Genomic DNA, 56687 nt, shown 5'->3' with positions numbered 1-56687 from the left:
GGTGTCGGGGTAGAGCGCCGCCTTGTAATGGTCGTACATCATCGGCGTGCCCACGGAGACACCCGGGTTGACGCGTCCGCCGGACATGACGTCGACGGTGGCCAGATCCTCGGCCAGGCGGAAGGGGTTCTCCAAGCCCAGGGGGATGACGGCGGTGCCGAGCTCGATGCGCGACGTGCGCTGACTGGCGGCGGCCATGATCGCCACCGGGCTCGAGATGCCGGGTTGGAGGTGGCGGTCACGCAGCCAGACGCTGTCGAAGCCCAGGGCCTCGGCGCGTTCGATGACCTGGAGAGTCTCTTCGATTCCCGGGCCGGGGTTTGCGTCGTCGAATCGACCGATGGTCAGGAACCCGAGCTTGCGCAACGGTTCTCCGCGTCTGGGCATGGTGCTCCTTTACGTCGAATTCTGCACCAGGGCTGCGAATCGTGAGTGATCGCAGCCCTGGCGCAGATCTCGCGGGACTTAGGCGGCCTGGGTAGCCGCCGCCGTCACCGGTTCCAACGCCTGCGCGACGATGTCGGCGACGTCGGTCATCGGCCTGACGTCCAGCGCCGCAAGCACTTCGGCTGGGACGTCGTCCAGATCTGGCTCGTTGCGAGCCGGGATGAACACCGTCTTCAGGCCGTTGCGCTGCGCGGCGAGCAACTTCTGCTTCACCCCGCCGATCGGGAGCACCCGACCGTTCAGCGTGACCTCACCCGTCATGCCGACGTCACCGCGAACCTTGCGGCCGGTGGCCATCGACACCAGCGCCGTGACCATCGTGACGCCCGCCGACGGACCGTCCTTCGGCACCGCGCCCGCCGGGAAGTGGACGTGGATCTGGCGATCCAGCTCCGCCCGGTCGACGCCCAACTGCTCGGCATGCGCCTTGACGTAGGACAGCGCGATCTGCGCCGATTCCTTCATCACGTCACCCAGCTGACCGGTCAACTGCAGACCGGCGTCGCCGGAGTTCGAGTTCGCCTCGATGAACAGCACGTCGCCACCGAGACCGGTGACGGCCAGGCCGGTCGCCACGCCGGGCACCGCGGTGCGCTCCTCGGATTCCGGGGTGAAGCGCGGACGGCCAAGGTAGCCAACCAGATCCGGCTCGTCGATCACTAGCGACTCGACATCGCCGGCCAGCTTGGTGGTGGCCTTGCGCAGCGCCTTGGCGAGCAGCCGCTCGAACTGACGCATCCCGGGTTCGCGGGTGTAGTCCGCGGCGATCTTGCGCAGCGCCTCGTCGGTCACCGACACCTCCTCGGACGTCAGCGCCGCACGGTCCCGCTGCCGTGGCAGCAGGAAGTCGCGGGCAATGGCGACCTTGTCGTCCTCGGTGTAGCCGTCGATCTGCACCAGCTCCATCCGGTCCAACAGGGCCGACGGGATGTTCTCGATCACGTTGGCCGTCGCCAGGAACACGACGTCGGACAGGTCCAGGTCGAGATCCAGGTAGTGGTCGCGGAACGTGTGGTTCTGCGCTGGATCCAAGACCTCCAGCAGGGCGGCCGAGGGATCGCCTCGGTAGTCCGAACCCACCTTGTCGATCTCGTCGAGCAGCACGACGGGGTTCATCGAACCCGCCTCGCCGATGGCCCGGACCAGCCGGCCCGGCAGCGCGCCGACGTAGGTACGCCGGTGGCCACGGATCTCGGCCTCGTCGCGCACGCCACCAAGGGCGACGCGAACGAACTTGCGGCCCAACGCCCGTGCCACCGATTCACCCAGTGACGTCTTGCCGACACCGGGAGGACCCGCCAGCACCATCACGGCACCGGAGCCACGGCCCCCGACGACCTGCAGCCCACGCTGCGTCCGACGGGCTCGCACGGCCAGGTACTCGACGATGCGGTCCTTGACGTCGTCCAGCCCGTGGTGGTCGGCGTCCAAGATCTCCCGCGCCGACTTCAAGTCGGTCGAGTCCTCGGTCGTCACGTTCCACGGCAGGTCGAGCACGGTGTCCAACCAGGTCCGGATCCAGCCGCCCTCGGGGCTCTGCTCACTGGAGCGTTCCAGCTTGCCGACCTCGCGCAGCGCCGCCTCGCGCACCTTCTCGGGCAGATCGGCGGCCTCGACCTTGGCCCGATAGTCATCGGACCCCTCCGGCTCGCCTTCGCCGAGCTCCTTGCGGATCGCCGCCAGCTGCTGACGCAGCAGGAACTCCTTCTGCGTCTTCTCCATGCCGCTGCGGACGTCGTCGGCGATCTTGTCGTTGACCTCGACTTCGGCGAGGTGTTCGCCGGTCCAGTCAATGAGGCTGCGAAGCCGCTCGGCCACGTCCTCGGTCTCCAACAGCTGCCGCTTCTGCACGTCGGTCAGGTACGACGCGTAGCCGGCGGTGTCCGCCAACGCCGACGGGTCGCTGATCTTGTTGACCACGTCGACGATCTGCCACGCCTCGCGGCGCTGCAACATGGCCAGCAGCAGCTTCTTGTACTCGGCGCCAAGCGCCTTGGTGTCGTCGCTCGGTTCGGCGTCGGCGGCCTCGGTGACCTCGACCCACAGCGCCGCGCCGGGTCCGGTGGTGCCGGAGCCGATGTGGGCGCGCTTTTCACCGCGGACGACGGCGGCGGCACCGCCACCGGGCACGCGACCCACCTGCACGATCGAGGCGATCACGCCGTAGGTGGGGTAGCGGTCCTCGAGCCGGGGTGCGATCAGCAGCTTGCCGCTTTCGCTCGCCTGTGCGGCGTCGACCGCGGCACGTGCCGCGTCATCCAGTTCGATGGGGACGACCATTCCTGGCAGCACGATCGGCTCGCTGACGAAGAGCACGGGCACTGCGATGTTTTCAGACATCAGACTCCTTCAAAGTTCAGCCTGATGCGCTCAACCTTGGGTGGGGTCGGTTTGTTCCCTTGGGCTAGGCGGGTGCCTCGGCGGCGGCGGCCGCCCGGCGGCTGACCACGACCGTCGCCAACACGAGCACACCGATGACCGGCAGCGTGACCGCCGAGTTCACGCCGTTGGCGGCGTCGACCGACAGGTGGGCTATGACCACGAGGCGAATCGCCACCTCGACCAGCAGGCCGACGCCCCACATCGCCGAGAGCCGAACGTGAATGCGACGGATCCGCCGGGCCTCGTCCGGGGTCGGGTCGGCCTCGCCGGCGGGCCGGAACCGTTCACCGACCACCTGGGTCAGTGGGGTGCCGACGACGCAGCTGCCGAGGAAGAGCAGGCCGCCGATGCCGTTGACGAGCGTGTTGCCGATCAGGATCAGCTTGGGATCGGTGGTGGCCAGGCCGACGGCCAGACTGAGCCCGAACGTCAGCAGGAGGTAGACGGCGAAGGGGTCGAGTCGTCGACTCTTCACCACGCCGTAGACGACCCGCACCCCCGACAGCACGGTGGCCGACAGCAAGGCGACGTACTCGGAGACGCCCACCGCCCGCAGCCCGTAGTAGGCAACCAGGGGAGGTGCCACGTCGAGCAGGATCGTCTGGAACAGCGGACGCATCGAACGGCGCTGGGCGGAAGCCGGCTCTGTCACCACGGTCACTCTAGCCAGGGCGCCTGACCATCCGTTGTGAGGAACGGTCAGCTGGTCGACGGCGCTGCGGCCCGCGCAATGTCGCGGACCGGCGGTCCGTCGAGCGCGCTGTCCATCTCGACCGAACCCAGCTCGCGGATCTCCACCGTGCCGCCTGCGGCGCAGTGCTGACGGCGCCAGTCGCCGATCGCCTCGTGTGCCGCATGGTCGATGAAGTCCACCGACAGGTCGAGGGTGGCCTTGGTTCCCGGCGGCACCGACGCCAGCACACCGGTCAGCTGCGGTAGCGACAGGAAGCTGCAGGAACCCTCGATGACGATGCGCCAGGTGCCGTCGCCGTCGACGGACTCCGCGACGATCCTGGTGCGCACCACCCGCCACACCGTCAGGGCGATCGACAGGGCGAGGCCGATCAGGACGCCCTCGAGAAGGTTCAGGAACACCACGCCGACGATCGTGACGGCGTACACCGCGATATCCCCTGTGCGGCGGGCAGTTTCGATGTGGACGCGCTTGACCAATTGAATGCCGATCACGATCAACAGTCCAGCGAGCGCCGCCATGGGGATCTGTTCGGCGAACCCGGCGAACGGAAGGGCGAACACCAGGACCCAGACGCCGTGCATCATGGCCGAGGCGCGAGTGCGCGCACCGGCCTGCACGTTCGTCGAACTCCGCACGATGACGCCCGTGACGGGAAGGCCGCCAAGGGTTCCCGACGCGATGTTGGCCGTGCCCTGACCGATGAGCTCGCGGTCGAAGTTGGTGCGCGGACCGTTCTGCATCCGGTCGACCGACACCGCGGACAGCAAGCTCTCCACGCTCGCGATCAGGGCGACGGTGAGGACACCGGTGGCGAAGGCGCCCCAGTTTCCCTCGGGAAGACTCGGCAGCGCGATCGCGTCCAGCAGTGAACCGTTCAATTCGACGCGGTCCACGTCGACGCCGAACACCATCGCCGCCGCCGTCGCCGTCACGATGGCGACCAGCGGGCCCGGCACCTTGCCGAGCCGTCCCGGCACCCATCGCCACCCGACCAGAATGGCGATGACGAGCACACCGAGGACGACCCCCGGGCCGTGTGCGCCGAGCACCTGTTCTGGCAGTTCCGTTACGTTGCGCCAAGCAGAACTCTGCGATTCGCCGCCCAGCAATACGTGGACTTGTTGCAATGCGATCGTGAGTCCGATGCCTGCGAGCATCGCGTGAACCACTACCGGTGAAATCGCCAGCGCCGCCCTGGCCACCTTGCTCAATCCGAAGAGCACCTGCAGGACGCCGGCGGCGACCGTGATCGCGCAGGTGACCTTCCAGCCGAACTGCCCGATCAGGCCGGCGACCACGACGGTGAGACCCGCCGCCGGTCCGCTGACCTGCAACGGCGATCCGCCGACGGCACCCGCGACGACGCCACCCACCACCGCGGCGATGAGGCCGGCCAGTGCGGGTGCGCCCGAGGCGATGGCGATTCCCAGGGACAGCGGAAGGGCTACCAGGAAGACCACGAGTGAGGCGGGCAGGTCGTAACGGAGAATGGGTGCGATTCGTTGGGAGACCGAACTCCCCGAGCTCTTGAGAATGACCTGCTCCTGACGGTGAAGAGAATGAAAACGATTCTCTGACAATGAATTAGGTGAACCGCTACTCAATTCACAAGTGCCAGAGTATTTATCGATCGACGACACGGTCAAGCACGCCGGGGCGACACATAGAAGATGCAAATCTTGACGCCAGCAGTTGTTGGCACCGTCACACCGCTCCGCGAGAACTTCTCTGATTCGCGGCCGCGACGGTTGGGAAAAGACAAGTCATGACAACGCCTTTCGGTGACCACGTGGACGACACCCGACGGTTCGGCCGCGTCGGGCAACATGAGAAAAGCCTGTGAGTACAGTGACAGTTCGCCACCTGCCGGTAACACTCGAAGGCATGACGACGACGTCGGTTCACCCCGCACCTGCACAACCCCGGACGGCGATTCTCGGCCAGCTTCCACCGATCCGGCGGCCGGATGGGTCACCGATCCAGGTGCTGTTGATCGACGACGAGCGGGCACTGACGAACCTCGTCACGATGGCGTTGAAGTACGAGGGATGGAACGTCGACGTGGCCCACGACGGACGCGAAGCGCTCACCAAGTTCGCCTCCACCGACCCCGACATCCTGGTGCTGGACATCATGCTTCCCGACGTCGACGGGCTGCGGATCCTGCAGCGAATCCGTGCTGCCGGGACGTACACGCCGGTGCTGTTCCTGACGGCGCGGGACTCGGTCACCGACCGCGTCACGGGTCTCACCGCTGGTGCCGACGACTACTTGACGAAGCCATTCGACCTGCAGGAACTGGTGCTGCGGTTGCGTGGCCTGCTCAAACGTGGCGCAGACGCCACACCGCCTGCCGACGATCAACCCGCCGAGGAGACGTTGCGCGTCGCCGACCTCACCCTCGACGTGGCGAGCCGCGAGGTGACGCGTGGCGGTGAGCGCATCGAGTTGACGACGACGGAGTTCGACTTGCTGCGATACCTGATGCGCAACCCACGGCGCGCGCTGACCAGGGAGCAGATTCTCGAGCACGTGTGGAACTACTCGTTCGGTGGCCGCACCAGCATCGTCGACCTCTACGTCTCCTACTTGAGGAAGAAGCTCGACCCGGGGCGCGAACCCCTGATTCACACGATTCGTGGTGTGGGATACCAACTTCGGCCGCCGCAGTGAGGCGGGCGTCCCGGTCGCCGTGGTGGCGGCCCCGGACCTTGAGCAAACAGCTCGTGTACGGGGTCGCCGCCCTGGTGACCGTGGTGACCCTCGGCGGTGGCGCGCTGTCGGTCTACAGCCTTCACACCTACGTGACGACCATGAGCGACGCCGAGGTGACGCACTCGTTGGCCGCCTTCGAGCATTCCTTCGAGAAGTATCGGGCCCTCCCCTCGACCGACGACGACGATCCGTTGACCGACTTCACCGGACAGGCGCCGGGCACGCTCATCGCAGTGCTGCAAGGGAATTCGGTGGTCAACTCGGCGGTCTTCTCCGACGAGGACACCGAGCCCGCCCCCGCGGCGGCGCTCGGACCGATCGAAGCGGCGAGCTGGCGCGAGGACGAACCGCAGACGATCAAGCTCGACGGACTCGGCAGCTACCGCATGATCAGCAGCGAACTCGACTCCGGGCAACGGCTCGTCTCGGCCGTCTCGATGGAGGCCGCCAACCGGGTGGTGGCCGCCAGGACCGTCACCGTGGTGGCATCCACCATTGCGGCCGCCCTGCTGGCGGGACTCGGAACCGTCCTCGTGGTGCGGTGGGCCCTGCGCCCGCTACGCCGGGTGGCGGCCACCGCGGCGCGGGCTGCCAAGATGCCGCTTGCCGACGACGATCACCGCATCACCGCACGGGTACGCCAGGCCGACAGTGACCCCGACAACGAGGTGGGCATCGTGGGGGAGACGCTGAATCGCTTGTTGGCCAACGTCGATTCGGCGTTTGCCGCCAGGGCGACCTCGGATCGGAGGATGCGCCGGTTCCTTACCGACGCCAGTCACGAGCTGCGCACGCCGCTCGCGGCGATCCAGGGATACGCCCAGCTGACCCGGCAGGAGAGCGCAGCCCTGCCACCGACGACCGAATACGCGCTGGCGCGCATCGAGTCGGAGTCGCGGCGCATGACCGCACTCGTCGGCGACATGCTCTTGCTGTCGCGACTCGACGAGCGCCAGGGGCTCGAGATCCGGCGGATGGATCTGACAAGCCTGGTGGTCGACGCCGTCAACGACGCCGCGGTGTCCTCACCCGACCACCGCTGGCTGGCCGACTTGCCCGACGAACCCATCTGGGTGATGGGCGACCGCGCCCGGTTGCATCAGGTGCTCAGCAATCTGCTGGCCAATGCGCGCCACCACAATCCGCCGGGAATCACCGTGACGACGGCTTTGCGAATGATCACCGACGACTCCGGTCCGAAGGTGGAGTTGACGGTCACCGACGACGGGCCGGGAATCGACCCCAAGCTGGTGCCCGAGTTGTTCGGCCGGTTCGTCCGGGGCAGCAAGGCCCGTGCGGACCAGCCCGAGTCCACCGGTCTTGGGCTGTCGATCGTCGCATCCATCACCGAGGCTCACGGCGGGACCGTGTCGGCCCGCTCCGGCGACGGCAGCACGGAGTTTCGCGTCCTGCTGCCGCCCGCCGAGGGGTAGGGCGCCGTCAGACGTCGTTGCAGACGACGTCGACGTACACCGTGGTGTACAGGTCGGAGTCGATCCGGTTGCCCGAGGTGTCGAGATTCGAGTCGTTCAGGCCGTGCACGCCGGTGAGCTTGCACTGCGACAGCGGAACATTCGACGATCCGTTGAGTTGAACGTGGTGGCCCTGGTCTTCCAGCTGAGCGATCACGTCGGCGGGTGAGCGGGTCTTGGTGTCCGCGGCCGATGCCGGTGCGGCGAGGCCGAGTCCGACGATCGTCATCAGGCTGATGGTGGCGGCGGTGGTTCCTACGGTCGTCATTGAACTCCCTTGTCCAGGTGTCGTATTCACAAATACTCGGAACCCAGCGTACGGCGGCCGGTCGGGCGGGCGGTGCGTGGCGCCAGTCGTTCGGGTAGCTGAAAAATGTTGTACTACAACGGATTAACGCAGCCAACTGACGATCGATGCCGGTGATAGTTCCGTGAATCACATATCTGACGCATATGTTTGCGTTTGGCATGAAGCCGGTCCGGGACGATGAAACCCGCTCTTGCGTAGGTAGATTGGTACTTGTAAGACGAAATCGCTTCACGAAGCGACACATTGAGAATGGAGTACAAGATGAAGTTACGTTACTTGGCAACGGGTGTCATGACCGGACTCGCCGCCGCGGCCTTCGCCATGGCCCCGATCGCCGGCGCCTCGAATCCCAGCACCACCGTCGACAACGGTCGGACCACGATGACGGACAAGCAGGGGCACAACGCAATCGTGGTGCACCCGCCGACGGTCTCCTCACCGAATTCCTACGGCAACTTCTCGTCGCCGCGGGCCTTCATGTTCTTCGATTGAGATACCCGGCGACCAGCCGCAAGAGTCGCTGAAAGCCCGTCGAGGAGCGACTCTTGCGGCTGCGGGCGGGATGGTGGCGGTGTTCGTTGGTAGGCGTCGTCGCGAGGCGTCTACCCGACCCAACCCCCCAAATGGGTGATGGCGTCGACGAGTCGTACCGCTACGAATGACCGATGAACCCCTGGCGGCTGCGTGACTTCCACGACGACGACCTCGACGAGCTCATCTCGATCTGGGAGCAGAACCGGCTCCCCGGTGAACCGTTGCCCGCGTACGGCGTATCCGAAGTGGTAACCAATGCGCGAGGCGGCCAACCGTGCGTCGTCGCCGTCGTTGGTGACCAACCGGTCGGCATCGCCGGAGGACTGGTCCACGGCGATCGGGCCTGGATCACGATGGTGGCGTTGGCCAGTCGGTGGCGAGACCGGGGGCTCGGGAGTGCCCTGCTGAACGAACTGGAGCAGCGCCTGCGAGTCGCGGGTGCACGGCGCATCACGGCAATGTTGCCGCCGAAGGCGGCAGGAACGAAGGCGCTGCTGAGTGCGGGCTACGAGGAACGCACCGGGCTGAGCTACTTCGAGAAGATCGACCATCCCGGTTCCTCGGATGCGGGTCTGCTGTCCGCGGTGGGAGCCCAGGTCATCCCACGCGGCCATTGGCACGCCATGGCCGGGATGGAAGCCGAGAAGCTCGTCATCGAGCGACGCATCGTGCTGCCGCTCGTCGAACCAAGTGCGGCAGCGGAATACGCGGTGACTCCACCCAAGGCTGTGATCCTCTTCGGGCCGCCCGGCACGGGCAAGACCACCTTTGCCAAGGCCGTCGCCGGCCGACTCGGCTGGCCGTTCGTCGAACTCTTCCCGTCGCGGCTCGCCACGCCGGGCGTCGCGATGGCAGGGGCGCTACGCGACGCCTTCGCCACACTTGCGGATCTCGACTCGGTGTTGGTGTTCATCGACGAGGTGGAGGAGATCGCCGGATCACGATCGGGCGTCCCCACCGACCCGGCCCACGGGGTCACCAACGAGCTCCTCAAGCTGATTCCGGCCTTCCGGCAGCACGGCGACCGATTGCTGGTCTGCGCCACGAACTCGGTGCGCTCGCTCGACTCGGCGATTCTGCGGCCCGGGCGGTTCGATTACGTCATCCCCATTGGCCCGCCCGACGCGACGGCCCGGGCCGCGATCTGGGCTCGATACCTGGCGCCGTCGGATTCTGTCGACGTCGCCCACTTGGCCTCCGCGAGCGCGATGTTCACGCCTGCGGACATCGAATTTGCCGCCCGTAAGGGCTCGCAGTCGGCGTTCGAGCGCGAGATCGAGTTCCGCCGCGGCGAGCCGGCCCACACCGAGGACTACTTGGCCGCGATCGCCGACACCAGACCGACGTTGACCGATGCGATGCTCGCCGAGTTCGAGGCGGACATCGGACAGTGCACCCGATTGTGAACGAAGAAGGGAACCTGCCGTCCGGGGGTGACGGCAGGTTCCCTTGGTTCTTCTGTGCGACAGGCTCCGTTACGCGGTGGCCTGAGCTCCCAGCGTCCGCTGGACGTCGGGGATCATCTGCTGCAGCTGCTGACCCCAGTAGCCCCAGCTGTGGGTACCGGTGGCCGGGAAGTTGAACACACCGTTGGTGCCACCCGCGGCGATGTAGTTGTCGCGGAAGGCCTGGTTGGTGCGCAGCGTGAAGCCCTCGAGGAACTGAGCCGACATCAGGTTGCCACCATCGGTGCCCGAATCCAGATCCGACGGCGTACCGGTGCCGCAGTAGATCCAGATCCTGGTGTTGTTGGCGACGAGCTGGTTGATGTTGACCATCGGATCGTTGCGCTTCCAGGCCGGGTCACTCGACGGGCCCCACATGCTCTCGGCGTTGTAGCCGCCCGCGTCGTTCATCGCGAGCCCGATCAGCATCGGCCACCAGCCCTCGGAGGGGTTGAGGAAGCCCGACAGCGACGAGGCGTAGATCCAGTTCTGCGGGTGGTAGATGGCGTAGGTCAGTGCGCTGCCACCGGCCATCGACAGGCCGACGACCGCGTTACCGGTCTGCGACACACCGTAATTGGCTTCCAGGTAGGCGGGCAGTTCCTGGTTGAGGAACGTCTCCCACTTGTAGGTGTAGTCCTGCCCGTTGCCCTGCGACGGCTGGTACCAGTCGGTGTAGAAGCTCGACTGACCGCCCACGGGCATGACCGTCGACAGGCCGGAACCGTACGTCCACTCGAACGCGGGCGTGTTGATGTCCCACCCGCTGAAGTCGTCCTGCGCACGCAGACCGTCGAGCAGATAGATCGCGTGCGGCCCACCGCCCTGGAACTGAACCTTGATGTCCCGGTTCATCGCCGCCGAGTGCACCATCAGGTATTCGACCGGCAGGCCCGGCCGAGAGAACGCGCCAGCCGTCGCCGAATTACCGACGAAGCCGATCAGCCCGGGCAAGGTCACCGCTGCCATCAGTCCAACGGCCAACCGGCGTAACCACGTACCACGAATCATTCTGTCGAACTTCATAACGGCAACAGACCGCCTCTCTCTTTGCATCCCATGTCTTCGAGCAATCGCCGTTGCTCTTCGAGCGTTAGTGAATCACGCGGTTGTGGTTCGATCCGGCTCTCGACACCGACAACGCACGTCGCGGTTGGCTAACGATTCCGACTCGACGAAGAGACCTTCGCCGGACGCGCGTCGTCATTCCAGCATGTGACCTGTGTGAATGGAGTGATCAATGTGGTCAGCGGTGATGCCGCGGTGCGACGCGGTGGGCACGGCGCCAGTGCGACATCCGGACCCTGAACTGCACGAACGAAGCGGTGCAGTCCCGCACGGCGCGAGGGCGAGCAGAAACCGCCGACAGGCTGGTGGGGTGCCACCCGCGGGTGGTCAACCAGCCAACGGCACTACGCCGTCGCCTGTCAGCAAACTCTGCGACCGGTGCAGGAACCGGTCAGCTCAGGGTGGCCGCCGCGAGCGCTCGCCGCACGTCTGCGTTGCGTTCCTCGATGGTGCGGCCGATCTCCTGCAGCAGCAACGGCTTTCGCGCCACCAGTTCTTCGACGTCGGCGCGCTCGATCTGCAGCACGGTGACCTCTCCGAGGGCATACGCGCCGCCGGTGACGGGCTCCCTGGTCAACGTGCTGGAACCGAGGAAGTCGCCTTCCTCCAGGGTCCGGACGGGGACCAGCACGCCGTCCTCGCCGCGGGCGATCAGACGCACCCGGCCACTCACGATGAAGGTCATCCGCTTCGGTACCAAACCTGGGGTTTGGATGGCCTCGTCTGCGCCATACCTGGTGAGCCGAAGGCTCGGAATCAACGCCTGCTTGTCGGAGTCGTTGAGGCGCAACGTCGGCGCCACGATCCGCATGGAGCTCTCCATGCGATCCTCGCTCGCGAAGTCGTCATCGACGTCGTCGAGGCGCAAACCCGCCCGCCGGGAGGCGTACCAAACCCACCGCAAGAACGTTGCCCGAGTGGCGGAGTCGTCGGCGGGGGATCGCAACGGGATCGCCGTCGTGTATTCACCCGACCCGCTGGTGACGGTCGTCGGCACGGCCTCGCCACGAAGATGCGGCAGCCCGCTGGCGACGCGGGTCAGCATCGCGCACACGTCGTCGGGCGGATCGTTGGGGGAGAACGTCGTCGTCACCGAAATGGAGTGGTCGCCGGGCGGTCGGCTCAGGTTGGCGAAGGAGGCCGCGGCCAGCACGGAGTTCGGGATGATGTGCAGACCGCTGCCGGTGTCGATGTGCGTTGCGCGCCAGTTGACTTCGACGACACGGCCCCTGGCCGAGGTGACGTCGACCCAGTCACCAAGCCGGAAGGGCTGCTCGAAGAGCAGCAGCAGACCAGAGATGATCTGACCGACCGAGTTCTGCAGCGTCAGGCCAAGCACGATCGACGTGATGCCGAGCGCGGTGAAGAGGCCGCCGACGTTTGCGCCCCAGATGTAGGAGAAGATCACCGCGAGTCCGACGGCGATCACCACGAAGCGGGCCACGTCCAGGAAGATCGACGGGATTCGCTTGCGCCACGACCCTTCCGGCGCACCCTGGAACAGCGTGGCGTTCAAGCCCGACAACATCAGAATCAGCAGGACGAAGCCAAGCACGGTGGAGATGATGCGCACCGGCGTCGCCTCTGCGGGCACTTCGGTGGCCTTGACCAACAGCAGGAGCAGCGCGGCCAGCGGCAGGATGTAGTTGCGCACCAACCCGACGGGGCGGGCGAGCCCGCTGTTGCGGCGGGTCAGCGCGACCCGAAGCTCGGTGAGCGCCACCAATCCGATCGGCAGCCCGATCGCGACGCCGACCGCCCAGTAGAACCAGGACGAGTCGACGATCCGTGTCATGACTGACGCTCCCCGAGTCGCCAAATGGGTTGTGTCACGTTGCCTACCGTGACCTCACCCGCGGGGGTGAACTGGCGGGTGTCGCGCATCGCGTCGTACACGTCCGCCGTCACGTAGACGCCGGGCTGGGGTGAGCCGCTCTGCACCTGATAGGCCAGGTCGACCGCCGAGCCCCACATGTCGTAGGCGAGGCTGGACCGGCCAACCAACCCGCTGCTCACCTTGCCGGTGTCGATGCCGGCCCGCAGCTTCAGGGTGTGGTGGCCCTCGGTGTTGAACCGGTCGACGATGCGGTTCATCTCGACGGCGAAGTCCACCGTGCGCCGGACGTTGTCGATGCGCGGCACGTTGAGCCCGCAGCTCGCCAGGTATCCGTTGCGCAGCGAGCGAACCCGTTCGATGCCGAGGCCGTCGGCCGCGGCGTCGAACTGGCGCACCAGTTTGTTGACGATGGCCAGCGACTCCTCGGAGGTCAGGCCGGCCGACAGTTCGTCGAGACCGACGATGTCGGCGAAGATCACCGTGACGTCCTGGTGGTCCTGGGAGATGGTCTCCTCGCCGTCGCGGTAACGGGCCGCCACCTGTTCGGGCATCAGGGACAGCAGCAGGCGGTCGTTCTCCCGCCGCTGCTCGTTGAGCAGATCTTCCTTGATGGCCAAGTTTCGGCTCATGTCGTTGAAAGCGACTGTCAGGTCGCCGAATTCGTCGCGCGACACCACGGGGATCGTGGTCCCGTAGTCGCCGGAACTGATTTGTTGCGCGCCGCTCTCCAGTCGGCGGATGGGCCGCACGAACAGCCGGGCCAGCAGCATTGCGGCGATGCAGACCACGAAGATGATGGCCACCGTGGACAGCACCAGCTTCCTGGTGAACGCCGACACCGGCGCGAACGCCTCCGCGGTGTCGATCTTTGCGACGACCGCCCACCGCAGCCCGGGAATGTCGGCGGGCGCGTAGGCCTGCAGCGTCTCGTGGCCGAGGTAGTCGGGGGCTATCAGCGTGCCGCGTTGACCCTGTTGGGCCAGTTTGGTCGCCTCCGTGGCGACGGGCTGCACCAGCGTGGTGCCGTGTTGCCGGATCGAATCCTGCGCCACGTCGGGCGGTGTGCCCGCCTCGACGACGTCACGCTCGTAGGTCTTGGGATCCTCGATGAACATTCGGGAGTTTGAGCGCATGAGATCGTCGGGGCCGACGATGAAGGTCTCGCCGGTGGCGCCCATCCCGGATCGTTGCCACTGCCCGTCGAAGGTCATCAGCTGGTTGATCTTCGAGATGGGGAACTGCAGCGCCAGGACCCCGTCCACCCGTCCCTGCGGTCCGACCGGTGACACGAACCAGGCCGTGGGCTCGGTGGCGGGCTGGTAGTCGCCGAAGTCGGTGATTCCCACGTAGTCCACGGCGTTGGAGTCGAGCGCCCCCTGGTAGGCGTCGCCGAGCTTGCTGCCCTTGTACGGCCCGGTGAGGATGTTGGTGCCGAGGTCGACGCCCTTGTAGGCGCTGTAGACGACGTTGCCGCGGGTGTCGATCAGCAGCGCGTCCTCGAATTGGAACCGGGTCACGATCTCGCGGAAGAAGTCGTTGTACCGGGCGTTGGCGGCCGACCATGCACTGCCGTCGCGAGCGTCGTCACTGCGGATCGCGGCGTCCCAGTCCGCGGTGGGTTTGCCATAGGCGCCAAACGGGACGGTGTAGAGCGACTGAAGATAGGCGGGGGCACCGGACGTCGGCAGCAGCGCCTGCACGTCGATCTCCGCACCGGTCTGGGCGTACTCGTCCTTGGCGAAGCGCTTCGTGTAGTAGTCGTCGAGGGACTGTTCCTCTGCCGGGGTGACGACGGCGGTGGCGAGTTGGTCGAACCCCGCGGTGAAGTCACCGATCGCCTGGGTCGCCGTCGACCCCCGCGAGTACACGACCAAGGAGTTCTTGAGATCCTCGATCCCGTTCTGCAGGCTGCGGCTCTGGGACTGCCGGATCTCGGTAAGCCGGTCGAAGACCGACGCACGCAACGAGCTGCGCCCGGACTGATAGCCGATGGCACCCACGACCGCCGCTGACAGGATGCTCGTCAGGAGCAGCATCACCAGCAGCTTCGACTGGATGCTCACCCGCGACATCACCCTGCGTCGGCTCCGCGTGGCGGATTCGGTCGAGTCGGCTGCCCTGACCTGGGTGTCGTCCTGCTGCGGCGTCGTCATCGGTTGGTCAGACTAGCTGGCAAAAGCGGCTGGTCGCGGTCACTCGAGAAATGTTCGACGCGTGCCGCACTTTCGGGCACGGTGGAGGGATGGACGATCCTCATCACCTGGAGCGCTTCGTCGAGGCGCAGGCGCCCGTCTTCGACACCGTGCTGGACGAACTGCGCAGCGGCCGCAAGCGGTCCCACTGGATGTGGTTCGTCTTCCCGCAACTGCGCGGGCTGGGCCGGACGTCGACTGCCGAGTACTACGGGATTGCCTCCCGCGACGAGGCTTCCGCATACCTCGTCCACGACGTTCTCGGTCCCCGCCTGCGGCAGTGCGCGCAGTTGGTGTCGCAGTCCGGCGCCGTCAGCGCCGAAGCGCTGATGGGCCAGGTTGACGCGCTCAAGCTGTGGTCGTCGACGACGCTGTTCGCCGAGGTGGCCGACGACGACCGGGACTTCGTGGCCGTGCTCGAGAAGTTCTACGGCGGCGAGCGAGACGCGAAGACCCAGGCAATGCTGGCCGGCCGCTAGACGGTGAGGACGGCCCAGCCGTGTGGCTCGACGTCGAGATGGTCCACGACGTCCTCCGGCGGCACGCCCGAACCGGCGACCACCCGGCCACTGCCGAACCCCAACTTCGCCAACGGCATTCGCAACGGCTCGTCGTCTACGTTGAGTGCCACGACGAGGGACCCCTCGTCCGCGGACGTGCGATAGACGTACTGGCCGTTGGTCAGGTGCAGGGCCGTCGTGCGGGCGTGGTGCAGCCACGGATGGCGGCGACGAAGGCCGATCAGGTGCTGGTGCAAACGGAAGGTGTCGTGCCCGAGATGATCGGATTCGCTTGGGTGCGCCGGGAATTCCGGACGGACGGCGTCGTCGCCGCCGAATCGCTCCTCCTTGACGCCGCGGTAGGCCCATTCGTCGCCGGCGTACACGCTCGGCGTGCCGCCGATGGTCAGCATCACCGCGAGCGCGTGGCCGACGTGTCGCTGGTCGGACAGCTGGCTGGCGATGCGGGTGACGTCGTGGTTGCCGACGAACGTCAGGGGAACGAAGGTCTCGAGGAACTGGTCATGCCGGGTCAACGCGTGGTCGAGTTCGTGGAAGTTGACGTCGTTGAGGCTGCTCCACATCGCCTTCCACAGTTCGTACTGCGTGACGGAGTCGAAGGTCGACGCCGACACGATGCCCGCGTAGTCACCGTGGATCACCTCGCCGACGAACCATGCGTCGGGAAACTCGCTGCGGACCCGCGGCAGCACCTTGGCCCAGAAGTCGGGAGGCACCGCGTAGGCGGCGTCGAGCCGCCAACCGTCGGCGCCGCGCCGCAACCAGTGCAACATGACGTCGACGACGTAGTCGACGACCTCGGGGTTGCGATGGTTGAGCGTGATCAGCCCGCCGTGTCCCTCGAAGGTGGCCAAACCGTTGCGGCCCTTGCGGAACCACGAGTCGTCGCCTCCGGCGACGGCCTCGCGGTGACGACCGAACTCGGAGCCGACGTGGTTGAAGACGCCGTCGAGCAGGATTCGAAGTCCGCGGCTCTTGGCCTCGGTGACGAGGTGGTCGAAGTCGGAGTCGTCGCCGAGGCGCGGGTCGACTGCGTAGTGGTCCGTCGTGTCGTAGCCGTGGGTCTGGGAGGCGAATACGGGGCCCAGCGCAACGCCCGACGCGCCAAGTTCGAGTGCGTGGTCGAACCACTCCGCGACCCGGCGTAGGCGGTGCTCGTCGGCGGTCGGTGGAGGGTCGGCGGGGAAGGCCCCCACGAATCCGAGTGGGTAGATCTGCCACCAGATTGCGTGCTCGACCCAGGCCGGATCGCTCATGCTCGGAACGTCGTTTCGTACATCGCCTTCATCTCCTCGGCGAATTCGGGTGCAGGACCGTCGATCTGAACGTTGGGGGCAATGGTCGAGATCGGTAGCGGCGCCACCGGTGATGCGGGCACCCCCCACATCTGCAGCCATCCGACCAGCTGGGCGGAGGACGTCGCGTACACGATCCGACCCAGGCCTACCCACGCGTGGGCGGCGGCACACATCGGGCAGTGCTCGCCAGAGGTGTACACGGTGGCGCCCGCGCGTTCGTCGGGCGTCAGGTGCGACGTGGACCAGCGGGCGATCTCGAACTCGGGGTGACGGGTCGCGTCCCCGCCCTTGATGCGGTTGCGGTCTTCGAAGCGGACCACGCCGTCGGCGTCGACCAACACGGAGCCGAAGGGCTGATCGCCGGCTTCCAGGGCCTCCCTGGCCAACTCCACGCAACGGCGAAGGTGCCCACGGTCGTCGTCGCTGATCCCCACAGCCGGAGTGTACGCAGCCGCGACGGTCCGCCGCCGACGCGTCAGCGGGTAGCAGGCCACGCCGATGAGCAGTGCACAGAGATGCCCAAGGGAGGTGAAGTTGGTCTGGTACAGCAGCCCCCCGGCGACGAGTGCGAACGTCGCGGCGAGATATCCCCAGCGCCATCGGCGGGGCACCCGGTAGAACAGCACCCCGACGATCCCGACGACGAAGTAACTGACCCCGACGTCGCGGGCGTCGATCAGGCGCGACGAGGCCGCGTTCTCGTGAATGGTCCAGTAGAGATAGCCCTCGCTGAGGTAGGTCGCCCCCACGTGGCACAGCAGGCCGACGACCGTCCATCGGAGGTGCCCCAGCCAGCGCTCGGCAGGTGCGAGGAACACGGTGAAGATCAACAGGTAGGGCCACCAGTACCGGCCGTCGATCCACAGCAGGCTTTGGAACAGCACTCGCAGCGGATCAGATGCCAGGTGATGGATGTTGGTCGACGTCGACTGCAGCAGGTGCCGCAGGGTCCGCGGGGCCAGTTGGTGTTGCACGAGCGTCGTCGCCCCCAGCGCGGCCAACCAGGCGTAGGTCAGGGGAGCGCTGCGGACGTAGTCCCGCACTCGGTCCCACACGTCGTTCACGTTCGCCGACGATAGAGGGCGTTGCTGGCAACCCGGGTCACTGCCCGGAGCCGCAGCACCCGTCGGTTGTCGTCGTCCGGCACGCGCACGACGCCACGATCGGGACGTCTGCCCGGGCGGTGGCCCGCGCCAACTGCTCGTCGAGGGCAGCCGCCTCCTCGTCGCGCCCGAGCCGGGACAGGCATTCGTGGTACCCGTGCAGGCTCCAGACGTTGTTCGGGTGCTGGCAGCAGCGGCTCAGCGTGTCGTCGAGCCCGAGGTCGGCGGCGTACACCGCAGCCGCCTCCTCGACGCGGCCCTGTTCGAGCAGCAACGCGCCGTAGGGGTGCCGGGTCGGCTGCATCCAGCCCCACGGCTCGTCGTACGGCAGGGCGTCGTCGAGTTCGATTGCCCGTCTGAGGTATTCGAAGGCATCGTCGAAACATCCTTCACGGTAGGCGATTTCACCGTCCAGCATCGCGACGCCGACAGCCAGGATGTCGCGGCTGGTGTTGTTGAACAGGTATCGACTCTGCGGGATCCCTGCGTACACGCGATGCATGGCGTCCCGTTCGGCGCGGGCCGCCGCGACCCGTCCCGTTGCGGCGTAGGCGATGCCGCGCCCGTAGTGGACGGTCGCCGCCGTGGTGCAGTACAGCTCGGGGTCCTCGGGTAGGGGATGGTTGATCAGCTCCTCCCAACGGCCGAAGCGGATCAGCACGTGCACCCGAAGCGGCACGAACGCCTCCAGCCAGTCGGCCATGGGCGGCGACTCGATCGACAGCAGGTCGGGAGTCAGCTGGGCGGCGAGTTCGTCGGCCGCCTGGATCGCCGTGTGATATCGGCCCTCGAACATCGCCGAGTACACGATGAAGTGCAAGTCGTGCGCCCGGTACAGCGAGTAGAAGTTGAGCGGCCCCTCGCGCTCGACGAACCGCCGGTCCGCTTGCACTGCAGCGGTATTGGACTCGACGGAACTGCGATAGTCACCGCAGAGCACGTCGACGTGGCTCGGCATGTGTTGGAGATGGCCGGCGTCGGGCACCAAGCCCCGCAGCAGGTTCGCCGCGGGCAGGGCCAACTCCGGGTGCGCCGACATCTCCATGGCATGGATGTAGAGGTGCAGAACGCCGGGGTGTCGCCGACCCGCGTCGGTGGCGAGGGCGTCGTCGAGGATCCGCGTGGCCTGCACCACGCGCGAGCCCGGCGCCGGTTCGCCGGTCCTGGTGTCCCACAACGCCCATGCCGAGACGTTCATGGCGGCGTCGGCTGCCAGGGCCTGCACGTCCACGTCGTCCGGGTACTTCCCGGCGAGCGCGACCATCGCGTCGGCGTAACGGGCGTGCCCGGCGTCCAGGTCGTCGGTGGGGAAGCGGGTCGCGAGTGCGTCGACCAAGTCCCGCTCGACGTCGGTAGCGCGGCCGCGAGCTGCCAGCTCGAGCTCGCGACGCGCCCTGGTCAGCGACGCGGCCAAGTCTTGCGGGTCGAACGCGTCCCACGCCTTGTTGTAGTTCGGGCCGATCGCGTATGCGATACCCCACCGAGCGACGGCGAGATCGGGGTCGAGGGCGAGGGCCCGTTCGAAGCAGTGGATCGACTCTTCGTGGTTGAACGCGTACGCCCAGACCAAGCCGCGGTCGAACCACAGCTGGGCCTGGGCGGACGGGGTGTCAGTCGACCGATGAAAGGACCCGAGGTCGAAATACGGTTCCTCCGGAGCGGACACGGTAGCGGTCATGACTGGCACGATAAGTCGTCCATGCCTTGGGGGCGAGTACCGCGATCACCGCGAGCGCGAGTCCGGCGGCACCCCAGGTGGCCAGGGTGAGGATGGGTGTCCAGACGCCGTTGCCGCCGAAGTAGGTGATGCTGCGCAGGAGCGCAACGCCCGAGCCCTGCGGGACGATCGCGTTGAACGTGCGGTAGAAGCCCGTGAGCAGCGGCAGCCCGACCGGCCCGGCGGCCGCCGCGTTGCCGACGATGATCAGGAACAGCGTCACCACCGCCGAGGCGACGGTGCCGAAGGCCGCCGCGACGCCGGTCACGGCACCCGCGACACCGAAGGCGTAGAGCCACAGCGCGCCGAACACCTGCCAGGTGTGGGTGGTCAGGGCGCCGAGGACGCCGTCGACGTAGACCGTCACCGCACCCGCCAGCAGCGCGGAATACGCTGCGAGGCTGACGGTGCGCAGCGCCAACGTCGAGAGCCTGCGGACGCTGCCCATCATCAAGCCGAAGGCGGCGGCTCCCATGGTCGCGCCGATCGACAGGAAGATGACGGCGTAGAACTCGACGGTGCCCTGGGGGTCGGCGGACGACGTCGGCGCGACGTCCTCGACGCTCGGGGTCAGCCCGGCCTTGGCGGCGACGGCGCGCCCCACGGCCTCCGAGGCGTTGGCGACGCTGCGGCCGCCGCCGCCGGCGACGTAGATGGTCAAGTCGCCGGTCGGGCCGACGGCGAAGGCGGCGTCGGTCTTGCGCTCGTAGACCTGGGCGCGTGCGGCGGCGGCGTCGGCGACGGGCGTCACCTCCAGGTTGTCCTGGGTCCGCATCCCGTCCACCAACTGTGGTGGCCCGGCGACGGCGACGTCGAGATGGTGCAGCGTGGGCTTGGCGAACGCGCCGGAGTAGCTCGCGATCATGGCGACGACGAAGACGGTCAGTGCCGCCATGGCCAGCGCCATCTTGCGGACGTCGGCGGGCGAAACGTGCCGGTTGGCCAGCGGGAGATTCGGAACGTGGTGTTCGTGTGGGGCTGCGTGCTTACCCATGATGGGTGCCTTTCTCAGGTGTGGGGTCGGTGGGCGAGGGGAGACGCAGCAGTGCGTCCACGGTGTCGAGTGCGGCGCTGACGCGGGCGCGGAGGTCGGAGGCGGGATCCTCGGGTGAGGGGTCTTCCATCCACGACCGGAGCACCTCCTGGAAACCGCCGACCAGGAAACGGCTGACGGCGTCGGGGGCAACGTCGGCAATGGGGCCGACGACGCGCATGCCCTGGGCGGCGATCTCCTCGCAGGCGGGCAGCAGTTCGTCGCGGAACGCCATGACCACGCGTTGGGTGACGGCGCTGGGGACGACGTTGCGGTACATCGCGCGGTGTTCGGCGGCGAAGTCGAACAGGCTGGTGACCCGCGCCCGTGCGTCGCCGTGAATGTCGGCGACGGCGGCGGCGAAGGCCACGGTGACGGCGGTCGCCACCGCGTCGTCGCGATCGGTGAAGTGACGGTAGAAGACCTGCCTGCTGACCCCGGCGCGGGCGACCAGATCGCCGACGGTGATCTCGTCGACCGGTCGCTCGTGCGCGAGGTCGAACGCGGCGGTGCGCAACAGGGTGCGGACGCGTTCGGCCCGCGGGTCGGCGCTGAGGGTGCGGCTGGGCATGTGCCTAGCGTAGGCCACTTCGTGGACACGTGACCACGAAATCTGGAGTTAGCTCGGACACCCCCGACCGGTGCTGTGACCGGTGCGACTTGGCGCGGGACTAGTGTTCCGCCCCGCGCGCAGCCCGTGCCGCGAGCAGACGCAAAGTGCCCTGAATTGCCGCGATTGAGGGCCTTTCACGTCTGCTCGCGGGCGGGGGCTACGACGCAGAGGTCGCCCGCGAGCACCTGGCGGAAGAGGTCGCCTCGATTGAACGGATCGCATAGCGGTCTTCCCAGTCGGATCAGTGACCCGCGACGACGTCCGCCTCGTCGACGACGACCGGATCCTTGGCCCCCGGCAGGAACGAATACAGCACGCACACCACGCCGAAGAACAGATAGCCAAGGGCGACGGACGGATTGGCCGCCCAGGCGACCTGCGGGGCGTGAATCAGCCCGACGAAGGACAGCACCGCGCCGACCGCCGACGCGATCGCGGCGTACAGGAACTTCTTCTCGAGGATGAAGGTGACCATGGTGCCGAGTACCAATCCGACCAGCACCGCGCCCTCGCCGAGTGTCTGCAGGCCCTCATAGACCACGCCCGCGCCGTTGAGCTTCTCCATGCCGACCCCGCTCGCCGATGTCCCCGCGGCGTTCAACGCGTTGTCGATCAGACCGCTGGCCCACTGCGCGAGGTTCGGCAGAATGGCCGCCACCACGGCGATGGCGTGCAACCTCGGCACCGCCTGGAACGCCTGGGCGCCGATGAGCAGCCCGATGTACAGCAGGATCGGCACGATCGCGGGCACGGGCAGTAGCGCGTCCAGCACGCCGAACAGGCCGAGGAAGCACAGGATTCCGATGACGACACCGCTGGCCAACGAGTAGCCGGCGCGACCCCCGGCGTCCTTCCAACCGGGATGGCCGATGTACACGGCGGGCGGGAACGGCGATCCGAACGCCGATCCGATGCACGCCCCGGCGCCGTCGGCCAGCAGCACGCTGCGCAGGTTGTAGTCGTCACCGGCCGCCGCGGCGCTCTCCACGTTGCTCATCGCCTCGGTGAAGTTGTAGACGCCCAACGGTATTGCGGTGCCCAGCAGTGGCGCCAGGTTCGCCAATCCGGAGACGAGCATGTCCACCCGAAGGTCCGGCACGCCGATCGCGATGTCGGAGACCGCCTGGCTGACGTCGGGTGCGGACATGTAGCCGCCGATCCAACCGATCGCGGTGCCGACGAGCAGCGCCGCCAGTCCGACGGGGATCCCGAACGGCAGGCGCACGTCGGTGAAGAACCCGATGAGGATGATCGCCATGACGGGAAGACCGATCCACGCCGCCTCCCACATCTGCGCCGCGGGCCGCATGGAGATGAACGTGATCGAGATGCCGGCCAGCGTGCCGAGCATCGCGGCCCGTGGCGTCAGCTTGCGGATGTGGGGCCCGACGAATGCGCCGATCATGACGATGACGCCGATCATGAACGCCCACGCGAGGCCGGCCTGCCAGGCTTGCATCGCGTCCTTGGTGTTGAGATACACCGGCAGCATCACCACGAACACGACGATGAACATGTGCGGCACGCTGGGGCCGTACGGCAAAGCGGTGACGTCCGTGCGATTTTCGCGCTTCGCCAGGCGCCTGGCGAGGAACGTGTAGTACAGGTTGCCCAGGATCAGCGCGACGCCGAGCGCCGGGAGGACGGTGCCGAGCACGTCGCCGGCGGGCACGTTGACCACGCCGATCATCAGGCCGGTCAAGGTGAGGACGTTGACCAGGATGTTGAACCCGAGCCCGAAGAAGGCGTTGGTGTCACCCCTCGTCCACCACGGAATGGACACTGCCGTGCTGGATTCCGGTGTCTGCGACGGCGGATCGGACGGGGTTTCGGTGACGTCGGTCGACATGGTCGGTCCTCTCAGGGCTGCGAAGGCGTTGCGGTGGAAAGGGATTGGATGGCGGGTATGACGGCGGAGGTGTCGGCGACCCAACCGAAGATGCCGCCCTGGGCCTTGATCATCTCGAGGCCGACGCGTTGAAACTCGGGGAAATACGAACCGACGCAATCGGATACGACCAGGCACTCGTACCCGCGGTCATTGGCCTCCCTGGTGGTGGTGTGTACGCACACCTCGGTCGTCACCCCGGTGATCAGCAGCTGGGTGATGCCCGCGTCGGTGAGGATCGACGAGAGTTCGGTGGCGTAGAACGCGCCCTTGCCCGGCTTGTCGATCACCACTTCACCGTCGACCGGGGCGAGTTCGTCGAGGATGTCGTGGCCGTACTCGCCGCGGATCAGGATGCGGCCGTACTTGCCGGGGTCTCCGATGCGCTTGCTCGGTGCCCCGCGGTTGAGCTTGGCGGGCGGGCAATCCGACAGATCCGGCACGTGTCCCTCGCGGGTGTGGATCACCATGATGCCTGCCTCGCGCGCGGCCGCGATGAGGGCGGCCAGCGGGGGCACGACCTTGAGCAGCTGGTCGACGTCGTTGCCGAGGCTCTCGCCGAATCCGCCGGGCAGGATGAAGTCGCGTTGCATGTCGATGACGATCAGCGCGGTCTTCCCCGCGACGAGGGGAAATGCGAACGGCTCGGCGGGTACTTCGGTGGATGCCGTCATGCCTGGTGCTCCTTCGACGATGTTGGGGTAAGCGTCTCGATGCCGACCGTGCCCTGGTTGCGGGGTTCGTCCAGCACCCGGGCCGCCAGGTGCAGGACCGTGTCGTCGCTCAGGGCAGCACCGAGAAGCATTGCGCTGCAGGGTCGCCCGTCGGCGGTGGTGCCCACCGGTACGGCGACGCCGAGTAAGTCCAGAAGGTTGCCGAAGTGCGTGTAGTGGCCAAGCACGGTGTTGCACTCGATGGGCCTCTCCAGCACGTCGGCCACCGTGAAGGTGGTCCCGATCGTGGGGACGACGAGCACGTCGACCCCGGCCCACAGTCGCCCGACTTCGGCCTTGAGCTCCTGCAGCCGCTGCAGCGCCGCGAACGCGTCCACGGCGGTGTACTTCTCGCCGCTGCGCAGGATGTCGCGCACCACCGGGTGGATCGACTCCGGGTTCGCGGCGAGGAAGTCGCCGAACTCGACGAGGCGCTCGGCCACCCACGGCCCCTGATAGAGCAGCGTGCCCGCGGCCAGGAACGGCTCCAACGAAATCTCGACGATCGTGGCATGGCGGGCGAGTTGGTCGCGGAACCCGAGGTGCGCCGTGCGCATCGCGTCGTCGCCGAAGAACTCGAGCTCCTCGACCGGCGGCAGCCCGACGCGGACGTCGTCACCGGAGAAGCGCGGCCCACGGTCGCGCGACCACGCGTCGGCGTCGTCTCGGCCGGTGATCACGTCCATCACCCGGTCGACGTCGTCGACCGACCCCGCCATGAGGCTGATGCAGTCCAGCGACTTGCAGGCCGGCACCAGCCCGACCGTGCTGATCAGTCCTCGCGACGGCTTGTAGCCGACGACTCCGTTGAGCGCTGCTGGCACACGACCGGACCCCGCGGTGTCGGTGGCCACCGCGAACGGCACCTGGCCCAATGCGACCGCCAGGGCCGAGCCCGAACTCGAGCCGCCCGAGATCACATCGCCGCCGAACACGCTGCGCGGCACGGTGTACGGCGTCCTAGTGCCGTTCAGCCCGGTGGCGAACTGGTCCAGGTTGGTCTTGCCGACGTAGAGCGCACCGGCGTCGAGCAAGCGCTGAACGGCGGGTGCGGTCGCCGTCGCCACGTAGGCATAGTCAGGACACGACAGAGTGGTCGGCACGCCCGCGACGTCGATGCTGTCCTTGACTCCGAACGGCACGCCGTAGAGCGGGAGCGTCCTTGCTCCTGGTCGATTTTCGATGTCGGCCGCCGCGGCCAGGAGTTCGTCGCGCGGCACCGTCGAGAGCCAGGTGCCGTCGTCTCCGCGGGCCGCGATGGCGTCGGCCACCCTGGTCGCCGTCTTGGTGGGTGATCCCGTGCCGCCGGCGTGGGAGGCGAGGATTTCGGCCACCGAGGGGCCGGTCTGCGGTCCGTGTGAGTCTTGAGCCATAACTGTCGATTGTCGACAGAATCATTCCGGTCCTGGTACGGCTGTGTGTCGATCGTGTTAGCGATGTGCCCCGAGGCCGAGATAGTCCAGGTGGCCGTGACCTTCGAGGGCGGCCAGCACCGTGGTCGCGTCGTTGGTCTCCAATGCGGTGAGAATCTCGCGATGGCGAGCGACACCGTCCTCGGCACGGTGGTGACGGGCCTCGGCCCGCAGGTTGATCGCCATGGGCAGCTGCAGCTTCAGCAGGATCGGTTCGAGCGTGATGTCCAGCTGACGGTTGTCGGCGAGCTGGACGACGGCGGCGTGGAACACGCGGTGCGCGTCGTCGCGGGCCAAGTCGTCGGTCGCCTCGTGCATGCCGGCCAACGCGTCGCGGACCGGCTGAAGGCCGGTGACTGGGTCGGCGAGCGGCAGGGCGGCCTCGACGGCATGGCGCTCCAAGACGTGGCGGAGCGCGAACAGTTGCAGGATGTCGGTCGGCGACCACTCCGTCACGCGGGAGCCTCGGCGCGGCAGGTGCTCGACGAGACCTTGCTGCGCAAGCAGTCTCAACGCCTCCCGCAGCGGCGCCCTGCTGATCCCGAAGTCGGCACACAGCTGCTCTTCGACGATCTTCTCGCCGGGCTCGAGCGCACCACGCAGGATCGCGTCACGGATCCGTTGGGTGGCCAATTCGACCAGGGTGGCTGGCAGCCCCGACCCGTCCGACCCCAGCGATCCCACTGCCTCACCACCTCCCGCCGTCGTCGTCACGTCGACGCTCCGTTTGCTGACGATCCTAGGGGAGTCGGGTGCTTCACACGGGCCAGCGAATCCGGGACGCCGGCCCACTTCGCACTCGCGAGCAGACGTAAGAGGCCCTGAATCGCCGCGATCGAGGGCCTTTTACGTCTGCTCGCGGGCGGGGGTGAGCAGCCAGCGCCGCAACCACGACGACAGTCGAGCCGCGTCACCGGCCCGACCGGCCGCGGCCAAGTATCCGTCGGGCCGCACCAGCAGCCAGCCCTCCCCGTCGACCACCTCGGAGGGCAGGTCGACCTGCCGCACGACGACGGCGTCGGCCCAGGGGCGGGCCGCATCAGCGACGCCGGTCCCGGCGCGCGACACCACCAAGGTCAGAACCGACGTGTCCACCACGTCGTAGAGCCTGCTCTCGGCCAGTTCGACGTCGGGCACCCGGTCGCCAGCCCGCAACCCGCCAATTCGTCCACCGCCCTTGGTGATTGGCGCGCCGTGATACGAGCCGGCGATCTGACCGAGTCGAGCCACCGCCTTGTCCTGCACCGCGTCGCGGGACAGCAGCAGCGGCGCTAGCGTGGTCAGCGCCGCATGGGCGAGGGGAGTGGTGGAGTTGAACACCGTCGTCGCGCGTTCGGTCATCCCGACCAATTGACGGATCACCGGAAGGCGGTCGGACTCGTAGGTGTCGAGGAGTTCGGGACGTGCGACGCCGCGCAGGACCATTGCCAGCTTCCACGACAGGTTGACCATGTCCTGGATCCCGGCGTTCATCCCTTGGCCGCCGGCTGGGCTGTGGACGTGCGCGGCGTCGCCGCCGAAGAACACCCGGCTCGTGCGCAACGTGTCCATGTGACGGCTGTTGATGCGGAACCGGGAGCTCCAATTCATCCCGCAGAGCTGGGCCGGGATGCCGACGGTGCGGTCGTAGAGTGTCTGGACGTCGGCCAATGACGGCTCGTCGACGTCGCCGGTGACGCCGTCCGGATCGGTGGCCATGAATCTGAACCGTCCGTCACCCATGGGGAAGATTGCCAGAAACCCGTTGCGCGCCAAGTAGATCGACAGTTGATCTTCGGCGATGTCGCCGGTCAGGTGCACGTCACCCAGCACGTAGTTCTGCGGGAGGGCGCGGCCGGTGAAGGGCAGGCCCAGGCTCTTGCGCACCGGGCTGTGCGATCCGTCGGCGGCGATCAGGTAGGACGCCCGCACCGTCTCGGCGGTGCCGTCCGGGGAAGCTAGCGTCACGTCCACGGACTCGGCGCGTTCGACGAGGGCGGTGAAGTCAAGGCCGCGTTCGACCTTGACGCCCTGAGCCCCGAGGCGTTCGGTCAGCAGGCGCTCGGTCTCGGACTGCGCGAGCATCAGGATGAAGTCGAATTGGCTTGACATGCGGCCGAATTCGACGGCGGCGATCCGGCGGCCGTCAGTGTGCAACGCCGTTCGGCTGGCTCGATTGCCGAGTCGCAGCATCTCGTCGGCGACGCCCCGCGGCCGAAGCAACTCGAGGGTGCGGGCTTGGATGCCGAGCGCGCGGGACGTCGTAGAGGGCTCCAGTGCCCGGTCGACGATCCGGACGGGGATGCCCAGTCGCGACAGTTCCAGCGCGGCCGTCAGCCCCGTCGGGCCTGCGCCGACGACGAGAACGGGCAGTTGGCCCCTGTCGAAGTTCATGGAGGACTCCCGTCGAATCGATAAGTCAACACTTGGTGACTTGTACCGTAGGCGCGCCCGCGGCCTCTGTCAACGGTCGATGACATACTCTCGGGGGATGGTTTCGACTCGAGCTCGCAACGCCCAGGAGACGCGCGCCGACATCCTTGCTGCGGCGCGCACGCGGTTCGGCGCGGAGGGCTACGAGCGCACCACCCTGCGGGCCATTGCCGGCGACGTTGGCGTCGACCCGGCGTTGGTCATCCGATACTTCGGCAGCAAGCAGGACCTCTTCGCCGCCGCCGTCGAGTTCACCCTCGACCTGCCCGACCTCACCGGCGTCGACCCCGACCGGGTGGCAGAGGTGCTGCTGCCCAAGTTCTTCGCCGTCTGGGAGGACGACACCACGTTCGTCGCGCTGCTGCGGGCCGCGATGACGAGCGCCACCGCGGCCGACACCATGCGGAAGGTCTTCGCCACCCAGGTGGCGCCGGTCCTGTTCGCCGTCACCCCCGACAACCCGGGCCAACGCGCCGGCTTGATGGGCTCGTTCATCATCGGCCTGGCCACCACGCGCTACGTGTTGACCAACCCCTTCGTGGCCAACCTGAGCCACGACGAGCTGATCCGCTGGGCAGCTCCAGTGGTGCGCCAACTGCTGGTCGGCCCCGCCCCGGCGGAGTAGCCGCGCTCGACACCGACGCTAGAACGTGTTCTAGTTCAGCAATGCTTGACTTCCCGGTGGAGAACCTCAGCGCCAAGGACGTCGAACGGCTTCGCCGCATCTACGAACCGTTGACGAACTCCGTTCGCGACCTGATCGACGCCACCATTCGTACCGAGGTGGACGGCGACGCCGTGGCGGCGGCGAAGGCCGAAATCGACTCTGCCACCGCACGACTCCGGAGCAGGCAACTCGAGGGCTCCTTCGGTGTGCGTTTCGGCGCCGACGGTGACCAGATGCCGTGGGGCAACGTCGTGATCGGCATGCGCAATCCGGTGGCTCCGCCACTGGTCTTCGCGCCGACGGCCGACGGCGGGGTGCGCGCCGACTTCCACCTCGGCGCGGCCTACGAAGGGCCACCCGGTCACGTCCACGGCGGGATCGCCGCGCTCATCCTCGACCACGCCCTCGGTGGGGCGGCCAGCGCACCCGACAAGCCGCGGCTGACCGGCACCATCACCATGCGCTACCGCAGGATGACGGCGCTGGGCGCCCTGCACGTCGAGGCGGCCGTCGTCCGCACCGAGGGGGTCAAGACCTTCGCCGAGGGTCGCCTCTGCGACGCCGACGGAGTCACCGTCGAAGCGGAGGGCGTGTTCATCCGACCGCGGTGGGCCCGCGACTGATCCCGGCCCCGCATTCAGTCGGTGATGCCGACCAAACTGCGGGTGATGTCGCCGATCTCGGCCACCAGGACCCGACTCGACGTGTCGTCGGGCCCCAGCCTCCTGCCTGCCTCGCGAATGCGCTGCTCGGCGGCGGCCAGTCGGTCGCCGTCGATCCGCCACGGGGCGCCAGGCGCCGTCGGCGCTCCCGACAACGCCTCGGCGTACTCGTCGACGGCCACCACGAAGTCGGTGTGCAGCGTGGCGGGCGGTTGCGCGGGCAGACTCGACTCGAGCGTGGCGCACGACGTCGTGATGGCGTTCAGGGCGGTGCGATAGGACTTCAGCCACCGCCGTAGATCACCAGAGTCCGACGTGGTCGCACCCGCCGCCGCCTCGAACGCCGCACGGGCCCGGAAGGCGTGCTCCCAGGCGGCGGCCAGCGCTTCGGCGGGATGGTCGAGACCGTGTACGAAGGCCTTGATCACGGTTGCGGCGTAATCGATCTCGGTCTTCAGCAGCTCACCCGCACGCTGCCGGAGCCGAACCAGGGAATCGTCGGGCAGCAAGACGTGAACGAGCACCGCGAGCGCACCGCCGATCAGCGTTGCGATCAACCGGTCGGCCATCGTGCCTGCGTCGGCGGCGTTGCTCACGTCGATCACGAACACGACGACGGCGGCGAGGGCGGCACTCGTCGCGACGTACCCGAACCCCGAAACCGCATAGGCGATTCCGAGGGCGATCACCGCCAGCACGGCGGCCGCGAGCCCGGTGGGATGCCAGATGATGGTGACCACCGACGCCGCCACGATGCCTCCGGCGTTACCCGCGACCCGGCCGACGCACCTGGTATAGGTGTGGGCGGTCTCGGGGCGCAGCACCATCAGCACGGTCAGCGGAATCCAGTACCCGTACGGAACGTCGGCGAAGCGTGCCACCGCCACCCCGGCGCCGACGCCCGCAGAGAGCCGGAACGCGTGCCGCAAAATGGGGGACCCCCACGCGAGGTGCGCTCTGATTGCGGCCGCGGCGATCGGCATCGCGGACAACCCGCCGCGGCGGCCGAGTCGCGTGACGTGGTCGACGTCCGGGGTCAGCTCGCCAAAGCGCAGCGCAACGGCCTCGCGGAGTTGGTGGGAAAGGCGGTGCGCCAGCGCCACGTTCGCCACCGCGACCCTGTCGGTTGCCGCCTCCACCTGCATGACTCCGAGGGTGGCGTCCCGCTTGGCAGTGCGACTGCGACTCGCGACGACGTCCAGCACCGCCGCGGCAGCGCGCAGGACGTCCGCCACCGCCGGGTCGTCCGACGACCTGCCCGCCAGGGCCGTCAGCGTCACCGATATTCGTTGCGGCAGGCCGTACCAGGCGCGGTAGGCGAGTGGTCGACGCTTGGCCTGGCTGTCGCTGATCGTGAAGGTATCGCGCAGCCAGAGCAACGGCGCCGGGTCCAGGCCCACGGTCGGATCCGACGCGAGGCGCCTGGCGTCGACCCCGAGCGCGCGGTACGCCCTCGTCAAGGCGTCGCGCTGAAGCCTCCATCGACGCCGGGGCCACAGCCCGATCAGCACTGCCTGCACCAGGCCGCCGCCGAGGGCGAGCAGGGCCGCCATGCCCACCGACGAGAGGGTCGGCGTGACGGGCGGTGCGGTGACCAGCAAGGCACCCGACGACGCGGCGATCAACCCCGCGTTGGTGCTCACCGCCCACTGCATACCGGCGATGAAGGACCACACCGTCGCCGCCAGCACGAAGAGCACACCGTAGGACGAGGTCGACGTGCCGATCAGCACCGCGGCGGCCATCTGAACCGAGATGGCGCCAACCAGGACCAACGGGCCGCGTGGACTGTCTTGCAGCGCAGTGGCTCCCGCGATCGCCGCCGCACCGGCGGCCGCCGTCGCCGCACCGGCCGAGCCCCACTGCAGGCCTGCCACCGCGGCGAGCATGACGCCGACGAGGCTGCGGCCCACCGCGCCGAGATCGGGCGTGGTGAGTCGCTTCGCCAGTCCGTTCATCGCCTGCCCGTCACAACGCCTCAAAACTACCGGGCCGATCCGCCATTGTGGGTCAGGGCGGCGGCCGTGGCGGTACGTTCGTCCGGTGGAGAAGGTGATCATCACGCTCAGGGCGGCTGCGGGCGACGACGCGTGGTGCACCCGGCTGCGCACCGAGGTCGCCGACGACCTGCTCGCGCTGGGAGCGCCGGGGCTCGCGGTCAACGTCCGAGACGCCGTCGTCGGCGACTCGCTGATGACGCTGACGACGTTGGATCCACCCGTCGTCGGCTTCGTGAGCGTCTGGACCCAGCAGTCCTATGGCCCGCACGTGCGTGGCGCGCTGGACCGGCTGACCGGTGAATGCGAACGGGTCGACGCCTATCTCGTCACCGAATCGGTGCCGCTACCCCCGCCTCCGTCGGCCGCGGGAGCGCGCACACCGGGCTTCGCCAACGTCGCGCTGCTGCGGCGGCCGGCCGATCTGGAAGAGGAAACCTGGCGTGCGCGTTGGCATGTCGACCACACCCCGGTGGCGATCGCGACGCAGTCGACGTTTGGCTACACCCAGAATGCGGTCGTGCGAGCGTTGACCTCCGGGGCGCCGGTGATCGACGCGATCGTCGAGGAGCTGTTCCCCTTGGAGGCGACCAAGGATCTGCACGCCTTCTTCGGCGCCGCCGACGACGCCGACCTCGAGGATCGGATGAACCGCATGGTGGCCAGTACGTCTGCGTTTGGTGCCAATCGATGCGTCGACACCGTGCCGACGAGTCGGTACGTGATGCGCTCGCCGTTCGCCGCGGAGCTGACGACATGACCACCCTCGGCGACGCCGTCGAGCTGGCGTCCGCGGAAAGTGGTCTGGCAGTGGTCTCCACCGTGCGTGGTGACGGCACGGTCCAGGCGTCGCTGGTCAACGCGGGGCTCGTCGCGCATCCCGTGACGGGCGAGCCGACGCTGGCCTTCGTCACCTACGGCAGGGTGAAGTTGGCGAATCTGAGGGCGAGACCACAGATCGCGGTCACGTTCCGCAACGGCTGGCGGTGGGCGACGGTCGAGGGCAGCGCCGAACTGGCCGGGCCGGACGATCCGCAGCCATGGCTCACCGGCGACGCCCTTCGCCTACTGCTGCGCGACGTGTTCACTGCCGCGGGCGGAAAGCACGACGACTGGGCCGAATACGACCGGGTGATGGCAGAGCAGCGACGTACCGTCGTCCTGATCCCACCCGGACGCGTGTACTCCAACGGCTAGCGAATACGCTGCAGCCGTGCTGCTGGAGACAAGCGATGCGAACGGGGTGCGAACCCTTACCCTCAATCGTCCGGAGGCGCTCAACGCCTTCAACGAGGCGTTGTACGACGCCACGACGATCGCGCTGCGCGAGGCCGACGAAGACGCAGACGTCGCCGTCGTCCTGTTGACCGGAGCTGGCCGCGCCTTCAGCGCGGGCAACGATCTGGTCGAGATGCAGGCCCGGATCACCGATCCGGAGTTCCAATCCGGGCAATACGGCTTTCCAGGGATGATCGAGACCCTCACCGCGCTACGGAAGCCGTTGATCCTTGCGGTGAACGGCCTTGGCGTCGGCATCGGCGCCACCATCCTGGGCTACGCCGACCTGGTGTTCATGTCGTCGGCGGCGCGGTTGAAGTGCCCGTTCACCAGCCTCGGCGTTGCCCCGGAGGCGGCGTCGTCCTACCTGCTGCCGCAGCTCGTCGGTCGGCAGAACGCGGCGTGGATGCTGCTGTCCTCGGAGTGGGTCGACGCGGAGGAAGCCCTGCGGATGGGCTTTGCATGGAAGGTCTGCGAACCAGACGACCTTCTGTCCGAGGCTCGTCGGCACGCGGAAATCCTTGCCTCGCGGCCGATTTCGAGCTTGATCGCGGTCAAGCAGACGATGGTCGAGCCCACTCGCGGTGAGATCGCTGCCGCGGCTGCCCGGGAGTACGCGCAATTCGAAGAACTGCTCGGGGCGGTGGCCAACGCCGACGCGCTGGCGTCGTTCGCCGATCGGCGCTCGACCTAGCCGACCGCGTGCATGGGGCAGGCCGCCTTCGCGCTGGCAGCCTCGATGATGGCCCGCACGGTGCGCCTGCATCGTCCGCAGTCCAACCCTGCCCCGCAGGCGTCGGCGATCTGCTTGGACGTCGACGCCCCGGACGCGACGAGGTCGCTGACGGCTTGGCTCGTCACGCCGGTGCACAGACACACGAACATCAGCCCGTCACCGTCCCGCGGAATTCAGCTGGAGCGACGGTGCCGTCGGCGGTGATTGCCGGGAAATGCGAGCGGGGACGAAAGGGAGGAAATGCGTTCCCATTCGTTGTCCCCCTTCGAGTGAACGTCCACCAGAGCAAGTTAGCCCAGTCTAACCTTAGTTAGGGCAGCCAGTCCATCATCGTCGCCAAAAACCGTGGTTTGCCTACCCTCACCTGGGCTTCTGTCGTCGTAACCGGCGCCGGCGACACGCCTCCGGATGCCCTCGTTACCTCTCCTGGATGCCGGTGGTGGACTAGATTGTGGAGGCGTTCTCGCCTCGGTCGAGGCGTGCCGGCCAGCCCACGACTGACACGTGACCAGCCCTCACGGTGTCATTAGGAGCGACGAATATGAATGGCGATCCCGACGTCCTGAAATTGCTGAACGAGCAATTGACGAGCGAATTGACCGCGATCAACCAGTATTTCCTGCATTCGAAGATGCAAGAGAATTGGGGCTTCACCGAACTCGCCGCACACACCCGAAAAGAAGCCTTCGAGGAGATGACTCATGCGGAGCTCATCACCGATCGCATCCTGCTTCTCGACGGCCTGCCGAACTACCAGCGGCTCTTCTCCCTCAAGGTCGGCCAGACGCTTCGCGAGCAGTTCGAGGCCGACCTGACGATCGAATACGACGTGATGGCGCGGCTCAAGCCCGGCGTGGTGATGTGTCGTCAGAAGGAGGACGCGACCAGCGCCAGCCTCCTGGAGGGCATCCTCGCTGACGAAGAACACCACATCGACTACCTGGAGACGCAGCTCGAGTTGATGGACAAGCTCGGCGAGCAGCTCTACTCCGCGCAGTGCGTGTCGCGCCCGCCGCAGTAGGCCCGACGGCCGAGCTGTCTGGCCGAGAAAACTAGAACCTGTTCCAGAAACGTCGTCTCCGGCGTACGATCCGGCCATGAGCAGAATTGGGGACTTCGCCGACGACGACGCTGCCGGGTGGATCACGCGGTCTCCGGACATCGGCATCCCCATGGCGGGATTCACCAACGCCGTGTACACCAAGAACCGGCTGCCGCTGCGCACCCGCGAGCTGGCCCGCATGGTGCTCGCACTCGACAACGAATGCGTGGTGTGTCAGAACACGCGCGACTCCTCGGGTGAGGCGGCCGGGGTGGACGAGGACCTCTACGCCCACGCCGCGGAATGGAAGACCTGGCCCGGTTACAGCCCCCAAGAGCGCGTCGCCGCCGAGTTCGCCGCCCGATTCGCCAACGGCCACACCGAGTTACGCGACGACGAAGACTTCTGGGCGCGCTGCAACGAACAGTTCGACGCCGAACTGCTGACCGACCTGGCCCTGTCGTGTGCGATGTGGCTTGGCATGGGCCGGGTGCTGCGAACGTTGGACATCGGTCAGTCCTGCAAGATCACGCTCTAACCTGCGCCGCCGCCAGGTCCGTGCAGAATGGGCCCATGGCAGCCACACCACTCACCGCCGCGGCCACGTCCACCCTCGAGTCGGCCGGAGTTACCACCCTTGTCGGCACCGTCGTCAACGCGGCGGGGCTGTGTCACGCCAAGACCGTGCCGGTGAGCAGGATGAGCGCATTCGCCAACCCCGGCCTCGGCGCCAGCCCGGTGTGGCACGTGTTCACCGTCGACCAGGCGGGCATTGCCGTCGGCGGCGCCATCGGGGTCGTCGGCGATCAGCGGATCCGCGTCGACACCGACGCGCTGAGAATTCTCGGCGACGGCCTGGCCTGGGCGCCGGGATCGTTCTTCGGCCAAGACGGCACTCCCGACCCCTTTTGCAGCAGAGGCGCATTGGCGCGCGTCGAAGGGCGCCTCGCCGCCGCTGGTCTCAGCGCACTCGTCGGCCACGAGATGGAGTTCGTCCTGGTCGGGCCCGACGGCGCCGCCTTGCCGTCCCATCTGTGGGCGCAGTACGGACTGGCCGGCGTTCTGGAGTTCGAGGGATTCGTCCGCGACGTCACCGAGGCGGCCACGATCGCCGGGGTGTCCGTCGAACAGTTCCATCCCGAGTACGGCGCCAACCAGTTCGAGATCTCGTTGGCGCCCAAGTCGCCGGTCGCCGCGGCCGATCAGCTGATGGCAACCCGAATCCTGGTGGCGAGAACCGCGAGACGGCACGGACTTCGCGTGAGCCTGTCTCCGGTGCCGTTCGCGGGAAGCGTGGGTTCCGGCGCGCATCAACACTTCTCCCTGCGCCACGACGGCGTTCCGCTGTTCTCCGGCGGCCAGGGCGCGCAGGGGATGAGGCCCGCCGGCGAAGCCGCCGTCGCCGGCGTGCTGGCCGGTTTGTCCGAGGCGCAGGCCGTGCTGTGCGGTTCCATCCTGTCGGGTCTGCGGATGCAGCCGGGAAGTTGGTCGGGTGCCAGCGTGTGCTGGGGTACCGAGAACCGCGAGGCGGCCGTCCGTTTTCTGCGGGGTGGTCCTGGCAACGCGCATGGCGCGAACGTCGAGGTGAAGGTCGTCGACCCGTCGGCGAACCCGTACCTTGCGACTGCGGCGATCCTCGGGCTCGCGCTCGACGGCATCGAGCGCGAACTACCCCTCGTGCCCGAGGTGGCGGTCGACCCCGGGACGCTGAGCGCCGACGAGCGGACCAAGGCCGACATCGGCCTGCTGTCCACCGATCAAGGGGCCGTCGTCGCCGCCCTGGCCGAATCAGCGCTGCTGCGAGGCATTCTCGGTGACGCCGTGGTGGACTCGATCGTCGCGGTGCGAGGTTACGAGCACGAGCACTTCGCCGAACTGACGCCCGAGGAACTGGCCGAGAAGTTCCGGCTGGCCTGGAGTGTGTAGGGCGAGTGCTCAGAGTGCCCTGAGTCGGCGGCACTAGCACTCGCCTCCGACATCTGCGGTGCCCGGGGCGAGGTTGTCCACAGGCACGCGACTTATCCACAGAATGCCTGCAGCGCAATCACTTTCGTCGTCCGACGCTGTATCGTCGAAAGTATGTTCGACAGCTTGGTGGACGCTACGGCCGGCACGTCCGGTGCCGGTGCGCTGGCGGGGTGGGCGCGGGTGGAGTCCGCAGCGTGTGCTCGCAAGGTCGCGGCGATGGCGGCCATGCTGAGGTCTGCCTACGCCGCCTCCGGATCGGCCGATCGTGACCAGTGGTGCCTGGACAACTTCGACGCCGTCGCCGCCCAAATCGGCGCCGAGGCCCGCATCACCCATCACGCCGCGTCCAACCAGCTGCTGGTCGCCGTCGCGCTGCACGAACGGTTCCCCCGCGTCGCCGCCGCCTTCGCCCAAGGTCTGATCACCTACCAACTGGTGCGGACGGTGGTGCAACGCGGCGCCTTGGTCGTCGACCCCGTGGCTTTACATGAACTCGACCGACTGTTGGCCGAAGCGCTGAGCGCCCGGGAACCCATGTCGGTGGCGACGACGGAGAAGACCGTCGACGCGTTCGTCGCCCAGGTCGACCCCCACGCAGTACGCCGCACCGAAACCAAGGCACGCGGGCGTTCAGTGGACGTGGCGATCGACGAGGACGGCAGCGGCATGGCCACCGTCTACGCCACGCTGTTCGCCCATGACGCCGAGGCCTTCGACGCGCGCGTGGATGCGCTGGCCCGCACAGTGTGCCCGGCCGATCCGCGCACGCTGGATCAACGCCGCGCCGACGCGATCGGAGCCCTGGCCCACGGGGCCGATCGCCTGGCCTGCCTCTGCGATGCCGATGACTGCCCGGCCGAGCAGAACCCGCCCTCGACGGGGGTGGTGGTCTACGTCATCGCGTCCGCGGACACCCTCGACGAACGGCCCGCACCACCATCGCCTGCGGCTCGAGATGGCGAGGACACCGAGCAGTCCGCAGACGTGAACCAGCCTGCCGCAGTTAACACCTCGAACGAGCGCAGCGCCCTCGACGGCGAACCCCCGGCGATGTCTGCCAAGCCGCTGCGCGAGCTGACCCTCGCCGAAGCCCTCACCCCCGCCCAGGACGCCTCGCGAACCTCCGGCCGGCCGCCTTGACGGGTGGGCAGTTCCTCCCCGGGGCGGTCGCCTGCCGCGCCAGCCAAGGGACGACCACCACTTGGATCGGGCACCCCGGCCAAGCCCCACCGGGACCCCGCTACCGACCGTCGAAGAAGCTGGCCGACTTCGTCCGCTGCCGCGACATGACGTGTCGCTTCCCGGGCCGACGGCCGTCGACACGTCCCGGCCCACGGCCACCCGCGCCGCGGACCAAACCTCAGACGACGCCGCTCGCGTCGTACATCCACGACATGTCGGCGTTGGCGAAGTCCTCCAGCCATGACGGGGGAGCGTGGTTCGCCAGCGCGCTCATGTCCCAGTAGTCCTTCCAGAGCGAGATCTTGCCGTTCTCGACACGGTGCACGGTGACGAAGCGGAGAACGGCCGATTCACCGGTCGCCCAATGCCATTCCTCGTGGTGCTCGTACATGGCGTTCTCGCCGTCCACCACGAGCAGCCCCGTGAAGTTCTCGTAGGAGGCCAACGGCTCGAGGCCTATCTTCAGCCTCTTGACGATGTCGTCGGGTCCCTTCGCTGCGGCGGCGGGTCCGACCGGCACGTCAAGGTAGATGCAGTCCGCGGCGAGGTGGGACTTCAAACCCTCCCAGTCGCGGTCCGACAGTGCCGCCCACATGTCCAACACCGTCTTCTCAACCGACACTGGTCAACTCGTCCTTCTGCGTGGGGATGGCGGGGGACTTGTGCGCGGTGCGCAGGAAGCGACCCGTGCGGCGTCGGCCGACCAGATCGGTGGGCTCGCCGTCGAGGAACACCGCCCGACCGCCGACGAGTACCGCCCTGACCGTCTCGTCGTTGCGGTTCACCATGCGCGACAACCCGCCGTACTGCTCGACGGGTTCCTCGGCATACGCGTCCAGCCGCCCGTCGAGGCAGGCCGGGTCGACGATCGTGACGTCGGCACGGTCACCGATCCGCAGGTGCCCGGCGTCGAGGCGGTACCAGTCGGCCAGCTCGCCGGTCAACCGGTGAACCGCCTGCTCGACGGTCATGAACGGCGTGCCTGCGGCCTCCGCGTCTCGGACGTGCCGCAACAGTCGCAGCCCCATGTTGTAGAACGCCATGTTCCGCAGGTGCGCACCGGCATCGGAGAAGCCCATCTGCACGCCGGGATCGCGGGCCAGCTTCTTCAGCACCTCCGGGCGATGGTTGGAAATCGTCGTGCGCCAGCGCAGCGCGGCGCCGTGCTCCAACACCAGATCCAGGAACGCGTCGACGGGATGGATGTTGCCCCGGTCGACGCCGACCTGTCCGAAGGACTTCCCGATCACGCTGGCGTCCGGGCAGTCGACGATGTCGGCGTCGAAGAAGTCGCGGTGCCAAACCCGTACGCCGAACTTGCTTTCGTAGTCCTTGCGGAACCTGCGGCGGTAGTTCTCGTCGCGCATCATCGCGTTGCGCTCGACCTCGTCACGCAGGTGCAGGGCCGCCGCGCCCGTGCCGAACTCCTCGAAGATCACCAAGTCGATGCCGTCGGCGTACACCTCGAACGGCACGGGCAGGTGCTGCCAACGGAAGTTCCCACCAAGCCGGTTGATCAGCCGGGCGACCGGACCCATCATCGCGATCGCGTACGGGTTGGACTTGACGTCGGCCGCCGACAGCAGACTCGTCTTGAGCGGGTTTCGGAAGATGCCGATCGATTGTGCGAGCTGGGACCCAAGGTTGACCGGGTTCTCGATGTTGGGCCCGGACTGCAGAATGCGTCCGGCCTTGCGCAGCAACGACTTCAGCCTGCGTTGCTCGCGCGTTCCGGCGTAGGTCGACGGCAGGGTGCGGGACCGGCATACGTCACCGTCGAGCTTGTCGAAGAGCAGTTGCATGGACGACATTCCGACGAAGCCGGCCTGGAGTGCCTCGGCGAGCATGCGCTCCATCTCCGCCTGCTCACTGCGGGTCGGCCGCTCGCGCTTGCGCGTCGCGCGGTCGAGACCCATGACCGCCGTGCGCATGTCGGAGTGGCCGATGAACGCCGCCAAGTTGGGCCCGAGCGGCATCTTTTCGAGCGCCTCGACGTACTCCTCACACGTGCGCCAGGTCTTGCGACCGTCGACCGCGGCGATGACGTGCTCGCGGGGAATCGCCTCGACACGGCCGAACAGATCGCCTGCCTCGGTGCCGTCCACGTGGATGGTCGACAGCGAGCAGGAACCCAGCATCACCGTGGTGACGCCGTGGCGCAGCGACTCGGCCAGCGCTGGCCCGTTGAGCACCTCGACGTCGTAGTGGGTGTGGATGTCGAGCATGCCGGGCAGCACCCAGTGGCCGGTCGCGTCGATCACCCGCTCGCACTGGGTGGCGTCGAGTTCGTCGGCCGAGATCGCCACCACGTGGCCGTCCCGGATGCCGACGTGGCGGATCGCGGATGCCGCTCCGGTGCCGTCGAACCAGCGCCCGTTTCGGATGATCGTGTCGTACGTCACTCCGCCATAGAACAGCCGTGGAGCACCCCTGTCAACGAAATCGTGAACAGATTGCCAAAAATGTCTACTGTTCGGCCCAGGCGTCGGGCTGACGGCCGTCGACGTCGGTGAAGCCGTACTCGCGAGCAAGTTGAACCGAGCTGGCCGACCGCTGGTTCCACCGCGCGCGGTCCGGGTCGGCCGCAATGGCCGCCACCCCGCGGCCGACGAAACGCGGTGTCTCGGATTCGGTGAAGGACGGGGGCGCGACGGGACCGTCGGCCCGGGCCGGGTCCAGGGCGTCTCGCCAATTGGTCGCACCAACCAGGTAGTTCTCGAGCATCATCTCCGAGCGCAACCAGCCGGGAGTCACGGCCACCGCCACGCACCCGAACGGCGCGAGATCGTGGCCCTGGCTGAACGCGATCCTGTTGACCGACACCTTGGCGAGGTCGTAGAAGGCCGACAACCGGTAGTGCTGAGCGTTGAACTCGGCCGTGCCGTCGGTCACCTCGACCAGGAGACCACCCGGCCGAGTGACCAACAGCGGCAACAGGCAATGCGAGGTGATGAGGTGGGTGTCCACCCCGAGGCGGAGGATCCGCAGTCCGTCGTCGAGGTCGTGCTCCCACATCGGTCGGTTCCACGTCGACGGTGGCCCCTTCAGGATCTCGGCTCCCCAGATGTCGTTGACGAGGATGTCCACCACGCCGTAGTCGCGTCGAAGACGCTCGGCCAACGCACGCACCTGGGCCACGTCGAGATGGTCGGTCGGAATCGCGACGCCGACCCCGCCTAGCTCGGTGACGAGTTGTGCTGTCTCCTCGATGGTTTCGGGCCGATCGTAATCGGAACGGAGATCCGCGGTCGAGCTGGTGCGGCCCGTGCACACGACGGTGGCACCCGCCTCTCCCAGCGCCGCCGCGATGCCGCGGCCCGCACCGCGGGTGGCCCCGGCGACCACGGCGATGCGCCCTGCGAGGGCGCGGCCGGCCGCGGGGGAGAACATGACGTCGAGTATCAGCCGTGGGAGGGGTTTGCCATCGCAACTTGGAAAATCTGCGGGCATACTCGGTTTGGTGACTCCGCTGCAGCGTTACATAGCCGAAGAGATCGCCACCGACCACGTCGAGGGATTGATGTCCCGCCGTGAGGCCATCCGACGACTCGCACTGATCGGTGTCGGCGCCGCCGCGGCCTCCTCGCTCATCGCCGCGTGCAGCGCCGAGGAGAAGCCCGCGGACGGTACGCCGACGGCGGACGCGCCGGTGACCTCCAGCGGCGCGGCCACCGAAAAGGCGCCTCCGCCAGGGATCGAGAACGCCCTGGAGACCGAACCCGTCACCTGGACCGGGCCCCGCGGTGAACTGCAGGGCGCTTGGGCGGCGGCGCAGACCCCCAAGGGCGCGGTGCTCGTCGTCCACGAGAACAAGGGACTCACCGACTGGGCGCGCTCCGTCGCGGGGCGCTTCGCCGGGATCGGCTACTCCAGCCTGGCCGTCGACCTGCTCTCCGCCGACGGTGGCACGGCCAAGTTCACCGATCCCGCCGAGGCCACCGCGGCGTTGAGCAAGATCTCCCCGGAGGACTTCGTCGCCGACCTCAAGTCCGGCATCGAGGAACTGCAACGCCGGACGCCAGGCGTGAAGGTGGCGGCCGTCGGATTCTGCATGGGCGGCGGGCTGGTGTGGCAACTGCTGGCAGCTGGGGAACCCCAGTTGGCCGCGGCGGTGCCGTTCTACGGCCCGACACCCGACGACGCCGACTTCAGCGGATCCAAGGACGTCGCGGTGCTGGCGTTCTACGGGTCCAAGGACGCACGGGTGACCGGCACCAAGGACGCCGCCCAGCAGGCGCTCGACAAGGCGGGCGTCGTCAACGAACTGGTCGTCGAGCAGGGCGCCGACCACGCGTTCTTCAACGACACCGGCGAGCGCTACGACCCCACCGCGGCCGCCGACGCATGGCAGCGCGTGCAGGCCTGGTTCACCAAGTACGTCGGATAGCCCCGGTGGCGGCAGCGGTTTGAATAGTGCCCCGTCCGGGCAACCCTCCCTCCAGCGAGCGCGTCAATAACGGCGCGCCGATTCGAAGGAGCCGGACATGAGCACCAACACCGTCGTCATGATCGTCGTTGCCGTCGTGGTGGTCCTGCTGTTGATCCTCGGCCTGTCGTTTGCGGCGCGGAGCGCGCGTGACAAGAAGCGCCGAGCCGAAGCCGACCGCATTCGCGACGAAGCCCGCGAGGAGAGCGCGCGCGTGGAGAAGCGCGAGGCGATCGCCGCCGAGACCGAGGCCAAGGCCCGCGCCGCCGCTGCCGAAGCCGAAGCAAAGGCCGCCGAAGCCGCCCGTCTCAGCGACCGGGCCGCCAGCCACCGTGACGAAGCCGCGTCGTCTCGCGAAGAGCTGGACTCCAAGTTCCAGCACGCCGATTCACTGGACCCGCGCCGCAAGGACGACGCCGACGCCGCGTACGCCCTCGCCGAGAAGGAGCGCGCCAAGCACGAGGATCCGAACAACGCCGAGCTGACCCACGTCGAGCGCACCGAGCACGACCCGCAGCACCGCGTCGTCAACTAGGTCTAGCGGGGCGGAGTCCACGCGACGGGCAGTCGCTTGATGCCGTGGATGAAGGCTGATTGCAGCCGGGCCGGTTCCTCGGTGGCCACGATGTCGGGGATCCGGCGGTGCAATTCCTCGAAGGCAACGGTGATTTCGCGACGTGCCAAGTTGGCCCCCAGGCAGAAGTGCGCGCCGCCGCCACCGAATCCGACGTGTGGATTCGGATGGCGGCGGACGTCGAACGCGTAGGGGTCGTCGAATTTGGCGTCGTCGCGGTTGGCCGACCCGTACCAGAGCGTCACCTTGTCGCCCTCGGCAAGCGGCACGCCGCTGAGCTCGGTCGGGCGGGTCACGGTGCGCCGCATGTACGCCACCGGTGACGCCCACCGCACCACCTCTTCGACGGCGGTGGGGGCGAGGGTGTCGTAGTCGTTCCACCAGAGGTCACGCTGTTCCGGATGCCGGCTCAAGGCGAGGACGCCGTGGCTGATGGCGTTGCGGGTGGTCTCGTTGCCCGCCACCACCAGAAGGATGAAGAACGACGCCACCTCGGCCGAGGTCAGTCGCTCGCCGTCCAGTTCGGCCTGCACCAGGCTGGTGGTGAGATCCTCGCCCGGCGTGGCACGCCGGTCATCGGCGAGCGCGGCGGCGTAGGCGCCGATGTCCATGGCGACCTTGACGAACTCGTCGAAGTCCGCGGTGATCTCGGGATCGCCGAAGCCGAGAATCACGTTCGTCCAATTGAAGACGTTCTGGTGCTCCGCCTCGGGGATGCCCATCATGTCGCAGATGATCTGAAGTGGCAGTGGCCCGGCGAGAGCGGCCACCAGATCGCAAGAGCCGTCGGGATGGTCGGCGATCATCGACTGCACCAGGCGGCGGGCCCGATCCCGGACCGAGTCCTCGATTCGGGCCAACACCCTTGGGGTGAAAGCACTTCGGACGATGTTGCGGAGCCGGGTGTGACGGGGATCGTCCATGGCGATCATCGAGCCGAAGTATTCGGCCAACTCCGGTGACTGGTCGCCGATGACGATGCCCTGGGCGGAGCTGAAGATCTCGGGATGCCGGCTGGCGTGGAACACGTCGTCGTACCGGGTGACGGCCCAGTGCCCCCTGCCCTGCTCGAAACCGTCCTGCACGAACTCCGGATGCTTCGACACCGGGGCTTCCCGCCGCAGCGTGGCGAACGCACCGTCACGCACGTCGTCGTCGAGCGCCCAGAAATCCCACGAGCCGAGGTTGACGTCGGCGAGTGCGACGTCAGGCGGCGGTGCACCGTTGACACGTAACGAGATACCCACGATGCCGAGCGTAACCTCAGGGCCGAACCTCGTGACCGGATCGGCCGTGCGTGCGTCGTTCGTTCTTCATCCTCGCCTCGAACAGATGTCGTTCGCCTCCGACGAGATCGTCGCGCACCCGGCGTTCGTGGTCGCGGAACTCGGTCCAGTAGCCGTCGTCGAACTCCTCGACGACCTGGAACGTCCACCGCCCGTGCAGCACGTTGCGGCCCACCAGTTCGGTCTCCAGCCGGTCGGCGACGTCGCCGTGCCCCGCCTCGCGCAGTTCGTCGCAGGCGTCGCCGAGGAGCAGGTCGGCGTGCCCCATCAGCTGGTGAAACGAATAGAGGTGCCCGCGGGCGCGTTCGACGTACTCGAGGGCTTCTGACACCTTGCCGACCGCGGCCACGGTGTCGTCGTCGTTGACGGTCATTCACCGCAGATACCCGGCGGCCCGTCGATCCAACCGAACGCCACATTCGACGATGGCCTGCGCGGGGCCGCCGGTCCGTGGTAGCACCGACGGGTGCGCAACCCACATGCAGGACAACCGTTTACGACCTCCGACGAGGAGATCGCCGAAGCGCTCCTCGACGTCAGCATCCCGACCCTGATGCTGTCGTTGGTCCACATGTCGGGGGATCCCAGCCTGATCCGCGGCGCGCTGAAACCGGCCGGCCTGTTCCTCAACGAGGTCCAGGGATACATGTCTGAAGACGACAAGGCTGCGGTCCGGACCCTTGCACTCGACGTGATCGGCGACTACCGCGACCGCGGGTGCCCCGACCCCGAACCGGTCAACGGTGAACTCCTCAAGGAAATGATGGAGTGGCTCGTCTGCGAACCGGTGCCCGACGAGTACGTGCCGATGCTGCTCGAGGAGATGGAACTCGACGGCACAGACAGCCGGGCCGCCCACTCGTCCGCATCGGCGGCCGCACGCAACGACTTTCCCGTCGTCGTCATCGGGTGCGGGGAATCCGGTCTGCTGGCCGGCGTCCGGCTCAAGGAGGCAGGCATGCCCTTCACCATCGTCGAGAAGAACGCCGGACCCGGCGGCACCTGGTACCGCAACACCTACCCGGGCGCCCGCGTCGACGTCGGGAATCACTTCTACTGCTACAGCTTCGAACCGACCCATCAGTGGACGCACTTCTTCGCCGAACAGCCCGAGCTGCAGGCATACTTCCAGCGCGTCATGGACAAGCACGACGTCGGACCGCACGTCAGGTGGGAAACCGAAGTCACCGAAGCCAACTGGGACGACGCCGCGGCGACGTGGACCGTTCGCACCCGCGCGGTCGACGGCACGGAGTCGACACTGCACGCACGGGCGGTCATCAGCGCCGTCGGACAGCTGGACCGCCCGTTCCTGCCCACGATCACCGGGCGGGAATCATTCGCGGGCAAGGCCTTTCATTCCGCCGAGTGGGACCATTCGGTCGACCTGCGTGGGCGCCGCGTGGCGATGATCGGCGCGGGTGCCAGCGGCTTCCAGATCGCGCCGACGATCGCCGACGAGGTCGAACACCTCACCGTCTTCCAGCGCACGGCGCAATGGATGTTCCCCAACCCGAACTACCACGAGCCCGTCGGACCGGGGGTGCAGTGGGCGCTGCGTCATCTGCCCTTCTACGGCCGCTGGTACCGGTTCCTGCTGTTCTGGCCCGGCTGCGACAAGGGACTGGCGGCGGCTCGCGTCGACCCCGACTATCCCGACCAACGGCGCGCCGTCAGCGAGATCAACGAGATCACCCGAATGATGTTCACCGAGTGGATCACCAGCCAGATCGGCGACGACCCCGACCTCGCGGCCAAGGTGATCCCGGACTACCCGGCGACGGGCAAGCGCACGCTCCAGGACAACGGCAGCTGGTTGAAGACGCTGACCCGCGACGACGTCGACCTGGTCCGCACACCGATAGACCACGTCGACGCCGGCGGGGTGGTCACCGCCGACGGGACGCGTCATCCCGTCGACGTCATCGTCTACGCCACCGGTTTCCGCGCGACCGAGGTGCTGTGGCCGATGACGATCACCGGCCGCGACGGTCACGATCTACGCGACCGGTGGGGGGAGCGACCCGCGGCCTACCTCGGCATCACCGTGCCCGGCTTTCCGAACTTCTTCTGCATGTACGGACCCGGCACCAATCTGGCCAGCGGCGGCAGCTTGATCTTCCACTCCGAATGCCAAATGCGTTACATCTCAGGGTGTTTGGACCACTTGATCGACGGCGGACACCGGTGGATGGAGCCGCGTCAGGACAAGACCGACGACTGGGTGCGACGAAGTCAGGAGGAGATGCAGACCATGGTGTGGGCGCACCCGTCGGTCGAGCACTCCTTCTACAAGAACAGCCACGGCGAGGTGTACACGTTGAGCCCGTGGCGACTGGTCGACTACTGGGCCTGGACGCGGGTGCCCGATCCGGACGACTTTGCTTTCGGGTGACGCGACTTCTGCGCCTCGGCTGCGGTAGGTGACGATTCGCGACCCTGGCGCAGAACTCGGCGTTGCGGGGCAGACTGGGTGGGGTGAAGATTCGATTCGGCGTCGGCCTTGGCGCGGGTCCAGAGGCCAGTCCCGCCGAACTCCCACACCTCGTCGACCGGCTCGAGGCCGCGGGCGTCGACTCACTCTGGTTCTCCGAGCTGGTCTACACCGACGCCGTCGACCCCTTCGTCGGGATGGCCTACGCGCTGTCGCGAACCACCAAGCTCAAGGTCGGCACCTCGGTGATGATCCTGCCCGGCCGTCACCCCGTGCTCGTCGCCAAACAACTCGCATCGCTGGCCGCGCTCGCCCCCAAGCGGGTCCTGCCCGTCTTCGGTCTTCGGTCGGCGCTGCCCGAGGAGCGCGACGTCTTCGTGGTCCCCGACGGTCGGCGCGCCGCGGTCTTCGACGAATCGCTGCGGATGCTCACCGCGGCGTTGCGGTCCGACGGCGCCGACTTCTCCGGCGACTTCTTCACCGCCACGGCCATGGCCGTCGGACCTCGCCCGGCCAAGCCCCTCGACATCTGGCTGGGCGGGTCCGCACCTGCGGCCTTCCGCCGCATCGGTCGTCTCGCCGACGGATGGTTGGGCTCGTTCCTCACCCCCGCCGAGGCCAAGGGTGGCCGCGAGCAGATCGAAGCGGCCGCCGAACAGGCGGGCCGGGCCGTCGAACCCGACCACTACGGGATCAACGTCGCCGTAGCGGAGAACGGACTCCCCGACGAGGTACTGGCCTCGATCCGGGCCAGACGGCCCGACGTCGACCCAACCGAGTTGGTCGCCGACGGCTGGCCCGCCCTCCATCGCATGATCGACGGCTACCTGGACGCCGGGTTGACCAAGTTCGTCATCCGCCCGGTTGGCGGCGCGAGCACCGACGAGTTCGTCGACCGGTTCGCCAGCGAACTGCTACCACGGGAGAACTGACACCCATGACCGAACGGGGAACCGAGGAAGCGGCCCGAGCGACGGCGTCAGGGCGCCGCGCTGCTGCTCTGGGCGTCGGTGGCGGAATACGACGTCGCCCCGGAGCGATTCCTGACCTGACGGCGTCCAGCAAACCTGCTTACGGCTTGGTGACGCACTGCGCCGACGCAGCGAACCGATTATCTGTCGACTGATCGCTTCGGGTAGTCTCGACGGAATTGCGCGGACCTGCGGGGGAAGGCTCTCGAGCAAGCGGAGCCGCTGCCGATACTCATACTCCTGACGCCAAAGGCTGAACCATGCCAGACACCAAGAACGACGACCAGGGCCTAAAGCCGCACTTCGAAGACGTGCAGGCGCACTACGACCTGTCCGACGACTTCTTCCGGCTGTTCCTGGATCCCACCCAGACCTACAGCTGCGCCTACTTCGAGCGCGACGACATGACGCTCGAGGAAGCCCAGATCGCCAAGATCGACCTTTCGCTTGGCAAGCTCGGACTCAAGCCGGGAATGACGCTGCTGGACATCGGCTGCGGCTGGGGCGCAACCGTCAACCGCGCCGTCGAGAAATACGACGTCGACGTCGTCGGTCTGACGCTGAGCAAGAACCAGCAGGCCCACGTCGAGCAACTCCTCGAGAAGTCGGACAGCCCGCGGAACAAAGAGGTACGGCTTCAGGGGTGGGAGCAGTTCGACGAGCAGGTCGACCGCATCGTCTCCATCGGTGCCTTCGAGCACTTCGGTAAAGACCGCTACGAAGACTTCTTCAAGATGGCCTACGCCGCGCTGCCGAGTGAGGGTGTGATGTTGCTGCACACCATCATCAAGCCCAGTGACGAGGAATACCGCGAGCGCGGCCTCCCGATGACGATGACCAAGCTGAAGTTCTTCAAGTTCATCATGGACGAGATCTTCCCCGGTGGTGACCTCCCGCAGGTGGTGACCGTGGAGAAGTACGCCACGGCGGCCGGCTTCAAGCTCACCAGGGTGCAGCCCCTGCGCTTGCACTACGCGCGGACCCTCGACATCTGGGCCGCGACGCTGGAGTCTCGCCGCGACGATGCCATCGCCATCCAGTCCGAAGAGGTCTACGACCGCTACATGCGGTACCTGACCGGCTGCGCGGAGCTGTTCCACAAGGGCTACACCGACATCGCGCAGTTCACCCTCGAGAAGGCCTGACCGCAGGACCGCATTACGCCGGCGGTGGCCGCCTTCCCGGCGGCCCCATCTCGGCACCCGCGGCGTCGCGCCGCCTCGCGGCCATCCCCGCGAGGGCCTCGAACACCACTCGGTGCGCGGCGTTCACCGTGAGCTCGGCATGGTCGTAGGCGGGGGACACCTCCACGACGTCGACGCCCGCCACGTCGTGCTCGTAGCAGAGCTGCCGCACCATCCTCAGCAGGTCGACGCTGGTGATGCCACCCGGCTCCGGAGTGCCGGTGCCGGGCGCGTGCGCCGGGTCGAGTACGTCGATGTCCACCGACAGGTACAGCTTGTCGGCCTTGGCGAGCGCCTCGCCGACGGCGTCGACCATGACGGCCTTGAAGCCGCGCTCCCAAATTTCCTGCATGGTGTGCCACACCATGCCCTGCTCCTGCATCCATTCGAAGGTGTCCTGCGGCGGCCAGTACCCCCGCAGTCCGACCTGGACGAAGTGCGTCCCAGGGACCGCGCCGGACTCGATCAGGCGGCGCATCGGGGTTCCGTGGCTGGCGAGGTTGCCGTCGATGATGTCGGCGGTGTCGGCATGCGCGTCGAAGTGGACGATGCCGACGTTCCCGTAGCCGTGCACGTCGGCAACGGCCGTGGCCGACGGCCAGGTGATCGAATGGTCGCCGCCAAGCACGACGGGCACGATGCCGCGGGACGCCACCGCCGCAACGCGCTCCTTGATGTTCTGGTGTGACACCTCGGTCTGACCGTGCGGGCAGTACGCGTCGCCGAAGTCGACGACCTCCAGCCAGTCGAAGATCTCGAGCCCGAGATCCATGTGGTAGGTCCCTGGTTCGTAGGCGGTGGCCCTGATCGCCCGCGGACCGAATCGCGCGCCGGGCCGATTCGTCGTCCCCACGTCGAAGGGTGCTCCGACGATCGCGACGTCCGGCCGCCACGAATCGAGTTGTTCGACCTCGGTGAGGAATGGGCGATGTCCGAACGTGGCGAGCCCCGAGTAGGGCAGGTCGAGCTGCTCGGCCATTCCCGGCGGGAGTTCGCGATGGGGTTCACCGTGGTGGTGGCCGTGATCGTGGCTCATGGAGTGACGGTACCGCCATCGGGCGCGTTGCGCCCTTGACTCGCAACGGAAGTAAGCGCCTCCCGCAGCGGTGCGGGCAGCTCCCGGGATGTCCAGTCCCGCGTCGAGACGACGACGTAGACGTTGCGACCGCGCGTCGTCGGCACCTCGGTGCCGTCGGGGTCGCGGCGCACCACGTCGAACCCCAGGGTGAAACTCGTCCGCCCCGTCGACCGGCATCGAACCTCGACCCGGACGTCGTCGCGCCACCGAACCGGTGCGAGGTAGTCGAGCTCGGCGTGCACCGTCTGCAGATCCACATCCCACTGGTCGAACTCGACGATCGGCACGCCGACGTGGTCCAAGAAGGCGGTGGAGGCCTCGTCGAACCAGGTCAGGTAGTGGCCGTGGAACACCACGCCCTGCTGGTCGACTTCGGCGTAGCGCGGAACGATCGGAAACGAGAACGCGTCGGTCACACGGGACACCCTGTCAGTCAGCGCCTGCTGACAGACTCGAGGGCATGCAACTGGTCACCGTCGACGACATCCGCTCCGCAGCCGATCGAATCCGCGGATCGGTGCTCCGCACGCCGCTGATACCCGCACCGTGGGGTGATCCCGAGCGTCCGCTGTGGCTGAAACCGGAGAACCTGCAGGCCATCGGCGCGTTCAAGGTGCGTGGCGCGTTCAACGCGATCGCCCACCTCGATCCCGCCGTCCGGGCCAGGGGCGTGGTCGCCTACTCCAGCGGCAACCACGCCCAGGCCGTGGCCCATGCGGCGGCCACGTTCGGGATCAGCGCGTCGATCGTCATGCCCGAGGAGACTCCGATGGTGAAGGTCGACGCCACTCGCCGCCACGGCGCCGAGGTGGTGCTGTGTGCGGCCGGTCAACGCGAAAAGGTGGCCGAGGAGGTGGTGGCCCGCACCGGCGGGGTGCTGATCCCGCCGTTCGACCATCCCGACGTCATCGCCGGGCAGGGCACCATCGGGCTGGAGATCGTCGAGGACCTTCCCGACGTCGCCTCCGTCATCGTCCCGGTCAGCGGCGGAGGCCTGGCATCCGGCATCGGCACCGCGGTGAAGGCCCTCGCGCCCCAGGCGAGGGTGGTCGGCGTCGAACCCGAACTGGCCGGCGACACCGCCGCGAGCCTCGCCGCGGGGCACCGCGTCGACTGGTCGATCGAGGACCGCAACCGCACCGTCGCCGACGGGCTTCGCTCACAGCCATCGGAACTGACCTTCGCGCATCTGCAGACGGTGCTCGACGAGTTGATCACGGTGTCGGAGAACGACATTCGCGCGGCCGTGCGGGAGATCGCGCTGCGGGCGCATCTGGTGGCCGAACCGAGCGGTGCCACCGCCCTGGCGGCCTACCGGAGCGGGGAGACGCCGCCGGGGCCGACGGTGGTCGTGGTGTCGGGCGGCAACGTCGAACCGGCGCTTCTGGCCGAGATCCTCGCCGGCTGACTGGTACGTCCGTACCGGACTACCAGGCGAGCACCAACGGGGTGGACACCTCGCAGCTGTCCCGCATGGCATGCGCCCACGCGTCCTGTTCCGCGGCGGCCACCAGCAGTCGGCGGCGGCCGGTCCACCCGCACGAGCACCTCGCCGTGGCGTCGAACCGCCCGAGTCGACGCACGGAGGCCACACCTACGTCCACCAACAGTTCCGGTGCAGTCATGACGCCTCCTTAGCCGAACCTCGCGGCCCCCAACGCGTTCCATCATCGCGCGGGCGCAGACTGGATTCGGCCTACGACAGGTCACAACTCGGCCAAGGACGCCTTAGTGCACGCCCTCCATGAGCCTGCTGATCCACCCGCTGATCGCGAATACCACCACGCCCACCGCGATGGCGACCGCACCGAGGATCCCAAAATAGGCGAATTCCCTTGAGGGGTCGTAATACCCGGCGAGCACGCCGGACATCGACGTGCCGAGGCCGACGGAGAAGAAGTAGAGCGCCATCATCTGCGCGCGGAACGCCTGCGGAGCCAGCTTGGTGGTGACCGAGAGCCCGATCGGCGAGAGCATCAACTCCGACACCGCGAACGCGGCCAGAACGGCGGCGACCAGGAGCGCGGGCACCGCCTTGCCCGTCGTCCCCGCAAACGGCAGGAACAGGAGGAACGCCACCCCCATGCCGATGACGCCGTAGGCGAACTTGCGCGGGGTGGTGGGGGCCCGGTTGCCGAGCCTGGTCCACATCGCGGCGAAGACGGGGGACAGCAGGATGATCCACACCGGCTCGATCGACCCGATCCAACTGGACGGCGCCGTCCACCCGAAGATCGACCAGTTCATCCGTTCGTCGGAATACACCGCCAGCACCGTGAAGATCTGCTGGAACAGCGACCAGAACACCGCGTTGGCGACGAACAGCGGGATGAAGGCCCGCACGCGGGTGCGCTCGACGGCTTCGACCTTCGGGCTTCTGAGCATTACGGCGAAGTACGCGACCGACGCCGCGATGATGACCCCGGTGGTCACCTGCGACAGGTTCGCGAGCTTCACGATGCCCGTCGCCAACACCGCGGCGACCGCGGCCACGACCGCGACCAGCGCGCCGACGTAGACGGCGATCTTGTCGCGCGGCAACGGGTTGGGCACGTCGCGACCGTGGGTCCCCAGATTGCGGCGGAAGGCCACGTACTGACCGAGGCCGAGCGCCATGCCGACCGCCGCCGCGCCGAAGCCCCAGTGGAAGCCCACGCTGGACTGCAGCAGTCCGGTGATCAGCGGCCCAACGAATGCCCCCAGGTTGATCCCGAGGTAGAACAGCGTGAAGCCGCCGTCGGCGCGGGCGTCGTCCTTGTCGTAGAGCGTGCCGAGCAGCGACGACGCATTCGCCTTCAGCGCACCCGACCCGAGTGCGACCAGTCCCAGGCCGACGCCGACGCCCGTCAGGCCAGGCAGGACCGCCAGTGCGATGTGTCCGAGCATGACGACGGTGCCGCCGTAGAACACCGTGCGCTCCATGCCGAGAACGCGGTCCGCGACCCACCCGCCGAGCACCGTCGACAGGTACACCAGACCGCCGTACGCGCCGACGATTCCCGTCGCCGTGGCCTGCGGAAGCCCCAGCCCACCCTCGGTAACGGAGTAGTAGAGGTAGTACCCGAGGATGGTCAGCATCCCGTAGAACGAGAAGCGCTCCCACAGCTCGACACCGAAGAGGTTCACCAGTCCGATCGGGTGTCCGAACACGGTGCGTTCCGGTGCGCGGTCGTCAGTTCGTCCTTCCGTCATACGGTTACCCTGCCACGCAGGGCGGGCGGACAACGGGTAATGTCGCGCGCAATGGTCCTCCACGCTGGTGCTGCCCGTGCGCGGCCGCCTCGTGGCTCCGAAGGGGTACATGTGGACGCCGTGCTCGGCTTGTCGATGACGCCGACGTCGGTCGGTTTGGTTCTGGTCGAAGGCCAGGACGCCGATGGAGCGACGATGGATCGCGACTCCATCGCCTTCACCGACGGCGATCTGCCGACCTCGGAGCAGGCCACCGCAGCGGTCCTGCGCACCGAGGCGATTGCGGCCACCCGAGGCCTCCGCCTGCACTCCATCGGCGTGACCTGGAGCGAAGACGCCGATCTGCAGGCCTCCATGCTGATGGAGTCGCTGTCGGAGTCCGGCTTCGACAACGTCGTGGCGATCCGTATGCCGGAGGCCACCGAGGCGCTGGCCCGCGGCATCGCCGACGTGCTCGGCTACGACACCACCGCGGTGTGCGTCGTCGAACCCGAGTCGGTGATCTCGCTGATCGTCAACACCAGCGACGGTGCGGTGCAGACGGCGTTCAACCACTCCGTCGACTCCGACGACGCCCTGATCAGCTGGCTGAGCACCATCTTCATCCGCGCCGACTGGGCACCGGAGGCGCTCGTCGTGGTGGGTTCGGCCGGCGACCTCGACCCGCTTCTGCACCGGCTCGAAGACGCCTTGGCGGTACCGGTGTTCGCCCCGGAGGAGGCCAAGCTCGCGCTGGCCCGCGGGGCGGCACTGGCGTCGGCACAGAGCACCGAGATGCCGCTTGCCGCGCTCGACGACGGCTTCGTCGTCGACGCCCGCTCGGACCGCGCCGAGCAGCTGGTGATCGGCGCCAAGAACAAGCGCCGCCGGACCCTGGCGACGGTCGGCCCGGCCGCGATGCTGGTCGTCGGCGCCGTCACGTTCGTCGTGTCCGTCTCGATCGCCGTCAGCCTGCAGCTGACCCCCACGCGTTCCGCTCAGCCGAGCGAACCCGTCCCCGCCGCCAGGGTCGAGGTCCCGGAAGTCGCCAGGGCCGAGCCGCCCGCGGCGCCGCCGCCGCCGGTCGCGGTCCCACCGGCGCCCGTCGTCGAAGCAGCGCCGCCACCACCGCCAGAGGCCCCCGCGCCGGTCGTCGACGAGGCACCCGTAGCGGTCGTCGACTCGCCTGCCGAGGCGCCGCCCGTCGACCAGGCTCCCATCGTGGAGCCGGAAGCCCCTCCTGCTGCCCCGGAGGACCCCTCGCTCGCCCCGCCGATGGTCGGGACGCCACTGCCGCCCACTGTCGCGCCTCCCTACGTCGAGCCGGTGCCGACGAAGAAACCCGGCATCCTCTCGCGCATCAAAGAGAAGCTGACGCCCGGACCCGGCTAGTTTGACGACATCCCCCGCGCCGACTGCCGGCACTGCTCTGCGCTTTGCGCTACGCGCCACGATCGTGCTTGCCGTGGCGATCGCCCTTCTGGTCGTCGAGGTGACCTCGCGCTCCGGGGTGGCGTGGCGGCTCATCACGTTCACCTACCAGGCCAACATCCTGGCCGCGGCCTACTACGCGTGGACGCTGTTCTCGCCGCGAGCCGACTCCCGCACGGGGCTGCGCGGCGCGGTCGTCCTCTACGTCGTCGTCGCAGGAGTGGTGTGGAACCTGCTGCTGACCGGCCGCAGCATGGGCTACACCCCCGCGAACTTCCTGTTGCACGTCGTCGTCCCGGTTCTTGCGGTCACCGACTGGCTCTTGGTCGGTCATCGCGTGGTCGGACACGGTGCCAGCGTGGGGAAGTGGTGGCATCCGCTGGCATGGCTGGCATACCCCGCCGCGTACCTCGGGGTGGCGCTCGTCGTCCTCAACCGGCTCGGGCGGCGCGCGCCGTACTACTTCCTGGATCCCGCGAGTGTGGGCATCGCCGCGGTGACCGTGAACGTGACCGTCCTCGCGGCGGGCTTCGTCGGCCTGGGCTACCTGCTGCTGGCGGCGGCTCGCCTGAGGTCGGCTAACACTTGACCGTTGCCGACCGAACTACCATCTAGCTAGGCCCGACACCCGGAGGTTGTTCAGATGCGTAGACATGTGCGATATGCGTTGGCGGTGGCGGGAATTGCGACGCTCCTGCTGAGTGGTTCAGTCGGTACTGGGCTGGCTGCGGCTCCAGGGCCTGTTGCGGTTGCAAACATCTCCCCAGCGCCCGGCCAGGTGGTCGGCGTCGCGATGCCCGTCACGGTGACCTTCGCGGAACCCGTGGTGGATCGCGCCGCCGCCGAACGGACGTTCGGCATCACCTCACCGAATGCCCCGCAGGGCAACTTCACGTGGTTGAAGAACGACGTCGTGCAGTGGAACCCGAGTGGCTACTGGCCTGCGCACTCGACGGTCGCGCTGTCGGTCGGTGGAGCCAAGACCAGCTTCGAGGCGGGGGCGTCCGTCGTCGGTGTCGCCGATCTGGATGCCCACACGTTCACCGTCAGCGTCGACGGTCAGGTGGCGCGGACCATGCCCGCGTCGATGGGCAAGCCGAGGCACACCACGCCGATCGGCAGCTTCACCGCGCTGGAGAAGCAGTCGCCCGTCGTCATGGATTCCCGCACCATCGGCATCCCGTTGAGCGACCCCGAGGGCTACAAACTGACCGTCTACGACGCGGTCCGGGTCACCTGGGGCGGCGTGTACGTGCACGGGGCGCCGTGGTCGGTGGCGTCCCAGGGGAATGCCAACGTCAGTCACGGCTGCATCAACCTCAGTCCCGACAACGCGGCCTGGTACTACGACCAGGTCAGCATCGGCGATCCGATCATCGTCCAGGCGTAGCCGCGTGGAGGTTCTTCGCCGTCGGCGATGAGGCGACCTCAGCCGGGTCCGGATGGGTGCCGAGCACGCGGTCGGCGGTCCCCGAGCTGGTCACCGTGAACCAGTAGTGCTCGTTCTTGAAGTGGTGCTGACGGTGATTGCGCCAAATCGCTCGGTAGAACCGCGTCTTGGGCTTGTAGTCGCTGTGAATCAGGTAGTGGCACCACTCGTAGCCGAGCCCGAGCGCGCCAAGGAACACCAGGAACGTCAGCCCGAGTTCGATCCGCGGAAAGGCAAGCAGCGCAACGGCTCCCGCGACGGGCAGGATCCAGGCCAGGGCCTGCCACGGGATGAAGATGAGCGACACCTCCCGCGGGTCGCCGTGGTGCTCGCGGTGCTTGCGGGCCAACAGCGAGTCGACGGTCACACCGCCGACGCGTCGTGGCCGCCAGTGGAGGACGACGACGTGGACCAGCCACTCGAAGAACGGAAAGAGCGCCAACATCACCGCGGGCACCAACGCGTCGGTGACCTGCCAGTCGCCGACGGCGATCCGCGCGGCCAGTGCCGCGGTCAGGGTGGCGCCGATCATCCACGGCGACGGGTGGCTCGAGAACTCGCGCGCGGCGTCGGCGAGGGTGAAGCCGCGGCGTTCGGGGCGGGTGGTCACGGGGCGGACTCCATTTCGTCGAGAGCGTCGAGAGCGTTGAGTAGCGCGACGGTCGCGGGCTCGAGCAACTCGAGGGCAGCACGTTCGGCCGCCCTCGAATCGCCGTCGCGAATCGCGTTCGCGACGGCTCGGTAGGCGTCGGGGCGCCCCACTTCGGCGGACATCATGGCGGCCAGCGCAGGCAGCGCCGGCTCATAGGTGGCGCGAAGAGTGTTGTACATCAACCGAAATACGATCGAGTCGGCACCGTCGACGACGTGATCCCAGAACGTCAGGGCGTGCCGCTGCCGTTCTATCGCGTCGTCCTCTGCGGCGAGCGCGTCGACCGAGGCGTCGAGCAGCGCGGCTACCTCGGGCCGGCGTCGGGCGGCGAGTTCGGCGATCTTGGGGCCGTTGTGCAACCGGGTCTCCAGGATGCTGCGCACGACGGAGACGTCGACCTCGCCCGCCCGGATGAGTAGCCGGGGGAGCAGGTCGAGTCCGGCGTGCCGGCGAAAGTCGCGAACGGTGGTGGACTCGCCCTGGCGCACGTCGACCAGGCCTGCCTCGGTGAGGCGCTTGATGGCCTCGCGGACCGCTGGACGGGACACCCCGAGGATCTCGGCGAGGCGGCGCTCGCTGGGCAGCGTTTCGCCGGGTTGCATGTCGCCGCTGAGGACTTCGGCGACGATCTGATCGAAGACGTCCTCGGGGACCGACTGTCTGCGGACGGGTTGCAGTGCCATGCCACGACTCTGACAGCGCACTGGCCA

General features: G+C 67.8%; 54 protein-coding genes and 1 pseudogene (1 of these 55 cut by a window edge). 23 read left to right on the top strand and 32 right to left on the bottom strand.

Annotation, left to right across the window (positions count from 1 at the left end):
• The 4 genes from B1790_RS05000 to B1790_RS04985 form a co-directional block, all read right to left on the bottom strand.
• Window positions 1-387, bottom strand: the 5' end (the start) of a protein-coding gene (locus B1790_RS05000; protein ID WP_079922102.1) for an LLM class flavin-dependent oxidoreductase. Its footprint begins 648 nt before the window's first position; the window shows 387 of its 1035 coding nt (coding positions 1-387); its start codon is at window positions 385-387; the stop codon falls past the left edge of the window.
• A 78-nt stretch (window positions 388-465) separates the two neighbouring features.
• Window positions 466-2787 carry an endopeptidase La gene (gene lon / locus B1790_RS04995; RefSeq protein ID WP_079922101.1) on the bottom strand — a complete coding sequence of 774 codons (2322 nt, stop codon included), beginning with the start codon at window positions 2785-2787 and terminating at the stop codon, window positions 466-468.
• 64 nt (window positions 2788-2851) lie between these two features.
• Window positions 2852-3481: a VC0807 family protein gene (locus tag B1790_RS04990; RefSeq protein ID WP_142271036.1), complete on the bottom strand. Its 630-nt coding sequence runs from the start codon at window positions 3479-3481 to the stop codon at window positions 2852-2854.
• A gap of 47 nt (window positions 3482-3528) precedes the next feature.
• Window positions 3529-5061 (bottom strand): SulP family inorganic anion transporter, encoded by a 1533-nt coding sequence (locus B1790_RS04985; protein WP_079922173.1) that lies wholly within the window; start codon window positions 5059-5061, stop codon window positions 3529-3531.
• 349 nt (window positions 5062-5410) lie between these two features.
• Between B1790_RS04985 and B1790_RS04980 the strand changes: the two genes are divergently transcribed.
• On the top strand, window positions 5411-6199 hold the full coding sequence (locus B1790_RS04980) for a response regulator transcription factor (protein ID WP_079922099.1): 789 nt from the start codon (window positions 5411-5413) through the stop codon (window positions 6197-6199).
• Window positions 6196-7674, top strand: a complete 1479-nt coding sequence (locus tag B1790_RS04975) for a cell wall metabolism sensor histidine kinase WalK (RefSeq protein WP_233164940.1) — start codon at window positions 6196-6198, stop codon at window positions 7672-7674. The genes B1790_RS04980 and B1790_RS04975 overlap by 4 nt, the downstream gene beginning before the upstream one ends.
• Window positions 7675-7681: 7 nt before the next feature.
• Here B1790_RS04975 and B1790_RS04970 read toward each other — a convergent pair whose 3' ends face one another.
• Window positions 7682-7981, bottom strand: coding sequence for a hypothetical protein (locus tag B1790_RS04970; protein ID WP_142271034.1), 300 nt, complete (start codon window positions 7979-7981; stop codon window positions 7682-7684).
• A 303-nt stretch (window positions 7982-8284) separates the two neighbouring features.
• Between B1790_RS04970 and B1790_RS04965 the strand changes: the two genes are divergently transcribed.
• Window positions 8285-8515, top strand: coding sequence for a hypothetical protein (locus B1790_RS04965; protein ID WP_142271033.1), 231 nt, complete (start codon window positions 8285-8287; stop codon window positions 8513-8515).
• Window positions 8516-8688: 173 nt separating this feature from the next.
• Complete coding sequence (locus tag B1790_RS04960; RefSeq protein WP_079922096.1) at window positions 8689-9963, top strand: ATP-binding protein; 1275 nt, start codon at window positions 8689-8691, stop codon at window positions 9961-9963.
• A gap of 69 nt (window positions 9964-10032) precedes the next feature.
• On the opposite strand, the gene B1790_RS04955 is transcribed toward B1790_RS04960, so the two are convergent.
• The 3 genes from B1790_RS04955 to B1790_RS04945 all read right to left on the bottom strand — a co-directional run bounded on the left by B1790_RS04955 (window position 10033) and on the right by B1790_RS04945 (window position 15060).
• The gene (locus B1790_RS04955) at window positions 10033-11028 is read right to left on the bottom strand and encodes an esterase family protein (protein ID WP_079922095.1); all 996 of its coding nucleotides are present in this window, start codon (window positions 11026-11028) and stop codon (window positions 10033-10035) included.
• A 433-nt stretch (window positions 11029-11461) separates the two neighbouring features.
• Window positions 11462-12865, bottom strand: coding sequence for a mechanosensitive ion channel domain-containing protein (locus B1790_RS04950; protein WP_079922094.1), 1404 nt, complete (start codon window positions 12863-12865; stop codon window positions 11462-11464).
• Entirely contained in the window at window positions 12862-15060 is a 2199-nt protein-coding gene (locus B1790_RS04945) for an adenylate/guanylate cyclase domain-containing protein (RefSeq protein WP_079922093.1), read from the bottom strand. Before B1790_RS04945 ends, B1790_RS04950 begins: the two co-directional genes overlap by 4 nt.
• An 89-nt stretch (window positions 15061-15149) precedes the next feature.
• Here B1790_RS04945 and B1790_RS04940 point away from each other — a divergent pair, with 89 nt between their 5' ends.
• The gene (locus B1790_RS04940; RefSeq protein WP_079922092.1) at window positions 15150-15578 is read left to right on the top strand and encodes a DUF1810 domain-containing protein; all 429 of its coding nucleotides are present in this window, start codon (window positions 15150-15152) and stop codon (window positions 15576-15578) included.
• On the opposite strand, the gene B1790_RS04935 is transcribed toward B1790_RS04940, so the two are convergent.
• From B1790_RS04935 to B1790_RS04890, 11 genes and pseudogenes are all read right to left on the bottom strand, one after another.
• Complete coding sequence (locus tag B1790_RS04935; protein WP_079922091.1) at window positions 15575-16876, bottom strand: alpha-amylase family glycosyl hydrolase; 1302 nt, start codon at window positions 16874-16876, stop codon at window positions 15575-15577. The genes B1790_RS04940 and B1790_RS04935 overlap by 4 nt on opposite strands.
• Entirely contained in the window at window positions 16873-17352 is a 480-nt protein-coding gene (locus B1790_RS04930) for a nucleoside deaminase (RefSeq protein WP_079922171.1), read from the bottom strand. The genes B1790_RS04935 and B1790_RS04930 overlap by 4 nt, the downstream gene beginning before the upstream one ends.
• A gap of 39 nt (window positions 17353-17391) precedes the next feature.
• Window positions 17392-17961, bottom strand: a pseudogene (locus B1790_RS35770) (rhomboid-like protein); the annotation flags it as partial.
• A 58-nt stretch (window positions 17962-18019) separates the two neighbouring features.
• Window positions 18020-19699: a tetratricopeptide repeat protein gene (locus B1790_RS04925; RefSeq protein ID WP_079922090.1), complete on the bottom strand. Its 1680-nt coding sequence runs from the start codon at window positions 19697-19699 to the stop codon at window positions 18020-18022.
• Complete coding sequence (locus B1790_RS04920) at window positions 19632-20732, bottom strand: hypothetical protein (RefSeq protein ID WP_079922089.1); 1101 nt, start codon at window positions 20730-20732, stop codon at window positions 19632-19634. Before B1790_RS04920 ends, B1790_RS04925 begins: the two co-directional genes overlap by 68 nt.
• Complete coding sequence (locus tag B1790_RS04915; protein WP_079922088.1) at window positions 20725-21342, bottom strand: TetR/AcrR family transcriptional regulator; 618 nt, start codon at window positions 21340-21342, stop codon at window positions 20725-20727. The genes B1790_RS04920 and B1790_RS04915 overlap by 8 nt, the downstream gene beginning before the upstream one ends.
• 283 nt (window positions 21343-21625) lie before the next feature.
• Window positions 21626-23233, bottom strand: coding sequence for a regulator (locus B1790_RS04910; RefSeq protein WP_079922087.1), 1608 nt, complete (start codon window positions 23231-23233; stop codon window positions 21626-21628).
• An 11-nt stretch (window positions 23234-23244) separates the two neighbouring features.
• Window positions 23245-23946, bottom strand: a complete 702-nt coding sequence (locus B1790_RS04905) for a cysteine hydrolase family protein (RefSeq protein ID WP_079922086.1) — start codon at window positions 23944-23946, stop codon at window positions 23245-23247.
• Window positions 23943-25358, bottom strand: a complete 1416-nt coding sequence (locus B1790_RS04900; protein ID WP_079922085.1) for an allophanate hydrolase — start codon at window positions 25356-25358, stop codon at window positions 23943-23945. The genes B1790_RS04905 and B1790_RS04900 overlap by 4 nt, the downstream gene beginning before the upstream one ends.
• A 57-nt stretch (window positions 25359-25415) precedes the next feature.
• A complete protein-coding gene (locus B1790_RS04895) occupies window positions 25416-26111 on the bottom strand; it encodes a GntR family transcriptional regulator (protein ID WP_233164939.1) in 696 nt (231 codons plus the stop codon).
• Window positions 26112-26243: 132 nt separating this feature from the next.
• Window positions 26244-27770, bottom strand: coding sequence for an FAD-dependent oxidoreductase (locus B1790_RS04890; protein WP_079922083.1), 1527 nt, complete (start codon window positions 27768-27770; stop codon window positions 26244-26246).
• Window positions 27771-27867: 97 nt separating this feature from the next.
• Between B1790_RS04890 and B1790_RS04885 the strand changes: the two genes are divergently transcribed.
• Entirely contained in the window at window positions 27868-28434 is a 567-nt protein-coding gene (locus B1790_RS04885) for a TetR/AcrR family transcriptional regulator (protein WP_079922082.1), read from the top strand.
• 41 nt (window positions 28435-28475) lie between these two features.
• Entirely contained in the window at window positions 28476-29099 is a 624-nt protein-coding gene (locus B1790_RS04880; RefSeq protein ID WP_079922081.1) for a PaaI family thioesterase, read from the top strand.
• A gap of 14 nt (window positions 29100-29113) precedes the next feature.
• On the opposite strand, the gene B1790_RS04875 is transcribed toward B1790_RS04880, so the two are convergent.
• Window positions 29114-31096: an FUSC family protein gene (locus tag B1790_RS04875; protein WP_079922080.1), complete on the bottom strand. Its 1983-nt coding sequence runs from the start codon at window positions 31094-31096 to the stop codon at window positions 29114-29116.
• Window positions 31097-31181: 85 nt separating this feature from the next.
• Between B1790_RS04875 and B1790_RS04870 the strand changes: the two genes are divergently transcribed.
• The 3 genes from B1790_RS04870 to B1790_RS04860 are packed head-to-tail and all read left to right on the top strand — an operon-like array spanning window position 31182 to window position 33107.
• On the top strand, window positions 31182-31895 hold the full coding sequence (locus B1790_RS04870; protein ID WP_079922079.1) for an EthD domain-containing protein: 714 nt from the start codon (window positions 31182-31184) through the stop codon (window positions 31893-31895).
• On the top strand, window positions 31892-32332 hold the full coding sequence (locus B1790_RS04865; protein ID WP_079922078.1) for a TIGR03618 family F420-dependent PPOX class oxidoreductase: 441 nt from the start codon (window positions 31892-31894) through the stop codon (window positions 32330-32332). Before B1790_RS04870 ends, B1790_RS04865 begins: the two co-directional genes overlap by 4 nt.
• Window positions 32333-32348: 16 nt before the next feature.
• Window positions 32349-33107 (top strand): enoyl-CoA hydratase/isomerase family protein, encoded by a 759-nt coding sequence (locus B1790_RS04860; RefSeq protein WP_079922077.1) that lies wholly within the window; start codon window positions 32349-32351, stop codon window positions 33105-33107.
• Here B1790_RS04860 and B1790_RS04855 read toward each other — a convergent pair.
• On the bottom strand, window positions 33104-33298 hold the full coding sequence (locus tag B1790_RS04855) for a bacterioferritin-associated ferredoxin (RefSeq protein ID WP_079922076.1): 195 nt from the start codon (window positions 33296-33298) through the stop codon (window positions 33104-33106). The two genes, B1790_RS04860 and B1790_RS04855, sit on opposite strands and share 4 nt — an antisense overlap.
• A gap of 392 nt (window positions 33299-33690) precedes the next feature.
• On the opposite strand from B1790_RS04855, the gene bfr reads away from it, so the two are divergent.
• The 4 genes from bfr to B1790_RS04835 all read left to right on the top strand — a co-directional run bounded on the left by bfr (window position 33691) and on the right by B1790_RS04835 (window position 37299).
• Entirely contained in the window at window positions 33691-34170 is a 480-nt protein-coding gene (bfr, locus tag B1790_RS04850; RefSeq protein ID WP_079922075.1) for a bacterioferritin, read from the top strand.
• Between the two features lie 76 nt (window positions 34171-34246).
• Entirely contained in the window at window positions 34247-34729 is a 483-nt protein-coding gene (locus B1790_RS04845) for a carboxymuconolactone decarboxylase family protein (protein ID WP_079922074.1), read from the top strand.
• Window positions 34730-34764: 35 nt separating this feature from the next.
• The gene (locus tag B1790_RS04840; RefSeq protein ID WP_079922073.1) at window positions 34765-36117 is read left to right on the top strand and encodes a glutamine synthetase family protein; all 1353 of its coding nucleotides are present in this window, start codon (window positions 34765-34767) and stop codon (window positions 36115-36117) included.
• Between the two features lie 153 nt (window positions 36118-36270).
• Window positions 36271-37299 (top strand): DUF222 domain-containing protein, encoded by a 1029-nt coding sequence (locus tag B1790_RS04835; protein ID WP_079922072.1) that lies wholly within the window; start codon window positions 36271-36273, stop codon window positions 37297-37299.
• Between the two features lie 220 nt (window positions 37300-37519).
• Here B1790_RS04835 and B1790_RS04825 read toward each other — a convergent pair whose 3' ends face one another.
• The 3 genes from B1790_RS04825 to B1790_RS04815 form a co-directional block, all read right to left on the bottom strand.
• Window positions 37520-37963: a nuclear transport factor 2 family protein gene (locus B1790_RS04825; protein ID WP_079922070.1), complete on the bottom strand. Its 444-nt coding sequence runs from the start codon at window positions 37961-37963 to the stop codon at window positions 37520-37522.
• Window positions 37953-39743 (bottom strand): amidohydrolase family protein, encoded by a 1791-nt coding sequence (locus B1790_RS04820; protein ID WP_079922069.1) that lies wholly within the window; start codon window positions 39741-39743, stop codon window positions 37953-37955. The genes B1790_RS04825 and B1790_RS04820 overlap by 11 nt, the downstream gene beginning before the upstream one ends.
• Window positions 39744-39807: 64 nt before the next feature.
• The gene (locus tag B1790_RS04815; RefSeq protein ID WP_079922068.1) at window positions 39808-40731 is read right to left on the bottom strand and encodes an SDR family oxidoreductase; all 924 of its coding nucleotides are present in this window, start codon (window positions 40729-40731) and stop codon (window positions 39808-39810) included.
• 70 nt (window positions 40732-40801) lie between these two features.
• Between B1790_RS04815 and B1790_RS04810 the strand changes: the two genes are divergently transcribed.
• On the top strand, window positions 40802-41728 hold the full coding sequence (locus tag B1790_RS04810; RefSeq protein WP_079922067.1) for a dienelactone hydrolase family protein: 927 nt from the start codon (window positions 40802-40804) through the stop codon (window positions 41726-41728).
• Between the two features lie 97 nt (window positions 41729-41825).
• Window positions 41826-42302 carry a hypothetical protein gene (locus tag B1790_RS04805; protein ID WP_079922066.1) on the top strand — a complete coding sequence of 159 codons (477 nt, stop codon included), beginning with the start codon at window positions 41826-41828 and terminating at the stop codon, window positions 42300-42302.
• A 2-nt stretch (window positions 42303-42304) separates the two neighbouring features.
• On the opposite strand, the gene B1790_RS04800 is transcribed toward B1790_RS04805, so the two are convergent.
• Window positions 42305-43588 carry a cytochrome P450 gene (locus tag B1790_RS04800; RefSeq protein ID WP_079922065.1) on the bottom strand — a complete coding sequence of 428 codons (1284 nt, stop codon included), beginning with the start codon at window positions 43586-43588 and terminating at the stop codon, window positions 42305-42307.
• A 16-nt stretch (window positions 43589-43604) separates the two neighbouring features.
• Window positions 43605-44000, bottom strand: a complete 396-nt coding sequence (locus B1790_RS04795) for a hypothetical protein (RefSeq protein WP_079922064.1) — start codon at window positions 43998-44000, stop codon at window positions 43605-43607.
• A 93-nt stretch (window positions 44001-44093) separates the two neighbouring features.
• Here B1790_RS04795 and B1790_RS04790 point away from each other — a divergent pair, with 93 nt between their 5' ends.
• From B1790_RS04790 to B1790_RS04780, 3 genes are all read left to right on the top strand, one after another.
• A complete protein-coding gene (locus B1790_RS04790; RefSeq protein WP_079922063.1) occupies window positions 44094-46022 on the top strand; it encodes an NAD(P)/FAD-dependent oxidoreductase in 1929 nt (642 codons plus the stop codon).
• An 83-nt stretch (window positions 46023-46105) separates the two neighbouring features.
• Window positions 46106-46993 (top strand): TIGR03854 family LLM class F420-dependent oxidoreductase, encoded by an 888-nt coding sequence (locus B1790_RS04785; RefSeq protein WP_079922062.1) that lies wholly within the window; start codon window positions 46106-46108, stop codon window positions 46991-46993.
• A gap of 299 nt (window positions 46994-47292) precedes the next feature.
• Window positions 47293-48177: a cyclopropane mycolic acid synthase family methyltransferase gene (locus B1790_RS04780; RefSeq protein ID WP_079922061.1), complete on the top strand. Its 885-nt coding sequence runs from the start codon at window positions 47293-47295 to the stop codon at window positions 48175-48177.
• Window positions 48178-48190: 13 nt separating this feature from the next.
• On the opposite strand, the gene speB is transcribed toward B1790_RS04780, so the two are convergent.
• Entirely contained in the window at window positions 48191-49252 is a 1062-nt protein-coding gene (gene speB, locus B1790_RS04775; protein WP_142271032.1) for an agmatinase, read from the bottom strand.
• Entirely contained in the window at window positions 49249-49719 is a 471-nt protein-coding gene (locus tag B1790_RS04770) for a thioesterase family protein (RefSeq protein ID WP_079922060.1), read from the bottom strand. Before B1790_RS04770 ends, speB begins: the two co-directional genes overlap by 4 nt.
• Before the next feature lie 35 nt (window positions 49720-49754).
• On the opposite strand from B1790_RS04770, the gene B1790_RS04765 reads away from it, so the two are divergent.
• Window positions 49755-50702, top strand: a complete 948-nt coding sequence (locus B1790_RS04765) for a threonine/serine dehydratase (protein WP_079922059.1) — start codon at window positions 49755-49757, stop codon at window positions 50700-50702.
• 19 nt (window positions 50703-50721) lie between these two features.
• Here the strand turns inward: B1790_RS04765 and B1790_RS04760 are convergent, their stop codons facing one another.
• Together B1790_RS04760 and B1790_RS04755 are read right to left on the bottom strand one after the other, a co-directional pair.
• Entirely contained in the window at window positions 50722-50919 is a 198-nt protein-coding gene (locus B1790_RS04760) for a hypothetical protein (RefSeq protein WP_079922058.1), read from the bottom strand.
• Window positions 50920-51022: 103 nt separating this feature from the next.
• Complete coding sequence (locus tag B1790_RS04755) at window positions 51023-52486, bottom strand: peptide MFS transporter (RefSeq protein ID WP_079922057.1); 1464 nt, start codon at window positions 52484-52486, stop codon at window positions 51023-51025.
• Window positions 52487-52597: 111 nt separating this feature from the next.
• Here B1790_RS04755 and B1790_RS04750 point away from each other — a divergent pair, with 111 nt between their 5' ends.
• Genes B1790_RS04750 through B1790_RS04740 form a run of 3 tightly spaced genes read left to right on the top strand, consistent with a single transcriptional unit; the run spans window position 52598 to window position 55286 of the window.
• Complete coding sequence (locus B1790_RS04750; RefSeq protein ID WP_079922056.1) at window positions 52598-53857, top strand: hypothetical protein; 1260 nt, start codon at window positions 52598-52600, stop codon at window positions 53855-53857.
• Window position 53858: 1 nt separating this feature from the next.
• Entirely contained in the window at window positions 53859-54485 is a 627-nt protein-coding gene (locus tag B1790_RS04745; RefSeq protein WP_079922055.1) for a Pr6Pr family membrane protein, read from the top strand.
• A 54-nt stretch (window positions 54486-54539) separates the two neighbouring features.
• Window positions 54540-55286, top strand: a complete 747-nt coding sequence (locus B1790_RS04740) for a L,D-transpeptidase family protein (protein WP_079922054.1) — start codon at window positions 54540-54542, stop codon at window positions 55284-55286.
• Here B1790_RS04740 and B1790_RS04735 read toward each other — a convergent pair.
• Window positions 55270-55935 carry a sterol desaturase family protein gene (locus B1790_RS04735; protein ID WP_079922053.1) on the bottom strand — a complete coding sequence of 222 codons (666 nt, stop codon included), beginning with the start codon at window positions 55933-55935 and terminating at the stop codon, window positions 55270-55272. The two genes, B1790_RS04740 and B1790_RS04735, sit on opposite strands and share 17 nt — an antisense overlap.
• Window positions 55932-56660 carry a FadR/GntR family transcriptional regulator gene (locus tag B1790_RS04730; RefSeq protein ID WP_079922052.1) on the bottom strand — a complete coding sequence of 243 codons (729 nt, stop codon included), beginning with the start codon at window positions 56658-56660 and terminating at the stop codon, window positions 55932-55934. Before B1790_RS04730 ends, B1790_RS04735 begins: the two co-directional genes overlap by 4 nt.
• Window positions 56661-56687: the final 27 nt, after the last annotated feature.

It is taken from the genome of Mycobacterium sp. AT1, assembly GCF_002043095.1.
Taxonomy (GTDB): domain Bacteria; phylum Actinomycetota; class Actinomycetes; order Mycobacteriales; family Mycobacteriaceae; genus Mycobacterium.
This window is presented reverse-complemented; position numbering and strand designations above follow the sequence as displayed.

What these genes read in the sequence shown, in the direction of transcription:
- B1790_RS04940 (WP_079922092.1), top strand. Translation starts at nt 15,150, where the DNA reads ATGGACGATCCTCATCACCTGGAGCGCTTCGTCGAGGCGCAGGCGCCC.
- B1790_RS04835 (WP_079922072.1), top strand. Translation starts at nt 36,271, where the DNA reads ATGTTCGACAGCTTGGTGGACGCTACGGCCGGCACGTCCGGTGCCGGT.
- B1790_RS04880 (WP_079922081.1), top strand. Translation starts at nt 28,476, where the DNA reads ATGCTTGACTTCCCGGTGGAGAACCTCAGCGCCAAGGACGTCGAACGG.
- B1790_RS04970 (WP_142271034.1), bottom strand. Translation starts at nt 7,981, where the DNA reads ATGACGACCGTAGGAACCACCGCCGCCACCATCAGCCTGATGACGATC.
- B1790_RS04795 (WP_079922064.1), bottom strand. Translation starts at nt 44,000, where the DNA reads ATGACCGTCAACGACGACGACACCGTGGCCGCGGTCGGCAAGGTGTCA.
- B1790_RS04910 (WP_079922087.1), bottom strand. Translation starts at nt 23,233, where the DNA reads ATGTCGACCGACGTCACCGAAACCCCGTCCGATCCGCCGTCGCAGACA.
- B1790_RS04950 (WP_079922094.1), bottom strand. Translation starts at nt 12,865, where the DNA reads ATGACACGGATCGTCGACTCGTCCTGGTTCTACTGGGCGGTCGGCGTC.
- B1790_RS04965 (WP_142271033.1), top strand. Translation starts at nt 8,285, where the DNA reads ATGAAGTTACGTTACTTGGCAACGGGTGTCATGACCGGACTCGCCGCC.
- B1790_RS04760 (WP_079922058.1), bottom strand. Translation starts at nt 50,919, where the DNA reads ATGACTGCACCGGAACTGTTGGTGGACGTAGGTGTGGCCTCCGTGCGT.
- B1790_RS04845 (WP_079922074.1), top strand. Translation starts at nt 34,247, where the DNA reads ATGAGCAGAATTGGGGACTTCGCCGACGACGACGCTGCCGGGTGGATC.
- B1790_RS04945 (WP_079922093.1), bottom strand. Translation starts at nt 15,060, where the DNA reads ATGACGACGCCGCAGCAGGACGACACCCAGGTCAGGGCAGCCGACTCG.
- B1790_RS04980 (WP_079922099.1), top strand. Translation starts at nt 5,411, where the DNA reads ATGACGACGACGTCGGTTCACCCCGCACCTGCACAACCCCGGACGGCG.
- speB (WP_142271032.1), bottom strand. Translation starts at nt 49,252, where the DNA reads ATGAGCCACGATCACGGCCACCACCACGGTGAACCCCATCGCGAACTC.
- B1790_RS04730 (WP_079922052.1), bottom strand. Translation starts at nt 56,660, where the DNA reads ATGGCACTGCAACCCGTCCGCAGACAGTCGGTCCCCGAGGACGTCTTC.
- B1790_RS04955 (WP_079922095.1), bottom strand. Translation starts at nt 11,028, where the DNA reads ATGAAGTTCGACAGAATGATTCGTGGTACGTGGTTACGCCGGTTGGCC.
- B1790_RS04925 (WP_079922090.1), bottom strand. Translation starts at nt 19,699, where the DNA reads ATGACCGCTACCGTGTCCGCTCCGGAGGAACCGTATTTCGACCTCGGG.
- B1790_RS04960 (WP_079922096.1), top strand. Translation starts at nt 8,689, where the DNA reads ATGAACCCCTGGCGGCTGCGTGACTTCCACGACGACGACCTCGACGAG.
- B1790_RS04740 (WP_079922054.1), top strand. Translation starts at nt 54,540, where the DNA reads ATGCGTAGACATGTGCGATATGCGTTGGCGGTGGCGGGAATTGCGACG.
- B1790_RS04890 (WP_079922083.1), bottom strand. Translation starts at nt 27,770, where the DNA reads ATGAACTTCGACAGGGGCCAACTGCCCGTTCTCGTCGTCGGCGCAGGC.
- B1790_RS04905 (WP_079922086.1), bottom strand. Translation starts at nt 23,946, where the DNA reads ATGACGGCATCCACCGAAGTACCCGCCGAGCCGTTCGCATTTCCCCTC.
- B1790_RS04885 (WP_079922082.1), top strand. Translation starts at nt 27,868, where the DNA reads ATGGTTTCGACTCGAGCTCGCAACGCCCAGGAGACGCGCGCCGACATC.
- B1790_RS04900 (WP_079922085.1), bottom strand. Translation starts at nt 25,358, where the DNA reads ATGGCTCAAGACTCACACGGACCGCAGACCGGCCCCTCGGTGGCCGAA.
- B1790_RS04855 (WP_079922076.1), bottom strand. Translation starts at nt 33,298, where the DNA reads ATGTTCGTGTGTCTGTGCACCGGCGTGACGAGCCAAGCCGTCAGCGAC.
- B1790_RS04935 (WP_079922091.1), bottom strand. Translation starts at nt 16,876, where the DNA reads ATGAGCGATCCGGCCTGGGTCGAGCACGCAATCTGGTGGCAGATCTAC.
- lon (WP_079922101.1), bottom strand. Translation starts at nt 2,787, where the DNA reads ATGTCTGAAAACATCGCAGTGCCCGTGCTCTTCGTCAGCGAGCCGATC.
- B1790_RS04815 (WP_079922068.1), bottom strand. Translation starts at nt 40,731, where the DNA reads ATGTTCTCCCCCGCGGCCGGCCGCGCCCTCGCAGGGCGCATCGCCGTG.
- B1790_RS04915 (WP_079922088.1), bottom strand. Translation starts at nt 21,342, where the DNA reads ATGCCCAGCCGCACCCTCAGCGCCGACCCGCGGGCCGAACGCGTCCGC.
- B1790_RS04875 (WP_079922080.1), bottom strand. Translation starts at nt 31,096, where the DNA reads ATGAACGGACTGGCGAAGCGACTCACCACGCCCGATCTCGGCGCGGTG.
- B1790_RS04865 (WP_079922078.1), top strand. Translation starts at nt 31,892, where the DNA reads ATGACCACCCTCGGCGACGCCGTCGAGCTGGCGTCCGCGGAAAGTGGT.
- B1790_RS04780 (WP_079922061.1), top strand. Translation starts at nt 47,293, where the DNA reads ATGCCAGACACCAAGAACGACGACCAGGGCCTAAAGCCGCACTTCGAA.
- B1790_RS04920 (WP_079922089.1), bottom strand. Translation starts at nt 20,732, where the DNA reads ATGGGTAAGCACGCAGCCCCACACGAACACCACGTTCCGAATCTCCCG.
- B1790_RS04765 (WP_079922059.1), top strand. Translation starts at nt 49,755, where the DNA reads ATGCAACTGGTCACCGTCGACGACATCCGCTCCGCAGCCGATCGAATC.
- B1790_RS04755 (WP_079922057.1), bottom strand. Translation starts at nt 52,486, where the DNA reads ATGACGGAAGGACGAACTGACGACCGCGCACCGGAACGCACCGTGTTC.
- bfr (WP_079922075.1), top strand. Translation starts at nt 33,691, where the DNA reads ATGAATGGCGATCCCGACGTCCTGAAATTGCTGAACGAGCAATTGACG.
- B1790_RS04840 (WP_079922073.1), top strand. Translation starts at nt 34,765, where the DNA reads ATGGCAGCCACACCACTCACCGCCGCGGCCACGTCCACCCTCGAGTCG.
- B1790_RS04805 (WP_079922066.1), top strand. Translation starts at nt 41,826, where the DNA reads ATGAGCACCAACACCGTCGTCATGATCGTCGTTGCCGTCGTGGTGGTC.